General features: G+C 41.9%; 53 protein-coding genes (2 of these 53 cut by a window edge). 32 read left to right on the forward strand and 21 right to left on the reverse strand.

Going from position 1 to position 57,671, the window contains the following annotated elements; genetic code table 11:
* From AAEY78_RS03650 to sohB, 3 genes are all read right to left on the reverse strand, one after another.
* Positions 1-240 carry the 5' end (the start) of a histidine phosphatase family protein gene (locus AAEY78_RS03650; protein ID WP_352337409.1) on the reverse strand. It extends 513 nt beyond the left edge of the window, so only the first 240 of its 753 coding nucleotides appear in the window; the start codon lies at positions 238-240; the stop codon falls past the left edge of the window.
* A gap of 83 nt (positions 241-323) precedes the next feature.
* Complete coding sequence (locus AAEY78_RS03655; RefSeq protein WP_352337411.1) at positions 324-956, reverse strand: DUF1543 domain-containing protein; 633 nt, start codon at positions 954-956, stop codon at positions 324-326.
* Between the two features lie 226 nt (positions 957-1,182).
* Positions 1,183-2,163 carry a protease SohB gene (sohB, locus tag AAEY78_RS03660; protein ID WP_352337413.1) on the reverse strand — a complete coding sequence of 327 codons (981 nt, stop codon included), beginning with the start codon at positions 2,161-2,163 and terminating at the stop codon, positions 1,183-1,185.
* 477 nt (positions 2,164-2,640) lie between these two features.
* On the opposite strand from sohB, the gene aspS reads away from it, so the two are divergent.
* From aspS to AAEY78_RS03680, 4 genes are all read left to right on the forward strand, one after another.
* Positions 2,641-4,497 carry an aspartate--tRNA ligase gene (gene aspS / locus AAEY78_RS03665; protein ID WP_352337415.1) on the forward strand — a complete coding sequence of 619 codons (1,857 nt, stop codon included), beginning with the start codon at positions 2,641-2,643 and terminating at the stop codon, positions 4,495-4,497.
* Positions 4,498-4,599: 102 nt separating this feature from the next.
* Positions 4,600-5,556, forward strand: coding sequence for a lysophospholipid acyltransferase family protein (locus AAEY78_RS03670; protein ID WP_352337417.1), 957 nt, complete (start codon positions 4,600-4,602; stop codon positions 5,554-5,556).
* A 207-nt stretch (positions 5,557-5,763) separates the two neighbouring features.
* Positions 5,764-6,480 (forward strand): glycosyltransferase, encoded by a 717-nt coding sequence (locus AAEY78_RS03675; RefSeq protein WP_352337713.1) that lies wholly within the window; start codon positions 5,764-5,766, stop codon positions 6,478-6,480.
* 99 nt (positions 6,481-6,579) lie between these two features.
* Positions 6,580-7,437 (forward strand): WaaZ-like lipopolysaccharide core biosynthesis protein, encoded by an 858-nt coding sequence (locus AAEY78_RS03680; RefSeq protein WP_352337419.1) that lies wholly within the window; start codon positions 6,580-6,582, stop codon positions 7,435-7,437.
* A 24-nt stretch (positions 7,438-7,461) separates the two neighbouring features.
* Here the strand turns inward: AAEY78_RS03680 and AAEY78_RS03685 are convergent, their stop codons facing one another.
* On the reverse strand, positions 7,462-8,556 hold the full coding sequence (locus tag AAEY78_RS03685; protein ID WP_352337421.1) for a glycosyltransferase: 1,095 nt from the start codon (positions 8,554-8,556) through the stop codon (positions 7,462-7,464).
* 149 nt (positions 8,557-8,705) lie between these two features.
* Between AAEY78_RS03685 and AAEY78_RS03690 the strand changes: the two genes are divergently transcribed.
* The 6 genes from AAEY78_RS03690 (at position 8,706) to AAEY78_RS03715 (ending at position 14,775) form a co-directional block, all read left to right on the forward strand.
* Positions 8,706-9,473 carry a hypothetical protein gene (locus AAEY78_RS03690; RefSeq protein WP_352337422.1) on the forward strand — a complete coding sequence of 256 codons (768 nt, stop codon included), beginning with the start codon at positions 8,706-8,708 and terminating at the stop codon, positions 9,471-9,473.
* Between the two features lie 44 nt (positions 9,474-9,517).
* Positions 9,518-10,210, forward strand: a complete 693-nt coding sequence (locus AAEY78_RS03695) for a putative nucleotide-diphospho-sugar transferase (RefSeq protein ID WP_352337424.1) — start codon at positions 9,518-9,520, stop codon at positions 10,208-10,210.
* A gap of 284 nt (positions 10,211-10,494) precedes the next feature.
* Positions 10,495-12,066, forward strand: coding sequence for a glycosyltransferase family 39 protein (locus tag AAEY78_RS03700; protein WP_352337426.1), 1,572 nt, complete (start codon positions 10,495-10,497; stop codon positions 12,064-12,066).
* A gap of 114 nt (positions 12,067-12,180) precedes the next feature.
* Positions 12,181-13,332 carry a glycosyltransferase family 2 protein gene (locus tag AAEY78_RS03705; protein WP_352337427.1) on the forward strand — a complete coding sequence of 384 codons (1,152 nt, stop codon included), beginning with the start codon at positions 12,181-12,183 and terminating at the stop codon, positions 13,330-13,332.
* A complete protein-coding gene (locus AAEY78_RS03710; protein WP_352337428.1) occupies positions 13,325-13,798 on the forward strand; it encodes a GtrA family protein in 474 nt (157 codons plus the stop codon). Before AAEY78_RS03705 ends, AAEY78_RS03710 begins: the two co-directional genes overlap by 8 nt.
* Positions 13,795-14,775, forward strand: coding sequence for a ChbG/HpnK family deacetylase (locus tag AAEY78_RS03715; protein ID WP_352337430.1), 981 nt, complete (start codon positions 13,795-13,797; stop codon positions 14,773-14,775). The genes AAEY78_RS03710 and AAEY78_RS03715 overlap by 4 nt, the downstream gene beginning before the upstream one ends.
* A gap of 130 nt (positions 14,776-14,905) precedes the next feature.
* Here the strand turns inward: AAEY78_RS03715 and AAEY78_RS03720 are convergent, their stop codons facing one another.
* Together AAEY78_RS03720 and glnE are read right to left on the reverse strand one after the other, a co-directional pair.
* Positions 14,906-15,835, reverse strand: a complete 930-nt coding sequence (locus AAEY78_RS03720; protein WP_352337431.1) for a branched-chain amino acid transaminase — start codon at positions 15,833-15,835, stop codon at positions 14,906-14,908.
* A 323-nt stretch (positions 15,836-16,158) separates the two neighbouring features.
* Positions 16,159-19,062, reverse strand: a complete 2,904-nt coding sequence (glnE, locus tag AAEY78_RS03725; protein ID WP_352337432.1) for a bifunctional [glutamate--ammonia ligase]-adenylyl-L-tyrosine phosphorylase/[glutamate--ammonia-ligase] adenylyltransferase — start codon at positions 19,060-19,062, stop codon at positions 16,159-16,161.
* A 349-nt stretch (positions 19,063-19,411) separates the two neighbouring features.
* On the opposite strand from glnE, the gene AAEY78_RS03730 reads away from it, so the two are divergent.
* The 5 genes from AAEY78_RS03730 (at position 19,412) to AAEY78_RS03750 (ending at position 22,051) form a co-directional block, all read left to right on the forward strand.
* A complete protein-coding gene (locus tag AAEY78_RS03730) occupies positions 19,412-20,449 on the forward strand; it encodes an NADP-dependent oxidoreductase (protein WP_352337434.1) in 1,038 nt (345 codons plus the stop codon).
* A gap of 55 nt (positions 20,450-20,504) precedes the next feature.
* Positions 20,505-20,927: a sulfurtransferase complex subunit TusD gene (tusD, locus tag AAEY78_RS03735; protein WP_352337435.1), complete on the forward strand. Its 423-nt coding sequence runs from the start codon at positions 20,505-20,507 to the stop codon at positions 20,925-20,927.
* 20 nt (positions 20,928-20,947) lie between these two features.
* Complete coding sequence (locus AAEY78_RS03740; RefSeq protein ID WP_352337437.1) at positions 20,948-21,271, forward strand: hypothetical protein; 324 nt, start codon at positions 20,948-20,950, stop codon at positions 21,269-21,271.
* 103 nt (positions 21,272-21,374) lie between these two features.
* Positions 21,375-21,704: a hypothetical protein gene (locus AAEY78_RS03745; RefSeq protein WP_352337438.1), complete on the forward strand. Its 330-nt coding sequence runs from the start codon at positions 21,375-21,377 to the stop codon at positions 21,702-21,704.
* Positions 21,701-22,051 (forward strand): TusE/DsrC/DsvC family sulfur relay protein, encoded by a 351-nt coding sequence (locus tag AAEY78_RS03750; protein ID WP_352337439.1) that lies wholly within the window; start codon positions 21,701-21,703, stop codon positions 22,049-22,051. The genes AAEY78_RS03745 and AAEY78_RS03750 overlap by 4 nt, the downstream gene beginning before the upstream one ends.
* Before the next feature lie 64 nt (positions 22,052-22,115).
* Here the strand turns inward: AAEY78_RS03750 and AAEY78_RS03755 are convergent, their stop codons facing one another.
* Positions 22,116-22,658, reverse strand: a complete 543-nt coding sequence (locus AAEY78_RS03755) for a tRNA (cytidine(34)-2'-O)-methyltransferase (protein WP_352337441.1) — start codon at positions 22,656-22,658, stop codon at positions 22,116-22,118.
* Between the two features lie 426 nt (positions 22,659-23,084).
* Between AAEY78_RS03755 and AAEY78_RS03760 the strand changes: the two genes are divergently transcribed.
* Complete coding sequence (locus AAEY78_RS03760; RefSeq protein ID WP_352337442.1) at positions 23,085-23,225, forward strand: entericidin A/B family lipoprotein; 141 nt, start codon at positions 23,085-23,087, stop codon at positions 23,223-23,225.
* Positions 23,226-23,322: 97 nt separating this feature from the next.
* Positions 23,323-23,463: an entericidin gene (locus AAEY78_RS03765; protein ID WP_352337443.1), complete on the forward strand. Its 141-nt coding sequence runs from the start codon at positions 23,323-23,325 to the stop codon at positions 23,461-23,463.
* A gap of 80 nt (positions 23,464-23,543) precedes the next feature.
* Here AAEY78_RS03765 and hemW read toward each other — a convergent pair whose 3' ends face one another.
* Positions 23,544-24,782 (reverse strand): radical SAM family heme chaperone HemW, encoded by a 1,239-nt coding sequence (gene hemW, locus AAEY78_RS03770; RefSeq protein ID WP_352337714.1) that lies wholly within the window; start codon positions 24,780-24,782, stop codon positions 23,544-23,546.
* A gap of 310 nt (positions 24,783-25,092) precedes the next feature.
* Here hemW and AAEY78_RS03775 point away from each other — a divergent pair, with 310 nt between their 5' ends.
* The 5 genes from AAEY78_RS03775 (at position 25,093) to accC (ending at position 30,881) form a co-directional block, all read left to right on the forward strand.
* Positions 25,093-25,584 carry an EVE domain-containing protein gene (locus AAEY78_RS03775; RefSeq protein WP_352337445.1) on the forward strand — a complete coding sequence of 164 codons (492 nt, stop codon included), beginning with the start codon at positions 25,093-25,095 and terminating at the stop codon, positions 25,582-25,584.
* A 248-nt stretch (positions 25,585-25,832) separates the two neighbouring features.
* The gene (locus tag AAEY78_RS03780) at positions 25,833-26,873 is read left to right on the forward strand and encodes a hypothetical protein (RefSeq protein WP_352337447.1); all 1,041 of its coding nucleotides are present in this window, start codon (positions 25,833-25,835) and stop codon (positions 26,871-26,873) included.
* A gap of 278 nt (positions 26,874-27,151) precedes the next feature.
* A complete protein-coding gene (locus AAEY78_RS03785) occupies positions 27,152-28,543 on the forward strand; it encodes an MATE family efflux transporter (protein ID WP_352337449.1) in 1,392 nt (463 codons plus the stop codon).
* A gap of 372 nt (positions 28,544-28,915) precedes the next feature.
* Entirely contained in the window at positions 28,916-29,344 is a 429-nt protein-coding gene (gene accB / locus AAEY78_RS03790; RefSeq protein WP_352337450.1) for an acetyl-CoA carboxylase biotin carboxyl carrier protein, read from the forward strand.
* Positions 29,345-29,513: 169 nt separating this feature from the next.
* On the forward strand, positions 29,514-30,881 hold the full coding sequence (accC, locus tag AAEY78_RS03795; RefSeq protein WP_352337451.1) for an acetyl-CoA carboxylase biotin carboxylase subunit: 1,368 nt from the start codon (positions 29,514-29,516) through the stop codon (positions 30,879-30,881).
* 157 nt (positions 30,882-31,038) lie between these two features.
* Here accC and AAEY78_RS03800 read toward each other — a convergent pair whose 3' ends face one another.
* Complete coding sequence (locus AAEY78_RS03800; RefSeq protein ID WP_352337452.1) at positions 31,039-31,548, reverse strand: hypothetical protein; 510 nt, start codon at positions 31,546-31,548, stop codon at positions 31,039-31,041.
* 260 nt (positions 31,549-31,808) lie between these two features.
* Complete coding sequence (gene leuA / locus AAEY78_RS03805; RefSeq protein WP_352337454.1) at positions 31,809-33,596, reverse strand: 2-isopropylmalate synthase; 1,788 nt, start codon at positions 33,594-33,596, stop codon at positions 31,809-31,811.
* Between the two features lie 271 nt (positions 33,597-33,867).
* Here leuA and AAEY78_RS03810 point away from each other — a divergent pair, with 271 nt between their 5' ends.
* Positions 33,868-34,356 carry an Lrp/AsnC family transcriptional regulator gene (locus AAEY78_RS03810; RefSeq protein WP_352337456.1) on the forward strand — a complete coding sequence of 163 codons (489 nt, stop codon included), beginning with the start codon at positions 33,868-33,870 and terminating at the stop codon, positions 34,354-34,356.
* 75 nt (positions 34,357-34,431) lie between these two features.
* Here AAEY78_RS03810 and AAEY78_RS03815 read toward each other — a convergent pair whose 3' ends face one another.
* The 5 genes from AAEY78_RS03815 to AAEY78_RS03835 form a co-directional block, all read right to left on the reverse strand.
* Positions 34,432-35,724, reverse strand: a complete 1,293-nt coding sequence (locus AAEY78_RS03815) for a YbfB/YjiJ family MFS transporter (RefSeq protein WP_352337457.1) — start codon at positions 35,722-35,724, stop codon at positions 34,432-34,434.
* A gap of 123 nt (positions 35,725-35,847) precedes the next feature.
* Complete coding sequence (locus AAEY78_RS03820; RefSeq protein WP_352337459.1) at positions 35,848-37,191, reverse strand: ABC1 kinase family protein; 1,344 nt, start codon at positions 37,189-37,191, stop codon at positions 35,848-35,850.
* 125 nt (positions 37,192-37,316) lie between these two features.
* The gene (locus AAEY78_RS03825; RefSeq protein ID WP_352337461.1) at positions 37,317-38,120 is read right to left on the reverse strand and encodes a HesA/MoeB/ThiF family protein; all 804 of its coding nucleotides are present in this window, start codon (positions 38,118-38,120) and stop codon (positions 37,317-37,319) included.
* An 18-nt stretch (positions 38,121-38,138) separates the two neighbouring features.
* On the reverse strand, positions 38,139-39,056 hold the full coding sequence (prmC, locus tag AAEY78_RS03830) for a peptide chain release factor N(5)-glutamine methyltransferase (RefSeq protein WP_352337463.1): 918 nt from the start codon (positions 39,054-39,056) through the stop codon (positions 38,139-38,141).
* A gap of 50 nt (positions 39,057-39,106) precedes the next feature.
* Positions 39,107-40,762: an AmpG family muropeptide MFS transporter gene (locus AAEY78_RS03835; RefSeq protein ID WP_352337465.1), complete on the reverse strand. Its 1,656-nt coding sequence runs from the start codon at positions 40,760-40,762 to the stop codon at positions 39,107-39,109.
* 562 nt (positions 40,763-41,324) lie between these two features.
* On the opposite strand from AAEY78_RS03835, the gene AAEY78_RS03840 reads away from it, so the two are divergent.
* The 3 genes from AAEY78_RS03840 (at position 41,325) to AAEY78_RS03850 (ending at position 43,879) form a co-directional block, all read left to right on the forward strand.
* Complete coding sequence (locus AAEY78_RS03840; protein WP_352337467.1) at positions 41,325-42,254, forward strand: LysR substrate-binding domain-containing protein; 930 nt, start codon at positions 41,325-41,327, stop codon at positions 42,252-42,254.
* A gap of 413 nt (positions 42,255-42,667) precedes the next feature.
* Positions 42,668-43,687, forward strand: a complete 1,020-nt coding sequence (locus AAEY78_RS03845; protein WP_352337469.1) for an LLM class flavin-dependent oxidoreductase — start codon at positions 42,668-42,670, stop codon at positions 43,685-43,687.
* A 45-nt stretch (positions 43,688-43,732) separates the two neighbouring features.
* Positions 43,733-43,879, forward strand: coding sequence for a hypothetical protein (locus tag AAEY78_RS03850; protein ID WP_352337471.1), 147 nt, complete (start codon positions 43,733-43,735; stop codon positions 43,877-43,879).
* Between the two features lie 127 nt (positions 43,880-44,006).
* Here the strand turns inward: AAEY78_RS03850 and AAEY78_RS03855 are convergent, their stop codons facing one another.
* The 6 genes from AAEY78_RS03855 to ispF all read right to left on the reverse strand — a co-directional run bounded on the left by AAEY78_RS03855 (position 44,007) and on the right by ispF (position 50,265).
* Positions 44,007-45,071 (reverse strand): ornithine cyclodeaminase family protein, encoded by a 1,065-nt coding sequence (locus AAEY78_RS03855; protein WP_352337473.1) that lies wholly within the window; start codon positions 45,069-45,071, stop codon positions 44,007-44,009.
* A gap of 185 nt (positions 45,072-45,256) precedes the next feature.
* Positions 45,257-46,216 (reverse strand): AEC family transporter, encoded by a 960-nt coding sequence (locus AAEY78_RS03860; RefSeq protein ID WP_352337475.1) that lies wholly within the window; start codon positions 46,214-46,216, stop codon positions 45,257-45,259.
* 155 nt (positions 46,217-46,371) lie between these two features.
* Positions 46,372-48,267, reverse strand: a complete 1,896-nt coding sequence (mnmG, locus tag AAEY78_RS03865) for a tRNA uridine-5-carboxymethylaminomethyl(34) synthesis enzyme MnmG (RefSeq protein WP_352337477.1) — start codon at positions 48,265-48,267, stop codon at positions 46,372-46,374.
* Between the two features lie 240 nt (positions 48,268-48,507).
* Positions 48,508-49,029 (reverse strand): hypothetical protein, encoded by a 522-nt coding sequence (locus AAEY78_RS03870; protein WP_352337715.1) that lies wholly within the window; start codon positions 49,027-49,029, stop codon positions 48,508-48,510.
* A gap of 238 nt (positions 49,030-49,267) precedes the next feature.
* A complete protein-coding gene (grxD, locus tag AAEY78_RS03875; RefSeq protein WP_062533107.1) occupies positions 49,268-49,615 on the reverse strand; it encodes a Grx4 family monothiol glutaredoxin in 348 nt (115 codons plus the stop codon).
* Positions 49,616-49,764: 149 nt separating this feature from the next.
* Entirely contained in the window at positions 49,765-50,265 is a 501-nt protein-coding gene (gene ispF / locus AAEY78_RS03880) for a 2-C-methyl-D-erythritol 2,4-cyclodiphosphate synthase (protein ID WP_352337479.1), read from the reverse strand.
* Positions 50,266-50,451: 186 nt separating this feature from the next.
* Between ispF and mnmA the strand changes: the two genes are divergently transcribed.
* From mnmA to AAEY78_RS03910, 6 genes are all read left to right on the forward strand, one after another.
* On the forward strand, positions 50,452-51,678 hold the full coding sequence (gene mnmA, locus AAEY78_RS03885) for a tRNA 2-thiouridine(34) synthase MnmA (protein WP_502943641.1): 1,227 nt from the start codon (positions 50,452-50,454) through the stop codon (positions 51,676-51,678).
* Between the two features lie 82 nt (positions 51,679-51,760).
* A complete protein-coding gene (locus AAEY78_RS03890; protein WP_352337482.1) occupies positions 51,761-53,629 on the forward strand; it encodes a hypothetical protein in 1,869 nt (622 codons plus the stop codon).
* Positions 53,630-53,744: 115 nt separating this feature from the next.
* On the forward strand, positions 53,745-55,136 hold the full coding sequence (gene purB, locus AAEY78_RS03895) for an adenylosuccinate lyase (RefSeq protein WP_352337483.1): 1,392 nt from the start codon (positions 53,745-53,747) through the stop codon (positions 55,134-55,136).
* A 250-nt stretch (positions 55,137-55,386) separates the two neighbouring features.
* The gene (locus tag AAEY78_RS03900) at positions 55,387-55,758 is read left to right on the forward strand and encodes an HAD family hydrolase (protein WP_352337485.1); all 372 of its coding nucleotides are present in this window, start codon (positions 55,387-55,389) and stop codon (positions 55,756-55,758) included.
* On the forward strand, positions 55,755-57,416 hold the full coding sequence (locus tag AAEY78_RS03905) for a protein kinase family protein (protein ID WP_352337486.1): 1,662 nt from the start codon (positions 55,755-55,757) through the stop codon (positions 57,414-57,416). The genes AAEY78_RS03900 and AAEY78_RS03905 overlap by 4 nt, the downstream gene beginning before the upstream one ends.
* Positions 57,417-57,671 carry the beginning of a glycosyltransferase family 2 protein gene (locus tag AAEY78_RS03910; RefSeq protein WP_352337487.1) on the forward strand. 483 nt of this gene lie beyond the right edge of the window, so only the first 255 of its 738 coding nucleotides appear in the window; its start codon is at positions 57,417-57,419; its stop codon lies beyond the right edge, outside the window.

The raw sequence follows: 57,671 nt of genomic DNA on the forward strand, positions 1-57,671 counted from the left end.
ATCAAATATAGGCAGCTCACAACGACTCTCTAGCGCTGGCTGATACTGTGACCAAAAATGCGCTGCTGAATCACGCTGACGTACCAAACTGCCGCTAAATATCGCATCAATACGGCGTTCTGCCTGCGCATAATGTTGCCCAAGCAAACGCGCTTGCTCACAACCTAAGTCTGAAAGTTGGTCATAATTGGCTTGTCCAAACGATGCTTGACCGTGGCGCGCTAAGAGAATGGTTGTCATGATAAAATCCATTTGCTGATGAGTGTGAAGAAATAGTTATTATTAATAAAATTTGCCGTATGTTCATTGATGTGATATTAACTTTACAGCGTACTAGAGTCACTTAACGCGCGTAGCTTTTTTAAACTAAGATAGCCAATATAAGACTTATCTTCCTGCTCTAGTGCCCCATCCATTTCAGCATTTGTATTTGTATCTGCAGGTATCAGTGGCGTAATCATTAAGCGTCCACCCGATAATAAATCATTCACATTATAAATCTCATCGATATCGACTTGTTGCTTATCATCAATATGCGACGCGGCATTAAAAGGCGTGGCTTTATCTTGAAAGCTAAAGCGCTTATGAAACTCTGATTGCTTTGCTTGTTTAATAGCATCCGCTTGGTCTGGCGCGACAATTAATAATTTATGATGAAACTCTTCAAACTCGCCTGCCAAATAACCGCCTAAATTAATAAAGAATAACTTTAATGATTGCTCTGTATTAATATTCGGCGCGTCAGTGGTTGCCTGCCACTGAATACGGTAATTATCTACTACCGTTACTTGCCGATAAGCATCTACATGCCACTTATTTTTAACTTCTGACCAATGGCTATTAATCGATTCAACAAAGTCGCCAATCTGTTCACCAATGCCAAAATAGATATCGTGCTGCTCAATTAAGCGCCCTTTTGGTCGCGCTCCAATTTTAATCATAAATAATCTCGGCATTTTAACTCCTTGTTTGTGCCCTTATCCTTATCGCTATACATAATCTCTGTGTTGTTTTAAACGATACCTTGAGCTTTATATATAAAATACTTTATCTTCTACTAATTATTTGTATTCTAGTTACATGCACACAGCAAAAAGGCGTACCCGTTAAGGACACACCTTTTATAAAATCATACGGTTTTATGATGATAAGTCAATTTATAACACGTGACTTTATGACCCATTATTTTAAAATATTAAAGCGACTGTTAAAATCCAAGCGCGATAGAACTTCAGGCAGCTTATCCACTGCAATATTTAACGCTGACTCTGCTGCTTGAGATAAGCCCAGCTTTTCTGCAAAGGTTGGCTTTTGGCGTGAATGTAAGGCATAAACGTCATGATTTTCCATTCGCTCTAGCAAGTAGCTGTCCGACGTTTGCAAGCGATCGACCAAATTTAAATGCACGGCATCTTCGCCATACCAGTGCTCACCCGTCGCTACTTTATCTAAGTCCAGCATACCGCGGTAACGATTAACGAAATGTTTAAACAGCTCATGGGTTTGTTCAAGTTCTTCTTGATACTTGGCACGGTCTTCATCGTCATTTTCGCCAAATACGGTCACCGTGCGCTTATAGTCACCGGCAGTAAACATCTCATAATCAACGTCATGATTTTTTAGCCATTTATGAAAGTTTGGCAATTGCGAGACCACGCCGATAGAGCCAATAATTGCAAATGGCGCGGCAATAATATTATCTGCCACACACGCCATCATATAACCGCCACTTGCCGCGACTTTATCGACGCATACCGTCAGCTTAAGACCGGCGTCCTTTAAACGCGCCAACTGCGCTGCCGCCAAGCCATAACTGTGTACCAATCCGCCACCAGATTCAAGACGAATAACCACTTCATCGCCTTTATTGGCAGTACTGATAAGCGTGCTAATCTCTTCGCGCAAATGCTTGACGGCAGTGGCTTTCATATCGCCATCAAAATCAAGAACGAAGACTTGCGCAGATTTATCGCTACCTTTGCCTTTACGCTTACTTTTGGCTTTGGCATCTTTCTTATCTTGCTTGGCGAGCGTTTTTTTAAATTGCTTAAGGGCAGCCTTACCTTGTGTGGCTTCTACCAAATCCTGCTGGCGCTGCGCTTGGCTTTTATTTAAGTGCATGACTTTAAGTTCAACAGGGTTTTTGGGTGGATGGAAAAGCATAATGATAACTCCTTAAATATTTACTGTTATTTATAAATTGAGGATATTTTATTTGTAGCAATGCGTTTGTCGGTAAATATGGTCATAAACGTGCGCTTAATATGCGCGCTTGCTGTTTTACTTTCAAGCTTAGTTGTCATATTTAACCAATCACTTACACGACTGACTTATTAGGTCACAGCTTATCTACAGTTAATGACATTCTTAGGGTAATATTATTCTCATTTCTGAGCGCTTAACAAAGGGGCTGCAAGCGAGCATCCTGCCTGAATGTGTTGGCGCGGTTGTATAATAAAAGCACTTTAGGCATAATATGCGTTTACATTTAATTTTCTGTAGCCTACGTGATGACCATTTGTTTACATCGCGTTGTCTGTGCTGTCTTTTTTGCTAACAATTAACCTTAGCAGTGAGCGCGACGTATAGGGCTGCATGATTGATTTTTTGAATCGGGCTGATAACTGGACAACTATTATTATGACGAACAGCACTATGATGCAAAGTGAAACCACTCACAGCCAATACCGAGATGAATATTGCGGCGCGGTAACTGAAAGCTTACTTGAGCAAACCATTACTATCGTCGGCTGGGTACATCGTCGTCGCGATCACGGTGGCGTGATTTTCTTAGACATGCGCGACCGTGCAGGCATTCTGCAAGTGGTTGTCGATCCAGATACGCCAGAAGCGTTTGCTACTGCTGATGCCGTACGTCCAGAATATGTACTAAAAATTACTGGTCGCGTACGCCAACGCTACGCGGGTACTGAAAATGCCAATATGACCAGTGGTCAAATTGAGATGTTAGGCAAAGAAATTGAAGTCTTGGCAAAGTCTGAAACCCCGCCTTTTCCATTGAATGATGAGAAAACCACGGTATCAGAAGATTTGCGTCTAAAGTATCGCTATCTTGATATGCGTCGTCCAGAAATGCAAGAGCGTATGGTTTTCCGTGCCAAAGCCACTTCAGCAATTCGTCGTTATTTAGATGACCATGGCTTTTTGGATGTTGAAACACCTATATTGACTCGTGCAACGCCAGAAGGCGCGCGCGATTATCTTGTCCCATCACGTACGCGTCCAGGTAACTTCTTTGCACTGCCACAATCACCGCAGCTGTTTAAGCAATTATTAATGGTCGCAGGTTTTGACCGTTATTATCAAATCGCTAAATGCTTCCGTGATGAAGATTTACGTGCTGACCGTCAGCCTGAATTCACCCAAGTGGATATTGAGACTTCTTTCTTAAATGAAGAAGAAATCATGAATATCAACGAAGGTTTAATCAAGCATGTCTTTAAGACGATGATGAATGTTGAGTTTGAACAGTTCCCGCGTATGACTTATGCAGAAGCAATGCGTGATTATGCGTCAGATAAGCCTGACTTACGTATTCCACTTAAATTGATTGATGTTGCTGACCTCATGCAAGCAGTTGATTTTAAAGTGTTCTCAGGTCCTGCAAACGATCCAAAAGGTCGCGTTGCTGCCCTACGTATTCCTGGTGGTAGCTCTTTAAGCCGTAAACAGATTGACGAATATACCAAATTCGTTGGTATTTATGGCGCACGTGGGTTGGCTTATATTAAAGTTAATGACGCAAGCAACATTAATAATGGCGTTGATAAAGAGTCTGGTCTCCAGTCGCCAATTATTAAAAATATGACTGACGACGTACTTGCCAGCTTAGTCGAACGTACTGGCGCAGTAGATGGCGATATCATCTTCTTTGGTGCGGATAAAGCCCGTGTGGTTAATGATGCGATGGGCGCGTTACGTCAAAAAATCGGTCTTGATTTAGAGATGACCACTTGCGAGTGGGCTCCTCTTTGGGTCACTGACTTCCCAATGTTTGAAGAAACTGACGATGGCAAATGGACGTCAATGCACCATCCATTTACTAAGCCAAAAGGCTCTGTCGCCGAGTTAAAAGAAAGTCCAGCAACTGCACTATCTATTGCTTACGATATGGTATTAAACGGTACTGAAGTGGGCGGTGGTAGCTTACGTATCAATACTTTAGAGATGCAAACAGCCGTATTTGAAGCACTTGGTATCGACGAGCAAGAAGCTGAAGATAAATTCAGCTTCTTATTAGACGCCCTAAAATATGGTGCGCCACCGCACGGTGGTTTAGCTTTTGGTTTGGATCGCTTAATTATGTTGATGGTAGGCGCAGACTCTATTCGTGATGTTATCGCTTTCCCAAAAACCAAAACTGCGGAGTGTCCATTAACCCAAGCACCTGCTGAAGTAGATGGCAAGCAGCTTCGTGAACTGGGTATCCGTGTACGCGAAAAAGCACAAGCTGATACCAACAAATCTGCCCAATAAAAGCTTCGTGATAAGTAATAAATGATGAATGATAAATAGGCGGATAATGTTTAGCTATAGTTTATCTGATTGGTTATGTGATTCATTACTGCGTGAGCGGTCATGAATCCCTATCAAGTATTCAAAGTCGCGCCACTGTCTGTTCTGCAGATGCTGGCACGTTTTGTTGCGTGGATTATCGTTCAATACCCAAATTTTAGTATTATGCGCACGATTGATATCAATTTGCGACTGGTAACACCAGCGTTAACCGATAACCAAAAGCAGGCGATTACCAAAGATATCGTAAAGCATCAATGTCTAAGCAGTGTTGAGTCGATTAAAAGCTGGGCAATGTCACCTGACTGGAGCATTGCTCAAATCAATCAGGTTCATAATAAAGACATTTTTTTAGCCGCATTAGCCAATCCTAACGGCATGCTGGCCATCGTACCGCATTTAGGTACGTGGGAGATGATGAACGCTTGGCTCAATCAGTTTGGCGCGCCAACCATCATGTATAAGCCGGTCAAAGGTGATATCACCAATGACTTTGTACTACAAGGGCGCGCTCGACTGAATGCGACCTTAGTACCGACTGACGGTAGCGGCGTTAAAGCAGTATTTAAAACCCTTAAGCAAGGCGGTTTTAGTATCGTACTGCCTGATCATGTCCCTGAACCCTCAGGCGGTGTTATAGTACCGTTTTTTGGTATTGAAACGCTCACCAGTACCCTTGCATCTAAGCTCGCCAGCAAAACCAAGTGTGCTTTAGTAGGACTGTCTTGTATTCGCCGTGATGATGGTCAGGGGTTTGATATTTATTGCTATCAATTAGACGATCCGGCGCTATATGACCGCAATGCCTCTGTCTCTACTTATGCCTTAAATCAGGCGATGGAGCGGATGATTCAAGCAAATTTCAGTCATTATATGTGGGGTTATCGGCGTTTTAAACATATCCCGCATTTACATAATCCCTATTCTGCAGACCCTGCAACGCTTGAGGCGTTTATTCGCACCCGACCTTCTCGTTCTGATAGTCCTGCACCCACTGATGTTCATCACCTTAATAATTAGACGTTAGCGTTTAAGGATTAATAATTAAATGCTAGTGATTGCAACATACAAATACGTTATCCTACGCTAAAATTGGCAAGTAACTTAATTCCTTATTTTTAAATAATACAATACGAGTGCCTCATGACAATTGACGCAACTGAAAATTCAGCCTCCTCTCCTTCACATTCAGGAATAAACACCCCTGAACAGCGTTATATTATCTGTATGAAATGGGGTGACAAATACGGTGCTGAGTACGTTAACCGTTTATACAACATGGTCAGCCGTCATTTAACCTTAGACTTTCAGATGATTTGTTTAACTGACGATAGTACGGGTATTGATACTGCGGTTCAATGTTATCCGATACCAGAGCTGAACCTGCCAGCAGGACCAGAACGCGGCTGGAAAAAGCTGACGACCTTTCAGCCTGAACTTTATGGTCTAAAAGGTGTCGCCTTATTTTTAGATATTGATATCGTTATTATTGATAATATTGATGCGTTCTTTACCTACCAAGCTGAGCATAACGATAGTGTCGTCATTATCCGTGATTGGAAAAAGCCATGGCGGATGATTGGTAACAGCTCAGTTTATCGTTTTAATGTTGGGATGGGCACTTATCCTAATTTGCTAGCGAATTTTGAGCGTAACTTTGCAACCATTCGTACTCAAGTTCGCCATGAGCAAGCGTATTTATCCAATTATCTACGTGAACATCATCATTTAGAATATTGGGATAAAACATGGTGTGTCAGCTTCAAATATCAATGCATGGCACCCATTCCCTTTAATTTTGTACGCGCCCCACATCTCCCCAATGGCGCAAAAATTGTCATATTTCATGGTGAGATTAATCCGCCTGAGGCTATCAATGGTGGCGGCGGTAAATGGTATCGCCATGTCAAGCCCAGCCCTTGGCTACAAGAATATTGGCAATAATAATATTCATAAGGATCTAATCATATTTATTGTCTAGGCTTAGAATCAACACGTAAAAAATATTAACTAAAACGGCTCATTCTAATTTTGGACTATCATATGGTGCTCAATCTGGCATTACCTCCTACCGCTGATTTTGTTATTAAGGACCAGCTGATTACTATTAAAGCGTTTAACGCCAGTGAATCACAACAAAACCTGCAAGGACAAGCCGTTAATATTATTGCCTCTGGTCCTTCTATTGCTGATTTGGTATTTTCAGCAATGCAAAACACGACTACTATTTTTGTCAATGGCAGTATTAGCCTGATTGCTCAGCATAACTTTACTGCGGTTGTAGGCTACGTGATTAGTGACGCACGGTTTATCAATCATCAACCTGAGATTTTACGAGACTATTATAAGGGGCAGCCTTTATATGCAACTTTAGCTGTTTTTGAGGCGATGGCAATAACGCATCCTGAAATTATGTGTACGTATTATAAATCCATGCGCATTTTATATCCTGTTGATAGACCTTGGGGCGTCAAATCAAATCAGTCTTTATTCAATAAACTATCTTTTAAAAATAAATGGCTGCATAGAAAAAAGCCATTGTCTTATTTTACGGATGACGCTCATTTTATGATTGATGCAAATCATAGGCCTACTGCTATTGGCGTATCACTTGATGTTACTTATGGATTTGTAGAAGCAGGAACGGTTGCTTATGTAGCAGCGCAGCTCGCATTTTCCCGCCAAGCAGGTGCTATTCATTTGTATGGTGTTGATTTGCTTAATAGCAGCCAGCCACGCTTTTATGAAAGCGCTCAAAATAGCGCACCGAGTAAACTTGATAAAGCTGTTTATGAGCGTATCGTACCGTCCTTTGATTTATTAGCTAAAGTTTACAAATCGCACGGCGTAGCAGTGATAAATCACTCACCTATTTCGCAATCTCTTTTTAATTTTTGCTAATGTATTTTTTATGAGTACCATGCTTCATTGAGCATAAAAATCTAAATACTGCTGAGCAATAATAGTGGGTGACAATTGCTGTTTTAGAGGTGCGTTGTAGGCATCTGGATATGCTATAGCGTTATCTATCAAAGCGGCTAATCCTTCAATATTACCGACATCAACTAAGTTTTTATCCGGTAATAATTCTCTGGGTCCAAACGGACAATCCGTACTGATAACCGGCACATTCAATGCTTGCGCTTCAACAATGACATAACCAAACCCTTCAAATTTTGAGCTCAGTACTAACAATGCCGCATGAGCAATCAGAGGATAGGGATTGGTTTGGAAACCCAAAAATTTAACATTGTTATCAATACCCAACTCAATCGCCAGCTGTTTTATCTCTTCTTCAAGTCGTCCTTTACCGACTAACACTAATGGCAGTTTATGTTTTGTTTTCGCATAGGCTTGCAGTAAGTCTCGATGACCTTTCATGCTGTCAAATGAGCCAACATGAATGATGTAACCCTTATTAATCAAACCAAACTCTTTAATAGAAAAAGGCTGGCTTGCCAATTGTTTGATTTGATTCACATCACAAGGGTTATAAATCGTCGTGATTTTATAAGAATTGCCAATAAGTACTAACAAGTCTTGACGTGCACCGTCACTCACACAACTGCAAAGGTGCTTGCCATAAACTGCTTTTAGATGATTAATTGTCTGTTTAGGAGACGTTTTGAGTTGTTCTTGAAACTGTCTGGACAACGCGGTATGCACGACATTAATGATATTAGGCAGCTGGCTATATGCCATAATCCAGTTAATTTTATAAATATTTGCTAAAACTAAATCAGGCACTCCGATATTGTTAAGCACATAGTTGTCAATGCGCGCAGCAACCTGTTTATAGGCAGTTGCTTGCTCAGTTTCTGTGTCTAGTAATTGCTCATTATATGGCACGATATGATGCTGAACGCGGGCATCCAATACCATATCATCTGACGCCTCCAAGCAAAGGACGTGCACCTCATAATTCATCTCAATATACGCACGCGCCATTGTCGTGACCATGCGCTCTGCACCGCGCCCTTCTAACGCTTTTAATATTAGTAGAATAATTGGTTTTTTCATAAGAGTCTCAGAGTATTCTATTCTATAAAGCCCAAAAACAGATACTGAGCATTACTAGATTAATCTTATAATATTTGTCACACTATATTATTAAACCAGTCCATACAGTGATTTAATATTCTGATATCTAAGAACAAGGCTTTAAAAAGATGACTACACCTACAGGATGGCAACGTAAATTTATTTTATTATTTAAAAATGAAAAAACACTTAATGCTCAGGCAATTATTAATCAGTTTACTAAAAAAAGCTTGAATGAGATGAAAGCTTGCACTATTACTGTTTCAACATGTAATTCTGTGGCTTTATCTAATAAGCCTAGAACTAAGGATTTACAAGATCATTTAGACAACCTAAAGCATCAGTTTATTGGACAGTCAGAATTGTGTTTTTATCATGCGAACTTGATTGTTTTTCTACGTCGAGGTTATAAGATAGACAGCACCTTTACTGACTTTGAATACCTTTGGAATACGGAAACAGATTATTTATTGAATCATTTGTCTCTACGATGGATAGTCTCCGCTTGCGATACATTTATTGATCATACTCATGATACAACTAGAGCAGCGATTTTAATGAATGTCCCCACGCTCATAAATACGCTTAGGGTCTATGAAACCAAAGAATTTTTGCAACATAACTCCAACTCTATACCTTTGGTTGATGATAGCGTCTCCGCGCTTTATAACGGTGATCTTCCTTTATATAATGGCTTAACCTATTTCCGCATCGGTTCTGATGATACATTGAAAAATCTGCGGAATCGTTATGAAATTTTTTATGACTCTGATAAGCTAGCGACCTCTATTTTACTGAGCGTTTTTGATAAACTGCAATATAACGATAGTGCCTTTACTACTATGCGCAATTTACACAAAGACGAAAAATCTAGTTGGTGGTTAGAATCATTGTAAGTCTGTACCACCTATAATTGAGTTCCAATTTTATTGAGTAACAAATGAACACAACATCTCAGCCTGCACCTTTCATCAATCTAAACACTTCTGATAATTTTCTTGTCTGCTGTTTTTATACCGACAGCTACCGCGACCATGCGTTATCTTTGCAACAATCTCTTGATAATTTTAACCTAAATTACTACTTTAAAGAAGTCGAGGATGTAGGCTATTGGGAAGCGAACACCCGTATCAAACCTCATTTTATATTAGAATGTTTAAAGCAATTTCCGGAAAAAGATGTCCTATATTTAGATGCTGACGCTTTGGTAAGAAAACCCTTAGATTATTTTAATCATATTACAGCAGATGTTGTCTTTTATAAAACTAAAGGAATGTCAGGCATGTCGCACGACTACTTAGCCAGCACAATGTTCTTTAAGAACACACCTAATACTATTAAACTCGTTCAACAATGGATTGCGGAACAAGTCAATGGTAAGCGTACACAAGTCGATCAGGACAGTCTTGATATGGCTATGGAAAAACTTGGCAACACTTTAACAGTCGAACCGCTTAACCCTGGATATATTAAAATCTTCGATAAAGACTACAATGGTGAAGTCTATATTGAGCAGTATCAAGCAAGTAGAGGACTTACTAAGCTTAAACGACAAAAGATACGGGGACGGAATCGAATGGTAGGTGGTCTCATTCTATTCGCTATTGTTGGCCTTATCATATTAACAACGTAATAATACTTGTCCAAAACAACTGATATTTTATTCTAGGAGTATGCTTATCTAAATATAGGTTATAGGCATAAAATAGTTTATATAACTCAGTTGCACAATAATATCAGAGTAGCATAACTCTTTCTCTTTGAATAAAAATTTACTGACTGTTACTAATCATCGATACTCTCTATAATGGCGCTCGAATCTTTGAATTTTCCTCTACCACCCTATCAAGCCCATGTTCTAAAATGATATGAGTACGTTGAAGGGCAATAGCAATCAAAAGTGACAAGAGTGTGGTTATGACCCAGTCCTTCAATAGCAAATCTACCTCTCAGACAATATCATCACCTGATAGCAGTAATAGCAGACAAAAATCTTGGCAATGGTTTAGTCTATTGTTAGTGGCTTATTTTCTAGTTTGGTCGATTGCACCCGTCTTTCTTGCCAGTAGTGTGCCGCTTGATGTCGCTGAAGGCGTTAATTGGGGTAGTGAATGGCAGTGGGGTTATTATAAGCATCCGCCCTTCTCTTCTTGGGTATTGTACAGTTTTTATAAGATATTTGGGCACGTTAGTCCTTATTTACTGAGTCAATTGTACGTTCTACTCACGCTCTTTTTGGTCTATCAATTGGGTAAAAAGGTTTGGTCGCAAGAGACGGCTTTACTCGGCAGTGCGTTAACCTTGGCAGTCACTTATTATGTTTATCCAAGTCTTGAGTTCAATCATAATATTGCGCAATTCCCTATTTGGGTTGGGCTATATTTAGCTTTTTATCAAGCATTGAACCGTAATCGATTAGCTGACTGGATATTGCTCGGAATATTGGGCGGTATCGGAATGCTGACGAAATATACCGTCATCTTTTTACTGATACCGATGGCACTGTATCTGGCATTACCAAAACAGTGGGCATTGCTCAAACAACCAAAGCCTTGGCTGGCGGCTTTTATTATGTTGGCTATTTTTGCGCCGCATTTATATTGGCTCATACAACATGACTGGCTACCACTTAGTTATGCAAATGGACGCTCACAAGAAGGGAGTGCTCTTGCCAGCAGTATGCAGCGCCATTTTAGTAGTTTTGGTTTTATTGCTGCTCAATTGCTCGCCCATATCCCATTATTATTGATGCTTATTTTTAATCGTAAGCGTTTATTTAGTGTATATTCCTACCGGTATAATTTGCCAGCTGGCGCTGCGCTGTTATGGTATCTTTGGGCAGCGCCCGCGGTGGTGGTTATTGTATTAAGCTTGGTATTCGGTATTGGCTTGCGCGATATGTGGGGTATGCCGATGTGGGGCTTGTCAGGATTACTGGCAGCATCATTTATTATCCCTGCTGCACAGGCAGTAGCAACGGTAAAACTTCGTAACGCTTTAACTTTCTGGTTGATACTTGCTACAGTATTAAGCATGGTCTATGTGGGTGTCGGTGATAAGATACGTCATAAGCCCTCTCGCATGCAGTGGCCTGAGCAAGCATTAGCGGTACAGGCGCAAGAAACCTGGCAATCCCTAAGCAGCTGTCCTTTAGATAGCGTGTCTGGCGACCGCTGGCTTGGTGCACTGGTTGCGATGAATAATGACTTTCCTTCACAAATGATTTCGGGACCTGCAAGCCACTCGCCATGGATGACGACTGAGCGCCTACAGAAAAATGGTACATTGGTCATGTGGCAAGATGATAGCGATGTTGAACTACCACTGCTCAATGAGCTGACTACTGTTGCTCCTAACAGCACGGCTAAAGGTATGGTTAAGCATCAAGGTCAATGGCAGATTGACTGGCGTGATAGCAATGCTAAGTTACCGCTCGTTATAAATTGGGTGGCTTATGTGCCAGCGCACTGTCAGAAATCGTCAAAATAATAATCAGTACAATAAATCAGTACAATAATAAATCATTATAAATAGATACTCCTGCACGACTGCTTAGTGGTTATGAGTGGTTATGCATTTTAACCCATGCAAATGAGTGTGCTCATGTCTACTATCCAGCCTTATTTATCGCTTATTATGCCAGCGTATAATGATGCAGAAGCTTTGCAAGCATTCTTACCCCAAGTATTCGCCTTTACGGCAACATTGTCTACTCATAACGATAGCGCTGAACGTCAATCTTCTTATCAAGATAGCCTATTGAATAAACCTTTGGCAAACTGTGAGATTATCATCATTGATGATGGCAGCCGTGATGATGTGGTCAGCGTGGTTAAGCGCTTGATGCCTAGCTGTCCGCCAAATACAACATTGCATTTGGTGCGTTTATCGCGTAACTTTGGCAAAGAGCCTGCCTTAAGCGCGGGTCTAGATATTGCGGAAGGTCAGCTTGTGGCGATGATTGATGCCGACGGGCAGCATCCATTACCAATATTAACTCAAATGCTCACGATGATGGCGCAGTCTGATATCGATATGGTAGCTGGCATTCAAGCGGATCGTCCGCATGAGAGCCGTTTTGCAAAAACGTTAAAAGGCAGCTTTTATCACTTTATTCAAGACAGCCAGCGTTATGAGATTCGACCCAACGCTGGTGATTTTCGAGTGATGAATCGCAAGGTCGTACTGGCGTTACGTGCACTGCCAGAACGGCAACGGTTTATGAAAGGCTTATATGCTTGGGTCGGCTTTAACACGGTTTATCTGCCATTCACAGCGGACAATCGCGATACGGGCGAGAGCAAATTTAACTTCAGTAGTTTGTTTGAGCTGGCATTGGTCGGTATCACCTCTTTTTCACACAAGCCACTACGCTTGATATCACGAGTGGGTTTTGTGGTCTCGGCATTGGCTTTTTTATACGGTTTATATATCGTTATTGAAACACTATTGATTGGCAATGATGTAGAAGGTTGGGCGACGGTAGCAGCTGGCATCATGTTCTCAACCGGTATTCAGCTGGTCTGTATTGGTGTCATTGGTGAATATGTTGGCAGGCTATATGAAGAAGTAAAACAGCGCCCACTATACTTAATTAATGAAACCATTAGCAGTGATAACGATGGTAAAAATAGTAATGACCGTCATAAAAACATCGTAAACAATAATATTATAAGTGACAGTAATTTAATCGAGAATGTGGCGAATATGACTAACCTTCAACCAAGCGTTCGCTCCTCTAATCGTCATGAATAATACCAGTGCAACATCATCGCTTAAATCATCCTCTAAGCAAGCGCTATGGTTCTTGATAGTAGGTGCCTGTGCAGCTTTGGTACATTTTTTAATGTTGGTTAGTATTGTTAATGTCACTGCCACTCGTCCCGCTTTAGCCAATATTTTCGCTTTTTTAGTGGCATTTATTGTTAGCTTTATTGGTCATTTTTATCTCACTTTCAGTCATTCTATTCCTGATACTATCGTTAGCAATCCTAATCAAGACAACATAAGCGCGTCCTATGGGACAAAAACCAACACGTTACAAACTCTGTTAAAATGGTTCGCCAGTTCTGCAGCGGGATTTGCACTCAATCAGGGCTTGTTTGTATTGGGACTTAACTGGCTTGGTGAACGCTACTATATGCTGATTTGGCTGGTCGTGACCGTTATTATTACTGTCATGACTTTTGCATTGGGTAAACTTTGGGCATTTAAATCATGATTACCATAAAAAATAAAAACGCGCAGCAGCAGAGCGCACAACCGTCAAAGTCTGCCCGTGCTATTATCATTAATGTTGATGATCTGGGCTTATCTGGTGCGGTCAATGAAGCGGTCATCCATCTTGCTGAACGTGGGCGCATCGGTGCCAGCAGTTATATGACTGGTGGACACATCACCGATACTGAGAAGCGCACTTTAGCTGAATTACAAGTCGATATCGGGCTACATCTAGACTTAACTGGCATATTCCCTTCAACTTTGCGCCGCTCGTTAAAGTCACTGGTTATCAGCAGTTATTTGCGGCGGTTAAAGTCAGGCGAAGTGACTGATATTATTAAGCGCCAATTGGATGACTTTGAAGACACCTTTGGGCATGCACCAGTTTTTGTTGATGGGCATCAGCATATTCATCAGTTTCCTATCATTCGTCAGTGCTTAATGACAGAGTTGAATAGCCGCTATAATCCTGAATTGCAGCACTCTATTAGCGCGCGTACGACTACGCCATTGGTTAACGACTTAAAGTCTTGGATTATTTATGGTCTTGGCGGTCATGCGTGGCGCAAGTTATGTGCAGAAAATAAGATTGTAACCAATGATTATTTTGGTGGCGTGTATGGTTTTGATGCAAGCTTTCAAGAGCTTTCTGTACTTTGGGAGCGTTGGCTAAGCCGCGCCCCATCATCCGCCTATTTGACACCGGCGCTTCATACACTTCCTTCTAGCCTCGAGTCTTTTGGCACCTATGCACAATACGGCTCCACTACCCCGGCCATTCACGCGGCGCCCATTGCCTTACCCGATACTTTAACGACTACCTTGATTATGTGCCATCCTGCCGTCCCTGCGAATAACTGGCAAGATGAGATTAAAAGAGCGCGCGAGTACGAATATGAGTGGCTAATAAGTCATCAATTTGAGCAATTATTATATGATAACAATGTCCGCTTACTGCATTGGTCAGAAATCGGTTAATCCATATTATTTATAAATGACAGTGACAACATTCATTTTATTTTAATAAAAAAACTAAAAAAGCCAAGACTATCATTAGTCTTGGCTTTCTTAACATAACGTTTGGCGCTTATAAAGCTCAGTTCATAAATTAGTCAATAAAGCTTAACCAATCCATATATTGCTCATTGCGACCATGAACCACATCAAAATAAAGGGTTTGCAATTTTTCGGTCAACTCACCGCGACCACCATTGCCAATAACGCGATCATCATATTCACGAATAGGCGTGACTTCCGCCGCAGTGCCGGTCATAAATATCTCATCGGCTAAGTAAAATTCATCGCGCGTGATACGGCGCTCAATCACTTTAATACCTAAGTCATTAGCAAACTGAATGATGGTACGACGCGTAATGCCGTCTAATGCACCGCCCGCTAAATCTGGCGTATGTAGCACGCCATCTTTAACTAAGAACAAGTTCTCACCAGCGCCTTGGCACACAAAACCTTGTGGATCCATCAAGATAGCTTCGTCATAGCCACTGCGCGTGACTTCTTGGTTTGCCATGATAGATACGGGATAATTGCTTGAGGCTTTCGCTTTACACATGGTCACGTTTGGCATGTGGTGGGTGTATGACGAGGTCTTAACTCGGATACCGTTTTTGATACCTTCTTCACCCAAATAAGCGCCCCAATGCCAAGCGCCAACCATCGCATTCACGCTGTTATCATGTGACGACAAACCAAGTTTTTCTGCGCCAATCCAAATCAGTGGACGAATATACGCTTCTGCTAGATTGTTTTGTTTGACCACATCTTTTTGTGCTTGCTCAAGGGTTGCTGCATCAAATGGCACATCTAGCTGGAAAATCTTAGCCGAGCCTAGCAGACGCTCGGTATGTTCTTTTAGACGAAAAATTGCAGTGCGATTATCATCAGTTTGATAAGCACGCACGCCTTCAAATACCGCTATACCGTAATGTAGACTGTGGGTAAATATATGAACTTTAGCATCTGGCTGATCAATCATCGTGCCATTCATCCAAAGTTTGCCGTCTTCTTTTGACATATCCATTCAATAATCCTTACGCTAGCGCTGGTGTCTAACTTTTTTGTTGAGTAATTGAAATACTATGAAACCGTATGGTTGTCGCCCACTTGTTCACTATAGATATTCTATAGTCGAGTGTTAACCGTTTTATCATTTTTAACGGTCAGTTTTCTCGCCCTTGTTATGGGCTGCAAAAGATTATATCACTGGCAGCGAATAGAAATGAAATCTTTTAGTTTGCTCACCTCAGGCTTTTTTTTATCATCTTTTTATGCAGAATATATTCTCTGTACGACGATGGATATTATTTTAGTGATGAATTTTTATTGATAATAGTAGCAAAAATTTTAAATTTTACTGTCATCTATATCATCTATAGCAACGCCCATTAAGTGATGCCATTGGGCTTGAACCAGCAGCCGCGTATCATGCCAGTGCGCCTCGTCTACCAAAAGCGACTGCTCAGACAATGCCAGCTGATGGCTTGCTGCCCGAATGCGTAGATAAGCATCGGTCAGATCTTGACATACGGACGCCTCCCAAATTCCAAGTGTGGCGACCTCCTCAAAAATTCGTACGTTATCGCTCCATTTGGTCAGGCTAGAATATTGATGGGAATAAGCGAGCACGGCAAATTGTGCCAAAAACTCAATATCAACAATACCGCCTGCATCTTGTTTGAGATGGAATTTGCCATCTTGCTGCTTGCGTGGGCTACTGCCCAGATGTTTTTGCATTTTTAAGCGCATACTGGTGACTTCAATACGCACTTGTTCAAGGGTACGCGGCAGCGCCAATACCGTTCGGCGGATGGCACAAAAACGCGCCGTTACCCGCTTATCACCACAAATAGCGCGTGCTCGTACCAAGGCTTGATGCTCCCATGACCATGCTTTTTCTAACTGATAGGTTTCAAACGCATGGCAGGAGACAACCATCATGCCCGCGTTACCAGAAGGGCGCAAACGCATATCGACTTCATAAGCACGCCCATCACGTGTTTGAGTATTCAGATAAGTCATAAGTTTTTGTGCCAAACGCGCAGCAAACTTCATACCACTGACCGAAGTTTCGCCAGTGGTCATGCCTTGCTCTTTTATTTTATGCAGAAATACTAAGTCTAAATCAGACGAATACGACAATTCTAAACCGCCTAATTTACCGTAACCAATAATGGCAAAACCACAATCTGCTTCTGTCACAGGGTCGCCATCTTGAGCGATAGGATAGCCGTAACGCTTGACCATCTCAGCAAAAGCACGTTCAAGCGCCGCTTCTAATACAACTGCAGCAATATAGGTCAAAGAATCCGACACTTTCATAATAGGGCGCTCAGCCAATACATCACTGGCTGCCACCGCCAAGACTTGGTTCTTTTTAAACAAACGCAAAACGCTTAGCAATTCTTCTTCATCGTTCGGTTCAACCCGTAGCAACTGCTGCCGTAAAATATCTCGCAGCTCCGGTTTGTCTGGCAAATGGCGGTATCGCTGCTGTAAAAAAGTATCGAGCAATACGGGATAACGTGCCAGCTCATGGGCAATCCAAGGACTGGCGGACAACATAGGAATCAACGCAGCGGTCGCATTTGGGTTTTCGGCAATCATCACCAAATAAATAGAGCGGCGGCAAATGGCTTCTAGCAACGCTATCAGGCGTGGCAATGCGGTATTAACCAGTTGCTCCTGAGCTTGATGGGTGAGCAAGGCGTGCACAATAACCGGATAGACATTATCTAAGCGGACTCTTGCTTCTTTACTGAGGCTTGCGACCATTTTTGATTGCCAAAAAGTTTGCAGTTGTGCGCGGCTTTCAGCACTTAATACTGTATCAAGCTGCGCCATTTGTGTATCAAAATTGCTTGGCTCAAGCGTTACTTTATCTTGCGACGGTATTTTCCGTTCGGTTACCATGCGCTCAAACGGTACATTGACATTTTCTCGATGCTTATTGAGGGTGCTAAGTAATGCTGCCCAATTCTCAAAACCAAGGGTCATTGCCAAATTGTGCTGCCATTTTTCATCGTGTGGTAGGCGCTGGGTTTGTTGGTCATTTATGGCTTGAATAGCATGTTCAAGCCGACGTAAAAATCGATATGCCGCTTGCAGGTGCTCATAAGTGGCTTGGTCAAGATATTCCAGCTTATATAACTCGTACATGGCTTGTAGGCAGGATTTGATTTGCAACTGTGGATGCCGCCCACCATAAATGAGCTGGAAGGCTTGGACGATAAATTCAATATCGCGGATACCGCCAGCGCCAAGCTTAATGTTATCTAAATCCTCGCGCTGTGCTACTTGATTTTGAATCAAAGACTTCATCTCGCGTAATGCAGAAAACGCACTGTAATCGACATAATAACGAAATACAAATGGTTTAATCAGTGCCTGCAATTCATCATAAAACGACGGATTAATCTGTCCAACCACACGCGCTTTTAACCAAGCAAAGCGCTCCCATGCCCGTCCATGATGGCTAAAATACTTTTGCAACGCAGACAAATGAATCGCCAAATCACTACCGTCGCCCCACGGGCGCAGGCGCATATCGACCCGAAACACAAAACCATCGGCAGTACAATTATCAAGCAGCTTAATAATGCCTTGACCTAAGCGCGTCATAAAACGCTTATTGTCAATGCTGCGTGTACCGTTTTCCTTATTTCCATTCGTCTCACCGCGTGCTTGATGAATGAATACCAAATCAATATCACTCGATAAATTCAGCTCATGAGCGCCAAGCTTACCCATCGCCATAATCGCCATATCATCGATATGCTGCACGCCCTTAGCATCGACATAGGTCGGTTGACCATATTGTAATACCAATTGCTGATAGGTATAATTTTTTGCAAATACAATACAGCCATCAGCAAACTCAGACAACTCGTCGGTCAGCTGCTCAAGTTCAATAAGCCCCAGCGCATCTTGCCAAATCCAACGCATCATGAGCAGCATACGCAGGTGACGCAGACCGCTCATCACCTTGGTCTCAACCGCCAATTGATAATTTTCATCAAGCGTATAATCTTGAATCAAATCGTCAATTTGCTGTCGGGTCAATGTCTGCGTTAACGGATAGCTGCGTATAAATGTCCGGCACGACGTCGTGCGTCTCTCCCACACTTGATAGGCAAATTCACTCGCAGTCTGCAAAACTTGTAATTGTTCGGTCGTAGGCTGACAGTTTGTGACGTTGGACGTAGGTGTCGATGTAACGGAGGGTATAGCTGATGACACAACAGATGACATAATGTTAAAACCCCTTGCAGCCTAGATTAACGACATGGTTTAGAGAAAATGACGAATAATATTAGTTATATTTTTTATAAAATAAGAATAGCTAAACTGCTTATAAAGCAGCAAATCAAATGCTATACAGACGGCTCAATACAATGTGCTTTATAGTAGCATGGAATACTTACCTAAAAATGATAGGCGATAAGTGGCAATAATGTAGTGTTATAAACTCAGTCACCATTCAAAAATGTACCAAAAGCCCTATTAAAAGAAAATCTGATTAAAAAACAATACAGTAGAAATATTCATAGTGATATAACTACTTAATAAAAGAACTAATTAATCAAAAAGGTCATTAACAATGAATAAGAATAAAGACCAAAATCAAGAAATCGTACTGGCTAAGCATCCGTCAGGCGCGGTAAAAGCAGATACTTTTAAGTTTAATGATATCGACATGCCTAAATGCCAAGATAATGAAGTGTTAATCAAAAGCCTTTATGTGTCAGTAGACCCCGGTATGCGCGGCTTTATGGATAAAGGGGACGACGATGCCGCCGGAAATAAATTTAAGCTTAACAAGCCGATTACTAGTAGAACCGTCGCACAAGTTATCGACAGTCACAATAAGGATTTTAAAAAAGGTGATATCGTTCACGGTCGCTTTGCGTGGCAAAAATACCAAAGCGTGAGTACAGAGCATATCGAAAAAATAGACCCCAATCTCGCCCCTATTTCTACTGCTGTTAGTATGCTTGGCATACCCGGCTTAGCCGCCTATTTTGGTATGATCAATATTGGGCAACCAAAAAAAGGCGAAACCGTCGTTGTATCAGGCGCTGCCGGTGCGGTAGGTAGTATCGCTGCCCAAATTGCTCGTATTAAAGGGTGCAAAGTAATCGGTATTGCAGGCTCACCGCAAAAAATTGATTATTTAGAGCAGGATTTAGGTCTGGATAAAGGCATTAATTATAAGCAAACTGATGACATGACCGCAGCGATAAAAGCAGCGTGTCCTGATGGCGTTGATGTATTTTTTGATAATGTTGGTGGCGAGCTGTTTGATGCTGTTTTTGCTAATATCAATGAACACGCTCGAATTGCTATCTGTGGTCAAATCGCCGATTACAATGAGGAAAACCCAGCGCAAGGTCCGAGACCGATGCATAGGTTGATCAAAAAAAGTGCGCGTATGGAAGGGTTTGTGGCTTATGATTTTATGGAAGAATTTGATGATGCCAAAAAACAAATTAGTGAATGGTACAACGATGGTAAAATAATCTATAAAGAAAACCTTATTAAGGGTTTTGACAATATTCCTACTGCCTTTATTGGTTTGTTTTCAGGCGAAAACATTGGTAAACAAATGGTTAAGGTTGCAGATGTTGAAGAATTTTAAGTTTATAATGACCGAGCGTTGCTAATTATAGCCAATAACTTGTGATACCCCAATTATGACCATACCTGATACTCCGCTTTTACTGATTACTGCCGACCCCAGTCATCCACTTGCACATTTAGCGCTACGTTATGCCAAATCGGTTCTGGAACAAACGACAATAAGCACAGATACCGAACATAACAAACCGGCGTTAAACGTCTTTTTTTATGCCGATGCTGCCCATACTGCGAACCGTTTGCGCTGGCAATCTGCGGAGCAAGCCAACCTTACCCAAGAATGGCAAGTATTGGCTGAACGCTATCAGCTGCCGCTTGCTATTTGTGTGAGCACTGCTCTTAGTCGCGGTGTGAGCGATGATGATAATAGTACACGGCATCAGTTACAGGGCGATAATCTCGCGCAAGGGTTTCATCTTGTCGGCTTAAGTGAGCTGGCGATGATGATGCAAGGCAATTGCCGACTGATATCGTTTTAAGACTGCTTAAGGATTAACCAATGAAATTACTGCTTCAGTTACGCACCCCTACTGAGATGGCAAGCTACGAAGGCTGCGCCCTTGCCTTAACTTTAGCGACCTTTGGACATCAAGTACAGCTTTATTTGGACGCGCCTGTCTTTGGATTGTTGATGCAGCCCAAATCGCGTTTGCATGGCATGATACAGTCGCTTGAGCTCTACGACATGCCCGCCGCGTGGTTGCCTGATGATGTGTTTAGCGGTTGGATAACAGCAATGCTCCCCAATGATTTGGCTGTGCAATTAACCTTTGTACCTGAAGTTATCGATAGCCAAGATTTTGACCAGATTTTGACCTTTTAGTAAATTTATCATTTTAAGGTTTTATCGCTCTTAATTTTATCGCTTCTAAATAACATCATTTTTTGACGAAAATAACGAACCTCTGTAACGGACATCATTATTTATGGCAACTTTATATCAATTACATAGTCCAATGGATACGCTTAGACGTGCCACTGCTGAGATGGCAAGGACGTGGCGCGCCGGCGATAGTATTGTTTTATTGGGCACCACCGTCGCTTTTATTGACTGGTTCAATGCTTATATTAATGAGACCGATATCCAAGATATCGCTGGCATGTATGCCCTTGCTGCCGATGTGGCGCAGCTAACTGATAAGACGACCGCTCAATTGAAACTTGATAGTAAATTACGTGCATTATTATCGGATAGCGATTGGGTACAACTGACCCAAGACAGTCAGTTTGATAAAGTGGTCACTATCGCCTTATGACCATTACTCCTATCAAACCTAATGATATAACGCTTAACGTCGAATTGGATCAAGATGGACACCTTTGTGATTATACTCTTTGGACGCCCGTGCTTGCCCAAAACCTTGCAGATACCCTTGATGTTTGTTTAAATCGTGAACATTTAGAGATTTTGCACCAAGTTCGCGCATTTTTCACTAAATTTAATCACGCGCCAGCCACGCGCCCATTGATTAAATGGCTACAACAATGCTTGCCTGGGCATGATATCAGCAATCAAAAATTGCAGCAGCTATTTAACACAGGATTGGTGGCTCGTCATGTTAATCGTCTGGCAGGCTTACCCAAACCACCAAACTGTTTATAACGTTTTACACAGTTTGGTTTATCTTTTAGGTATTAATGCCGTTAGGTTAATTTATTTAAAAGAATTACTTTGGGTCATATACCGTTAATGTTTCATAACCAATACTGCGACCCTCATCTCCTCCAAAACCCTGCTGTCGCCACACTTCATATAGGCAGATTGCCACACTATTCGACAGATTTAGGCTGCGCGAATCTGGCAACATCGGCAAGCGTAGCCAGTTATCAGCACCGATATCATCACGAATATCATCCGCTAATCCTGCCGTTTCTGAACCAAAGACCAAAGCTACGCTAGGCATATTGCCATCGATTTGTCGGGTAAAATCATACTCATACAAAGGCTGGCTTAATTTCGTAGTTAATGCCACGATAGTTTGGCATTCTGCCGCCAACAACGCCTTTTTTGCTGCTGCCCAATCGTCATGTACTTGCAAATGCGCATATTCATGATAATCAAGTCCTGCACGGCGCAGCTTTTTATCATCAAGCTCAAACCCCAAAGGTTGTACTAAATGCAGTTGTGCGCCACTATTGGCACACAGACGAATAATATTACCGGTATTACTGGGCATTTTTGGCGCTACCAATACAATATGAATGCTCATGTTATTTCCGTAAAATAGATAGATAAGGGTATTTAGGATGCCAATGCAAGAGCATATTCTTTACTATTAATAATAATTCTTATAAAACCATAAATAACACCCTAATTAGCAGTTTATGTCATTGAATTTATAAGAAAAATTACTGTACTACATAACTACTATGTAAAACCTCATATAACAATAGGTAATCAAAAGTTACAGTTTGCTGTCAATAGTTACACTTTACTACTGGGCATATATTTTAACTTTCACTATGATATCTGCAAAGGGGAACTTGATAATGATAGGTCTACTAGTATTTTAGTAATACTATCTATCACCATTTCATTACAAGAATTGTCCTCTATATTGTCAGTGATGGCTAAGTATCTACTTTTCGTCATTGTCTTTAACCGTAAGTATTTCTTTATTTTTGAGGGCACTATTATGAAAAAAGTAATTATCGCATCTTTAGCAGCAATGGTTGTATTGACTGGTTGTAACACTTTTAAAGGTCTTGGCAAAGATGTATCAAGTGCTGGTAATGCGGTAACTGGTACTGCACAAGAAGTACAAAACAAAATCTAATAATTAGATTTAAGATATAAAAGGCTTACCAAATGGTAGGCCTTTTTTTATACTTTGTATAAACTATCGTAATTTTATTCCTTTTGAGAACACCACTATGAAAAAAGTAATTATCGCATCTTTGACCGCTATGTTTGTACTAACTGGCTGCAACACGTTCGCAGGTCTAGGCCAAGACTTATCAATCGCTGGTAATGCCATAAGTAGTTCTGCTCAGGAAGTTCAAGGAAACATTTGAGTTTTTATTAGCTGTTTCCTTGAAGAGGCTGACCCAACGGTAGGCCTTTTTTATTACTGTTTATGATGATTTTTTATACGTCATAAAAATACTCGTAATATCTGATTAAGATAGCGCTTTCCTAGTTCGGTAGGCTGTAGGATGTCTTTACTATCTGTCAGCAAACCTTTATTAATTAATCCGGTTATTTCAGTGGCAATACTGTCGTACGTCAGCCCAGTTCTGGCTGCAAATAATGGCCAGTCGACCCCGCCATGTAAACGTAAGGCATTTAGCATAAACTCACTAACCAGCTCATCATGGGCAATGGCTTGCCAGCCGACCATTTTAGGTGCACTTACGACGCCATCAGCCTGAACAACATAATCTTTTGGCAGTCTTGACTTACTAAAACGATAAATACCCGATTCAGCCAGTAATCCATTATGCTCCGTATTGTTTAATTCAGTACCGCTCAATTCAATATCGTTTAAAGCTTTATGAGCAATAGTCACTTTACCGTGCGCGCCAGCACCAATCGCTAGATAATCACCAAATTGCCAGTAGTTCACATTATGGCTGCAAGGCATATCAGATGCACCTGCCCAAGCAGATACTTCATAATTGTCATAGCCTAAACGTTGTAATAACGCCTGCCCTGCCTGTTCGATATCTGCCAAACTGTCTTCATCAGGTAAAATAGGCTGACTGCGATAAAACACGGTATTAGGCTCAATGGTCAATTGATACCAAGAAATATGAGTCGCGCCCGCATCATGTGCTAATTGAATATCATGCATCGCTTCAGGTAACGTCTGCTGCGGTAACCCATGCATCAAGTCGACATTGACCCGCTCAAACCCAGCCGCACGCGCTGCTTTAATAGCCGTCACTGCTTGCTCCGGATTATGAATACGCCCAAGTGTCACAAGCTTATCAGCAGCAAAACTTTGAACACCAATGGACAGGCGGTTAATTCCTACTTCTAAATACTCAGCAAATGGCGCATGCTCAAGGGTGCCCGGATTGGCTTCCATCGTAATTTCTATATCACCTGCAAAATCAAAGATAATGCGTAATTGGGTAAACAAGCGCTGATACTGAGCAATCGGCAACAAAGACGGCGTACCGCCACCGATAAATATTGAGCCAATCTTGCGCCCTTGGGTCAATGGCTGCTGCATACGCGCATCTAACAATAGCGAGTCTACATACTCCTCATACATGGCGTATGGCATATCCTCAGGCTGTTCATGCGAGTTAAAGTCGCAATACGGACATTTTTTGACGCACCACGGAATATGGATATATAACGCCAGTGGAATGCTCAATATATTCATATTATCCCCAATAAAATCGTTTTCTATATGAGCAGAATGCGACGAATTGTGGCGCAGCAATTGGCTTTGTACAAGCATTTCAGGTTCAGTCATAAAGCAACTTATTCATCAGTTATGATACTGTTAGCAACAGCAAAAATTTAGCGCTAGGATAACGTCTAAGCGGATTAAAAAAAAGGCTAAATTTAAGAAAGGCAGTTCAATAACAAAACCAGTAACAAACGCTCATGTTAACCTCGTGCCATTATCGGCAAAATAGCTCTCATTAACGCGATACCATTATAATAAATTTTAGCGAAGGATACAGAAAATGGCATATTGGCTAATAAAATCCAATCCGAATTGTTTTTCAATAACAGACCTACAGCGTTTAGGCACCGAGATGTGGGATGGCGTGCGCAATTATCGCGCCCGTAACTTTATGCGCGATGATATGAAAGTTGGCGATACTGCCTTTTTTTATCACTCTAGCGCAAAGCCTTCAGGTGTTGCAGGCATAGTTACCATCGCCACAGCTGGCTACCCTGACCCCACCCAGTTCCATCCTGAGCATCGTCATTACGACCCAAAGGCAACGGAAGATACGCCACGCTGGTATATGGTTGACGTAAGATTTGAGCGAGCGTTTGATGATATCCTGCCACTATCAACGCTTAAATTTCTACCAGCGCTTGAGGATTCATTGTTACTCAGGAAGGGCTGTGAGCAACTGACAATCCTACCGCTTGAGCTTAAGCATTGGTACGCAATTATGGATTTAGTGGCGTTATCTGAACAAGCAGATGATGATGTAGATAATTAAATATAGTGCAACATTATAAAAAGTTCGTTATCACTTCGCAGCACTTCATATGTTTTCTATCATCAGTTTTTTTAACCTATTTTCTTTGAATAACGTGCCAAATGGTTTTCCTAGCTTTATTTTCCTAACCTTACTGCCGTAAATTTGCTATATTCACCTCCATTGATCCAAACATTTAACTCACGGCTATTACACTTCTAGCTCATCTGTAAAGCGCGCTAACTATTTTTCAATTTCAGGACATATTTATGAGCACACCCAAACTGCTATTATCAGTATTGACAGTCAGCCTGCTTAGCCTTGGTCTTAGCGCGTGCGGTAGCGATGGTGACAAGGTTAAAGAAGAGTATGACCGTATTGAAGACCAAGTCAAAGATGAATATGACCGCATCGAAGATAAAGTAAAAGTTCAGTATAAAAAGGTTGAAAGCAAACTCAGTAATGATGAAAAAAGTATGGCTGAGATTTTAAAGTCTATCTTTTTACCAGAAGAGTCTCTGGATAAATTTTTGGATAAATTAACCCCAGAGGGCGGGCGTGGCGGCTTATACGCGGGTCACTTTATTGAACTTAATGACGGCGATAATAATGATATCGATATCGGTGCCGTATACTTTGATATCAGTGAAGCCGGGGCTGGCAGTGTCGATGGTCGTATCAGCTATCAGCAGCAAGCCTGTCAAGAAAACCGTACTCTTGATGTCAATACTGGCATCAAAGTAGACAACTACATTGCTGGCAAAGTCACGGGTAGTCTCGATACGCTAAAGTTTTTGGATATTAAGTATGTCAATGACTTAAATCTTGAAACCCCTAATCTGTTGACCACCTTTGCAGGTAGTTTTAAACATAAGGAGCTGGGCGCACCTTGGATGGGCAGCTTTGAATATCAAGATTATTTAGGCGGTAAAAAGCTTTCTAGCGGTGATGCCAGCTGTCCTGTGAACTATACTTTGAGTGATCGTGCTAACTTTATCACCTACCCTCTTGATTACAAGCTTGGCGATATGGCAATAGCTGTCAGTGGTATCGGTAGCCAAAAAACCATTACTTGGAAAAATCCTACCAATACTCAGCGGGTTTTGGTGAGTCAAATTAACGTCAATAAAGCCGGTTCAGGTGCCAACGGTTATGAGCAGAATGTGGTGTTGAGTAATTATGAAACCCAATTTGCACCGGTCATTCCAGCCAATCCCACCAATTACGCTATCGTTGTGCAAGCTTTTGATGCAAATAATACATTGATTGGGTATCAGGCGCTGGTACTGGATTTACCGGAAGCGCTATAGAGGGCTTAAATTTAGCAACATAAGATTAACAGGTATAAAGTTAAGCTGTCTGAACCGCCATATCTTTTTAACCATACCATGTATTTTTGTCAGTTAGATATTGCACCATAGCCGTTGACATCAAGCTTGTGATTCTTTACCATCTCATTTGCTGATAACCCGTCCATTCCTTGCTTGAATGGACGGGTTATTTTTATTTTAGCGTTCAAATTTTGTCTTATTAATGACGCTTTCGTGCATTAATACTAACCACCGTGAATAATGAAAAGTTGCTAACCATGGTTTCCCCGATATCATTTACAGATTTTAAGAGTTACAGCTTGCGCTTAGGTGTGCTTGCTTTACCCATTTTGATTACTCAGTTTTGTCAAGCTGCTTTGGGGGTTGTCGATGCCATTATGGCTGGACGGGTATCCGCTCTCGATTTGGCGGCAGTCGCAGTTGGTGCCGGTATTTGGCTCCCGCTTTTTTTATTAGCCACCGGAATTTTGATTGCCACCACCCCATTAATTGGTGAGGCTATCGGCCAAAATAATTATGCGCGTGTGCCTCATATCACTCAGCAGTCACTATGGACAGCATCCGTAATTGGCGTTCTTGGATTTATTATTGTCAATCTAGCGCCTAACGTGCTTGGTATGATGGGCGTTCCAGCCGATATCCAACCGATTGCCACCCAATATTTACATGGGGTGTCTTTTGGTTTCCCTGCGCTTGCCATATATGCCGTATTACGCAGTTATTGTGAGGCATTAGGGCGACCTGAGCCAGTGACGGTGATTAGTGTGATTGGACTCTTAGCTGATATTCCGCTGAACTATATTTTTATTCACGGTTTGTTTGGAATGCCTGAGATGGGCGGCGCAGGGTGCGGTGTCGCAACAGCGATCGTATTATGGATTAACGTGATTTTGCTTGCTGCTTATACCGCTTTTACCAAGCGACAACAGTTTGCCAGCACGCGATTTTTTTATAATTTTGCGGCACCAAATCGCACTCAAATCAAAAAGCTATTGAAACTTGGGCTTCCCATTGGTATCTCTATCTTCTTTGAAGCCAGCTTATTTAGTTTAGGCGCTTTGGTTATCAGCCCATTAGGAGCACTGGCTACTGCCTCGCATCAGGTTGCATTATCAGTGACCTCTCAGCTATTTATGATTCCCATCTCAGTGGCGATGGCGTTGACCATCATGGTATCAAACCGTTTTGGTGAAAAAAACCTCACAGCCGTGCGTCATGTACAAGCGACAGGACTGATTTGGACAGTTATTATTGCCTTTATTTCCATGCTAGGTATTTGGCTCTTTAGACCCCAATTGGCGGCTGCTTTTACGGATAATATAGAGGTTCGTGCCCAAGCCATGCACTTATTGATTTTTGCGCTTATCTACCAATTATTTGATGGCTGGCAGGTGAATGTCGCTGGGATTTTGCGCGGTATGCAAGATACGACCGTGCCAATGTGGGTAACGCTATTTTGTTATTGGATCGTTGCTTTGCCCTTAGGCATCTACTTAGTGCGCTTTACTGAAGTTGGGGCGCAAGGTTTTTGGATGGCATTAATTGCCGGATTATTCTTATCTTCAATCTTGCTTACTTTACGCTTATATTATCAGCAAAAACGTCTCCATATACATTGGACGGCTGAAGCAGCAGAAGTTAGCAATTAGTAGTTAAGGACAGCGTCATAAAAAGCCGTTTGAACCAGCGATAACGATTATCAAAACCGTTGCATATAATTATGTAGCGGTTTTTTATTGCCATTTTTATCGTAGCATCTAGTAACCAATACTGGCGACCTTGAGCGACATAGACTATATTAATAATACTTAGGAAATCATAAAATATAAAACAAGTCTTACTAACGCTCGCTTTAACGTTAAAAATATGTAAAAATCCCAGTTAACAACTGTACATTGATTGCTCATTGCCACGAATATAGGTATCATTAGCAGTTAATCAAACAATATTTTGTTACACTATTTAGCCCTTAACTCCTATTACATTTCTCTTAAATCCTATCAAAAGGTGTCATAAAAATTATGGATATTGAAAAAATACGCACGCTTGTCGCTCTTATGGAAGAAAACGAACTGGTCAACCTAGAAGTCAGTTCAGATGATGAGCACATCAGTCTTACCCGTCATTATGCTGCGCCTGCCCCAACCATGATGGCGGCGCCAGCAATGGGTGCCGCTCCTGCTGCCCCAGCCGCCAAAGCTGCTGTAAAGGCCGGTAGTGTTGAGACCTCGCCGATGGTAGGCGTGTTTTATTCAGCTCCTACTCCTAATGATCCGCCGTTCGTTAAGGTCGGACAAAAAGTACAAGCGGGTGACACAATAGGTATTATTGAAGCCATGAAAATCATGAATCCGCTTGAAGCCACGCAAAGTGGTGTCATCGATGAAATCTTAGTGGATAACTCTGAAGTGGTACAGTTTGGCCAACCAGTAGTGCGCTATAAAGCCTAACGGTAATTGCCTACTTTAATGGTTATGCTCGCTTTTTATAAATGCTGCTGTATCCGCAACGATGATTCGGTTAATAAGGATAACTCTTTAGTCGAATAACAATCGTGTACGACAGCCTCTCAGTCATAAAAAGTGAGTCAGTGACTGCTGCTTTGATAAGGATGACCCCATGATTAAAAAACTGCTCATAGCCAATCGAGGCGAGATTGCGTTACGCATCGTCCGTGCTTGTAAAGCGCTTGGTATCGAAACCGTTGGCGTCTACTCGACCGCTGATGAAAATTTAATGCATTTGCGCTTTGTTGATGAAGCGATTTGTATTGGCAAGCCCAATGCCAACCAAAGCTATCTAGATATTAATACCATCTTAACCGCTGCTGAAATATCAGGCGCTGATGCGATTCATCCCGGTTATGGTTTCTTAGCAGAAAGTGCTGAATTTGCGGAGCGCGTTGAAGAAGCAGGGTTAACCTTTGTCGGTCCTAATGCTGAACATATCCGTCTGATGGGCAACAAAGTATCAGCCATTAACGCCATGAAAAAAGCAGGTGTGCCAACCGTACCCGGTTCAGTGGGCGCAGTCACTATGCACAATGCTGAAGAGCAAGCGCGTAATATTGGCTTCCCGCTTTTGATTAAAGCCGCATCGGGCGGTGGTGGTCGCGGTATGCGCGTGGTTGAGCGTTTTGATGAGCTAGTCGGTCAGGTACAAGCGGCAAAGCAAGAAGCTGAGCTATGGTTTGGTGACGATACGGTCTATATGGAGCGTTATTTACAAAACCCACGCCATGTCGAGATTCAAGTATTGGGCGACGGTAATGGTAATGCCATTCATTTATATGATCGTGACTGCTCGCTACAGCGCCGCCATCAAAAGGTACTAGAAGAAGCGCCTGCGCCTGATATTCCTGATGATGTACGCCAGCCTATCTTGGATGCTTGTGTTAAAGCATGTGAGCTGGTTAAGTATCGCGGTGCAGGTACGTTTGAATTCTTGTTTGAAAATAATCAATTTTTCTTTATTGAGATGAATACCCGCGTGCAGGTTGAGCATCCCGTTACTGAGATGATTACCGGTATTGACGTGGTTGTTGAGCAATTAAAGATCGCGGCAGGTTATGGCTTATCTTACCGTCAAAGCGAGATCGAAGTGCAAGGCAACGCTATCGAATGCCGTATTAATGCAGAAGATGCGAAGACCTTTATGCCTTCTCCCGGTAAGGTCACGCAATTATTTGCCCCAAGTGGCACAGGCGTGCGTTTTGACTCGCATCTTTACCCAGGCTATGTGATTCCAAGCTATTACGATTCACTAATCGGTAAGCTTATCTGTCATGGGCAAACACGCCAGCAAGCGATTGCTAAAACATTGCATGCCCTTGATGAGTTAATTATTGAAGGGGTTAAAACCAATATTCCTCTTCATCGTGATGTGATTTTGGCTGATAAAAATTTCACCACTGAAGCACAAAATATTCATTATCTTGAAAGAGAGCTGTTAGCCGGAAATAAAGAAAAAGCTGAAACAGCGCTATAGTGTATGTGTATTAAATGAAGCACCCGTTAAATACAAAAAAGCCGCTAACTTATAAGACAGCGGCTTTTTTATATTTAGCATTTGATGGCTTAAATAACTACTCTAATAAGCCATATCATTTAATACTCAATAGTTAGGTTACTAACCATATTAAAAATTATGGGCGTACACGGTGAAAGGTCATAAAGCATTCTTTGCCTTCGCTATCTGCGCACCACTGCATCTCATTATCTTTATGTTTTAAAAAGGCAATGAGAGACTCATCCGTTTGATCAACTTTATTGCCGGAACAATCTGCTTCATTATTGTCATATATAGTCTTTATGGCGATAACTGGTAATCCTTCATCACGGTATGTCACAAGATAACGACCATAAGTCCACTCTTTACCACTCACAGCCCACATCTCATTATCAGCAGCAAAATTATATAACTCGCGGCACTGAGCAGAGCCTTTGTTATTCGCTGCTATCGGTTGCTTTACGGTCGTAGACTCTATCGCTGCGGCATTTTTATTATTTAGGTCAGCCAAATCAAGCTCCCATTGACCAGCAATAGCAGGACTAATATGAGTGGTAATCACAGATTGACCCACCTTTTCCCCTGCTGTAGGTAATGAAGATAAGATAGATGCTAACGTAAATGAAGCCAGTGCAAGCGATGCCATAATAAACCTTTTTTTAAAAACTAATAATAGATTATCCAGCCATTAGCGTAAGACTTAGATACCAAAAATACAAGTAACATTATGCTATCTTAAGAACAGCAGATTCCTTTAATCTCTATTGGCTAGTTTACAAATAAGATAGAACATAAATACTCTATAATCATGAGCTGTAAAAAAACGCCATGACTTGAGCTTATGCAGCAGTCATGGCGTTTTTTATAATCTAAATTATATCCTTAGCGTATTGTTATGACGTTAAATTATGCCGATATAGCCGTTGGGGCTTGGGCAAACGCAGATAACGCACCTTTTAACATGGCGGATACGGTGCTGCTACACGTGCCTATACCTGAGTAAACTTCACCATCTACATTTAACTGAATATAGGCAGCAGCATTGGCATTAGTTTTATTGTCGCTGTTATTGTCATCATCAATACCAGTGCCATTATTATTGTGTTGAGGATTAATCGCGTGTTCTGCATAGTTAATCACATGCAATGACTTACCAGTATGCTTGGCTAAGCCGTCAATAAATGAGGACAATGGACCATTACCAGTACCGTCAATGATAATTGTGTCGCCATTCATTTGAACCTGACCATTAAAGTAAACCTCACCGCCTTTATTATTGACGCTATAATCTAGCAATTCGAAATCACCTTGCTGTAAATAGGTATTTTCAAAGGCTTGTAAAATCTCGTCAGTTTGTAGTTCGCGAGCAGTGGTTTCTGCCTGATGCTGTACCACGCGGCTAAAGTCAATTTGCATCCAGCGCGGTAAATTAAAGCCATAGTTACGCTGCAAGATATAAGCCACGCCACCTTTACCAGATTGGCTATTGATGCGCACCACGTCTTGATAACTGCGCCCAATATGTGCTGGATCAATCGGTAAATAAGCAACGTCCCAAATATTGGCGGTTTGCTCATTATGTTGCTCATTATAGTCAAAACATTTTTTGATAGCGTCTTGATGCGAGCCGCTAAAGGCAGTAAAGACCAATTCACCCACATAAGGATGACGCGGGTGTAGCGGCAAGTTGTTGCATTCACTCACTACCTGCACAATTTCGCTCATATTGCTAAAATCAAGCTCAGGGTCAATACCTTGGCTAAATAAGTTCATCGCCATGACCATGATGTCCATATTGCCTGTACGTTCGCCATTACCCAACAGCGTCCCTTCAATACGATCGGCGCCTGCCAATACACCAAGCTCAGCAGCAGCAACCGCACAGCCACGGTCATTATGCGTATGCAAACTTATGGTCACATGTTCGCGCTTGGCAAGGTTGCGGCAGAAATACTCAACCTGATCGGCAAACACATTGGGCATTGACGCTTCAACGGTTGCAGGCAAGTTTAAAATAACTTCTTGACCGTTTTCAGGCTGCCAAATATCACAGACGGCATCACACACTTCTACCGCATATTCTGTCTCAGTTTGGCTAAAGCTCTCTGGCGAATACTGGAATACCCATTCAGTTTCTGGATATTTAGCAGCATATTCCACCAACAACTTAGCACCAGTAATAGCAATGTCTTTAATCTCAGCTTTGTTTTTAGCATATACCTTGTCACGCTGTACTTGGCTAGTTGAGTTATAGACGTGAACGATGGCACGTTTGGCACCAACCAAAGACTCAAAAGTCCGCGCTATCAAATGCTCGCGAGCTTGTACCAATACTTGCAAAGTAACATCTGCTGGTACATGATTTTCTTCAATCAATTTGCGCGCAAAATCAAACTCAACTTGCGCTGCTGATGGAAAACCAATTTCAATCTCTTTAAACCCAACACCGACTAACGTTTCAAAAAAACGCATTTTTTGGTCAATAGTCATCGGGTCAATCAATGCCTGATTGCCATCACGTAGATCCACACTTGCCCAAATCGGTGACTTTTCAAGGGTCTTACTTGGCCACGTGCGGTCTGTCAATAACGGCGCAAATGCAAAAGGACGGTACTTTTTGTAATCAAAAGCACTGTGCTTTGGCGTCACTGTTGATGGCTTTGCGGCTGTCTTGCGTGTGGCATGGTCAGACATAATCAATCCTTGGATAATAGATAAAGAAGATATATAGAAATAGGAAAAAACGAAATTTATAGTTTTGGCTGCTTAATAACTAGCATGCTTTAATAACTAACAGGTAAACTAATCTGCATTTATCATACGAGATAACTAGTGGTTATGCCATTATAATAACAAAATAAGGGCAATAGAAACCTGCTTTATTATGCCAATATTATTTATATTTTAGTGATAAACACCCATTTAATCGCTATAATTAGTTTTATTCACTATTATTTTAAATTATATGGTCAATACTAATTCTCATACCTCATTAGCAACCGATATCGATGACACGGATAAACGTATCTTGCAGTTATTACAGACCGATGCGCGCATGAGTATTACCGAGCTTGCTGAGCACGTTAATTTGTCCGCAACGCCGTGCGCGCGTAGAATCAAGCGTCTAGAAGATACGGGCATTATTACTGGCTACCAGACCCAAACCGATGCGCACAAGCTTGGTTATCCCTTATCGGTTTGGATTGCCATTAGTATGGATCGCCATACAGCGGAGCGTTTTGAGATTTTTGAGCGTAAAATACAAAGCTTTAATGAGGTCATCAGTTGCAGCATTGTCACTGGTCGCAGTGAAGATTATTTAATAAAGGTGCGCGTGCGTGATATGGCGCATTATGAAGAGTTTTTATTACACAGGCTAAATCGTATCGAAGGTGTTGCGCAAGTTCATACCAGCTTTGAGCTGCGCGAAGTTTTTAACCGCAGTATAGTTTAGCGATATATGAGTTGAACGTATATCATCTGATATCACACGCTTAAATTAATTATAAAACACGATTTTTTTCATTTTTCAATGAGTAATTTTTGTTTGCCGATAAAAGCAGAATAACAATATTAAGCTAAAAAACAGTCCAATTCCAGCAACCTGTAAACCCGCATTAAAATTATTGCTTTGTCCCGCTAAAGCAACTGTAACCAAAGGTCCAACAAACTGCCCAACACTATAAGCTAAGGTGGCAAGCCCCATCAATAAATTGGAATAAATAGGATTGATATTTTTAATAATGACCAAGGTCATGGATACAATACCAGCAAAAGTTAGCCCTAAAATCACAGCATTGCCATATAACCCTGACGCGCCATCTAACCATAATGGCAACAACATACCCAAAGACTGTAATAACGTTAAGCCCATTAAGGTTTTAATCTCACCAATACGTTTGGCAAGCGCGCCCCAAATAGGATTCGATAGCATGGCAAAAATACCGACAATTAACCATATCAGCAATCCTGAATGATTTTGCCCAGTAGCATTGTGTTCCGTTAACCGCTGAACTGCCATTACTGGTAAAAAAGTTGCAGAGGTAATATAACCAAAACCTGCCAGCAGATAGCTTGCTGATAATAAAGCAATGGCGGTCGTATGACCAATTACGGCGTCATAAATAGCCCGTTTAAACTCAATATAGATTTGATAAACAGAGTTATTTTTGACCTTATGACTATTTTTATTGTTATCAGAAAGGTTTGATTTATCTACTATTGTCGGTTTGGACGGACGAATAGCAAACAGCAGCGCCACGACGGGTAAACTGATGATAGCGGCAATACGCCATATTAAGTCAAAATGAAAACCCCACGCTAATAGTACCCAACTTAAAATAGCGGACGCACTAATTCCAGCTCCAATACCCGCATAATGGATAGAGGATAGCATAGAGCGGCGCTCATCGGTAAAACGCTGAATCACCAGCGACGAACTTAAAATCATCGCCACCCCACTTGCCACTCCTGCCAGTAAGCGAATTCCATACCACATATTTAATGATAGTTGCGGCACACTAAGCAGCAATGTGGTCACGATACTAATGCTTACCCATAGCATCAACATCTGCCATGTCAATCGATGCGGCACAAATATCGCAATGAGCGCGCCAAAAAAGTAACCAATATAATTAACAGAAGCAAGCCAGCCCGCTATCGGTGTTGATAATGACAGCTGACTCATAATATCAGGCAGGGTGGCGGTGAATAAAAAGCGACCAAATCCCATCACCACTGCCATACAATATAACCCAATAAAAGCGGTTGCTGTCTGATTGGTAATGGTGAATCTACTATGGCTTGCAGAAGGGGTCATCATGACAATGTTACATCGCTATATTAGGGACGATAGCGCACAATCCCTTGTACGCAAAATAATTTTAGGAAAAAATTAGAATAATATCGCTCATAAAGGTTTATAAAAAAGGCGCATATAAAACAGTTATTTACCAAGCATTGCCACATCTGATGGTGAGCTGTCTTGCCCAAGTATCTGTACCCGTTGATCACTAAACATATCCATATCAGGTGCCAGCGTACGCATAAAGCGATCAAAATATAAAAGCTGCTTGGTTAATAAAGCAAAATCGCGTGGAAAATGAATCCCATGACGCTTACCAACATCGACAATCTCGAGCATCATTTTATTTAGCTCATCCGCCTGCTCTTTGGTATTAAAAGGTATGCCGCTGGTAAAGACTTTATCTTCAGCCATTATTGACTGCATCATCCGCTGCAAATCTTGCGCTAACGCTGGCACATCGATATCACGCCCATGCGTCATTTCCATATCAACCATATGCTGCGCCATGGCTTGGTAATTATTATCTTGCAATGATTGCATCATGCCCATACAAGCGCGCCAACTTTCAGCTTTTAGCTTACCCACAATACCGAAGTCCAAAAACCCAATGCGCCCATCGGTTAGCAGCATAAGGTTACCCGCATGCAGATCGGCATGGAAGCTATTGCATAACATCAAGCTGGCAAACCAAGTGTTTAACGTATCCGCCATTACTTGCGCTGGATCATCACAATATTGACGCATGGCGGTTTCATCAATCATCGATACCCCATGCAATCGACTCATCGTCAGCACGCGCTTCGTTGTCAGTTCATCGTAAACGGTCGGCGCAACCACACGCGTGTTACCTGATACCGATAAAAACTGTTGAAAATCACGAATGTTATGTGCCTCAGCAATAAAGTCGGTTTCAGCCAACATACGCAAACGAATTTCATCAATAATTGGGGCAATACTGGCAAATTTCATAGAAGGCATTGCCAGCTCTAGCAGCTTAGTTGCCGCATGCAATACGCCCAAATCCGTCTGCATGATGGTTTCTACATCTGGCTTTTGTACTTTTAAAACCACCTCGTCGCCATTGTGCAACCGTGCCGCATGAACTTGAGCAATAGACGCCGACGCTAATGGTTTTTTATCAATATAAGCAAAGCTATTCGCCAGTGTGCGCCCGTCAACTGCCAGCTCATCGGTCAGTACTTGCTCAATATAATCGTATGACAATGGTGTTGTCTGATCCAAACAGCCTTGGAACGCCTCAACATATTCACGCGGAAATAAAGACGGTGTGCTGGCAACAAACTGCCCAATTTTGATATAAGTCGTACCCAATTGCTCAAAGGTATCTTTTAACATGGTCGCATCAGGTTTTTCACCTTTCGCCACCCGTAACGCTGATAGACCAGCAACACTAGCCGTCTGTCGAACGCGGTTCATAACATTGAAAGTATGCTTTAATAAATGAGGGCGATGAGTTTTCATAAAGGACAACTATATAGAGGGAGAGAATAAGTAGATAAATGGAATGCAAGTTAATGGATAATAATTTGAATAATTATGTATTGATTAATAGCACATTCAATAAACAGCCATCCATTAATCAAATGCTAATGATTACTACAGACAGGACATAGCTTATCTGGTCGATAGCTCATCACGCGCTGCTGCATCAGCTTACCATCCCATAATAATAATTTATTAGCCAGTGGATTGCGATTCAAGCCTAAATATTGCAAAGCCGCATTGGCTTGTAAGCTGCCCATAATAGCCGTTGTACTAGCCAGCACCCCAGAATTGGCACAGGTGCGCTCATCAGTAACCGCACCAATATCATGGTCGCCAAACACACAATAATAACAGCCACTATTTAAGTGTGGTTCAAACAGCGCCAACTGCCCTTGCATAGCAATCGCAGACGCAGATAATAGCGGAATCTGATAGCGAACACTAATACGATTGATGATATCACGCGTCGCAAAATTATCCGTGCAATCTAATAACAAATCTGGCTTGCCGGAAGCCATATCGAGCAACTCATAAGCATTGTCTTCGCTAAGACGAGCAACCGTGCCACGCGCTTCAATCAACGGATTGACTTCCTGGAGCATCGCTGCTGCGATTAAGGCTTTAGGCTGACCAATATCAGTAGGTAAAAATAACGTTTGTCGCTGCAAATTACTGGCTTCAATCACATCATCATCAATCAGATGCACCTGTCCAACACCGGCGCGTACCAGCGTTTCAGACGCCGGACAACCAAGACCGCCTGCACCAATCATCACAATACGCGCAGACTTTAACCGTAACTGTGCCTCAATATCCCAACCATTGAGCAATACTTGACGGGCATAACGAAGTAACTCGTCATCTGTTAATTCTGTTGATAAATGGGCATCAATATTAGGGCGCATGCTTTATCACACTTATGATTAAGAGTCGATTGTAGCCAAACATCCAAGCGTCACACGCTCGTTACCGCCGTAGTCTGGCACCGTTTTTATTGCCTTAAAGTTATTATTTAAAAACAGCTGACGCACTGCAAAGCCTTGATCAAAACCATGCTCAATTGCTAATAACCCGCCTGCACGCAAATATAGTGCTGCTTGCTGAACAATATGTTCGATATCAGCCAAACCATAATTAGGGGCACTTAAAGCGCTAATAGGCTCTGCTTGCAAATGTTGTAAATGCTCATCATTTTCATCAATATAAGGCGGATTGGAGACAATAACATCGAACAACTCATCCTCATGAATCGGCAATGCTTGATACCAACTGCTGTGCACGAATTTAACATCAACCTCATTATTAGCTGCATTAGACTGAGCAATTTTTAGCGCCTCTAACGATAAGTCAACAGCAACGACTTGCCAGCTCGCGTGTTTTAATTCATGAGCCAAACTAATGGCAATACAACCTGAGCCTGTACCTAAGTCTAACAAACGCTTAGGTGCCGTATTATTGGATGCCGTAGTATTTAATATGGCGTCATTCGGCTGACTGACTATCCAATCAAGCACCTGTTCAACCAGCACCTCGGTATCAGGTCTCGGAATTAACGTGTGCTCATTGACTTTAAAATCAAGGGACCAAAACGCTTGTGTGCCGGTCAAATACGCCAAGGGCATGCCATGTTGCATTTGCGTGATGCCCGCGGTAAATTGCTCTTGCTCCGCTGCCGACAACAAATAGTCAGGATCAGTCATTAAAAACAGTGCTGACTTATTAATGACATATAGTAGCCAATCCGTTATCCAAAACGCTGGAATAGCCGAATTTTCTGCTATCGCTTTAGCCTGCTGCTTAATGTTTTGTACCGTCATTTGTGCTGCATTATTTGCTGTCATAATGACTCATTATTATTGTCAGTTTGCGCATATCTGTAACCATGCGTACTTTATTCTGATGCGCGTGGTGGCTCATTAGTATTGGTCAAGCTTGGATTAACTTTAGTTAATTTATCACCGCCACTATTATTATCGTCACCGTTTTTATCATCATAAATATCATCGTTATCACCAATGACGATATGTTTATCCACCAAATAAATAAGCACCAAAATAGGAATACCAATTAGAAAGGTAAAGGTGAAAAAGAATGGATAGCTCATGTTATCGACAATGGTACCTGAATAGCCACCCAAAACTTTAGGCAATAAGGTCATTAATGATGAGAAAATCGCATATTGTACGGCAGTAAAACGAATCGAGGTCAGCGCTGATAAGAAAGCAATAAATACGGCACTGGCAAGACCGGCTGCTAAATTATCAAAAATAACTGCCAAATACATATATTGCAAGCTACCAGGATGATAGGTTAGCAAGACAAATAACATATTACTGACTGCCGCTAATATTGCCCCAATCATCATCGCTTGCATCATGCGTATTTTTTGCGCCAAGATACCGCCTAAGAATCCGCCACCAATGACCATAATGACGCCGACCAGCTTCACTGCTGTAGCGATATCTGTTTTGCTAAAACCCATGTCTTGATAGAAAACGTTCGACATGACGCCAGCGACAATATCAGAGATTCGGTAGAGACCAATGAGAGCCAATAGCAACAGCGCCTTTTTACCATAGCGGCGGAAGAAATCGACAATAGGCTCAATCCAGGTGATATAGGCCATTTTTTTATTGACCAGACCAGCCATTACCAATAGATATCCAACCACTAGCGCTATCGCCAAACTAGACAGCATACGCACGACTTCAAATAAAAACTCGATAGCGACACTGTCACTTTCAGGTAATATCTGTCCAGCATAGATAAACGTCATAACGAACGCAGATACCGCCAACACAAATACAAATACTAATCTGACATAATCAGTCGATTTCTGCTCAATCCGAACTTGCTTACTAATGGGCTCATGAATAACTAAGGTCGTCACGACACCGACGCCCATAACAGCTGCCATAATCCAATACGTATTGCGCCATGCTTCATAACTATATAAGGCTTCTGTAGAACCAAAATAATCGGCTAAATACAGTGCGCCTGCTCCCGCGAAAATCATCCCTAAGCGATAACCAGCGGTGTACATCGCTGATAATACCGATTGCAGGCTCGGCGGTGCAAGCTCAATGCGATAGGCATCAATAACGATATCCTGCGTTGCTGATGAAAATCCGAGCAACACCGCGCCTATAGCCATATATGTCAACATATCATCATTAATAGGGTTGACGCTCGCCATGATACAAATAGCACCAATAATCAACAACTGCGAAACCAGCATCCATGCGCGCCTACGTCCCAACCATTTGGTTAATAGTGGCAGTGGTACTGCATCGATAAGTGGCGCCCAAATAAACTTAAACGAATAACCCAGTGCCGCCCAACTAAATGTCGTCACTACGCCACGCTCTATGCCCGCCTCGCGTAGCCATAACGATAGACTTGAAAAAATAAGCAGAATAGGAATACCGGCGGCAAAACCCAAAAACAGCATGATAATCGCACGCCGGTCAAGATAGGCTTTTGCCGCCTCGCCCCATGATTTTTTGGCGACTGGAGGATTGGGTGGTACAGATTGGACAGCAGACATAATAACTCACCAAAACTTAAAACAAAAAGAACACCACAGTGCGCTATTTCTTAGCAAATACTCATACCTAATATTTTTAGAATAAGGATACTGCTTGGTATAAATAGACCTAAAAAACTGCCTAGCCCTGTAAAAAGAAAACTGTACATACTATAAAATTGCATAATGGTACTGCAGAACGCTTATCTTGACTAGACATTCTGCTGATATTTTTACATAAGCCGCCATACCGCAGCTTCTAACAATTCTATTTTCTATCTATAGCGTAACTCTATATTTCTTAAGCTTGCCTAATTGTTAGAAAATTTAGTGACGATTGATAATCATGGTTAAATTTCATCTTAAAAATACTGCGCTTTATTCAAAAATATGAAGCGGATAAGATTAATTTAGACCCTATTTATTATTCCAAAATGATATAATTAGATTACTATTTATTATATACAAGAATATTAACTTTAATTTACACTAAGCCTTTAGCGATATCTTGAATTTTCTTGCGGTTATTTTGATTTTTTGTACACATACAACATATATTATTATGATGATTAGGGATTAAGTTATGGCAATTGATGTGGTAGTAAATCAGCGGCATCTACAAATTCAGCTAAAGCAGCTGGAAACCGTGTGGCATACAGTCGTCAACGGCTACAATCTAAGCCAAGCGGCAACGGTTTTGCATACCAGTCAATCGAGCCTCTCAAAACATATAGCCGCGCTTGAAAATCAACTCAAGACGGAAGTATTCGTGCGTCAAGGCAAGCGTTTGACGGGGCTGACCACGATGGGTACTGCCTTAATGCCGCATATCGAATCTATCTTTGCGGAGATTCGTACTATCGAAAATCTTAGCCTTGATTTTAATAATCCTAATATCGGTACGCTAACTATTGCCACCACGCATACTCAAGCACGCTATGTATTGCCGCATGTGGTAAAAGAGTTTAAAGCCCGCTTTCCTAAAGTAAACTTAATCCTGCAGCAAGCAGATCCAGAAACCATTGCCCAAATGGTGATTCGTGGTCAGGCAGATATTGGTATTGCGACCGAGTCATTGTTACATAACAACTATCTGCGCTGTTATCGTTATTATGATTGGACGCACCGTGTTATTGTACCGAGTGACCATGAATTAGCAGGTCTTGAGAGTATTGATTTGCCAACTCTTGCCAGTTATCCCATAGTCACCTATCATGGCGGCTTTACCGGTCGCGGCGCTATAGACAAAGCATTTAGTGATGCCGGTCTTGAGCCTGATATTGTGCTAGCTGCGCTCGATGCGGATGTAATTAGCACTTATGTGGGCTTAGGCTTGGGCATTGGCATTATCGCTGAGATGGCGTTTGAACCCAGTCATTATCATAATTTGACCGCTATCCCAGTCGACCATTTTGGACGTTTTACCAGTTGGATGGCAGTCCGTGATGATGCAGAAATTCGCCAATATGGACGAGCATTTATGGAGCTTTGTCAGAATCAGTTTAGTCAATAAAACTGGCTAAGACGCTAACCATAATACCTTTTACTTAAAAATATAATAGTTTTCAAAATATAGTCGTCGTCGCATAATGACCTCATTACCTAAAATGAGGTCGTTTTTCATTTTGTTCTATAAAAATTCCACAACAGCTCAATGTTTCGTTATTATCTCCAGTTTATTATTCCTTTTACACTTGCCTTTATATTTGAAATAACTGCCCCATTATATAAAGTGCTAAGCGTCTAGCCATTGCGTGATTCGTTACCATACCTCTCTACATATTAACTATTTAGTTGTTGAGTGGTTGGATAATGATGGCGCAAGCTGAAGCTTTTATAACGAAACATTTATAACGAAACATTTATAACGAAACATTTATAACGAAACAATGCTGTCATTAAACATGGCATCCTCATAGGTGATTTATGCGTAATACCATTCCGTTATCCTTTTTAGATCTAGCCCCAGTTCCTACTGGCAAAACTATTGCTGAAGGCATTGCTCAAACCGTTGAGATAGCTAAGCAAGCAGAAAAGATGGGGTTAAATCGTTATTGGATGGCAGAACATCATAATATGGCAGGTATTGCAAGTGCAGCCACCTCCGTATTACTATCGCACATTGGCAGCCAAACGGAGAACATTCGCATTGGTTCAGGTGGTATTATGCTGCCCAATCATGCGCCATTGGTAGTTGCTGAACAATTCGGCACGCTACAGGCATTATATGGCGACCGTATTGATCTGGGAGTTGGACGGGCACCTGGTACAGATGGCGCTACTTTTCAAGCGTTGCGTCGGCAGATGAGTGACGCGGAGCGCTTTCCGCAAGACGTACAAGAATTATTGTATTTGTTAGGTGACAATACGGACAGTAGTGCTGTTCAAGCGTTTCCTGGGGCAAAGTCAAAAGTGCCTGTGTGGATGTTAGGGTCATCATTATTTGGGGCAACGTTAGCTGGGCATTTAGGTCTGCCGTATGTATTTGCCTCTCATTTTTCACCGCAAATGCTGAGCTCTGCTATCACCACTTATCGTGATCACTTTCGCCCTTCTGCTCATTTAGATAAGCCTTATGTGATGCTAGCGGCAAATTTATTGCTTGCTGAAGATGACGAGACGGCAGCATATCATTTTACCTCAGCACAGCAAAGTTTTGTGAATTTGCGCCGTGATGTTCGAGGGCAGATGCCAAAGCCTGTTGCAGATATGGATGCAATATGGAGCTCATCAGAAAAGGCAATGGTGGATAGCGCCTTATCTGTATCTTTTATTGGTGCAGTTGCTACTGTTAAACCTAAGCTTGCTGACTTTATTGCCCAATATGAGCCTGATGAGTTGATTGTTACGGCTAATATTTATGACCAAGCCGCGCGTTTACAATCATTAGAATTAGTACCGCAGTTAAATTTGTTTACTTTACAATCAGATTCAGTGCCAGCATAATTACTGGGTCATCATTCATTGATTCACCTTAGTGAGGTTATTGTTATGGATGCATCTCCTCTTATCGGCACTTCAATATTTTTATATATCCTCGCCTTTATCGCAGTGATGATTATTGCTGCTTATTTTGTTTATCGTACTAGTCCGCGTGGCAGACAGCGCCGTGCAGACAAACGCAATAATCGGCGTTAACCGATGAGTTAACCGATGAGTTAACTGAATATTAAAAAGCACCTGTTTATATAAACAGGTGCTTTTTTTATGGATAAAGTTAAATTTTATTAATAATAAAACCTATATAACAACTAATATCCAACCTTTAGCAAAGTGATGTACCAAGTTTTTGTTTTTGAGCACATTTTGCTATGTATAGTGCTACAGCAGCATCAAAACTTGCTGCACCTACGGATTTAAAAACAGTAATATTAGTTTCAATGTTGGCAGCTTGGGTCTTGGAAGCTTCGGTTTTAGTAAGTTTCCCGGTGACTAAAGCTTGTAAATTGCCACTCAGCTGATCCCATGACCATGTACAGTTAGCAGCTTCGTCAGCTTGGATTAAATCGCCCGCTTCGTGATGACAGCCTGCTAAATCATCAACGACAGTCATACTGCTATTTTCTATAACATCATTACTCACTTCCTTCATTGACGGTAAATACGCGCCAACCGCGTTTATATGGACATCGGTTTTAATTTGGTCAACACTGAATAATCCGTGTGTCGCGCGCGTCGCAAGGTTAATAATATCCGCATTTTTGATAGCGTCGTCAATCTGTGCACAAACCTGAAACTCAACATTCCACTGCGAATAATCACGAGCAAACTGAGCTTTAAACTGCTCTGCCCCTGCTACATTTCTATTCCATAAATAGACCGTTTTTATTGCTGGACGCACGGTCAGTACCGCATGCAGTTGTTCATACGCCATGCCGCCACAGCCAATTACTACCACACTTTGACAATCTACTTTTGCCATATATTTGGTTGCGATACCTGATAATGCCGCCGTACGGACTTGGGTAATATAAACGCCATCCATTACAGCCAGCACTTCACCCGTTGCGTTGTCAGAGACGGTAATAATGGCATTGGTCGTTGGTAAATTACGGCTAGGGTTGTCAGGGCAAATGGTTACCAGCTTTACTGCAGTGTATTCTTGCGCGCCATCATAGATAGTCGCTGGCATAGATAAATGTGAGCCTGCACTGTGTTTGCTAATATTATTATTAATTAGGTCTTCGCTAAAAGTCTCTATGACCAAACGCTCAGGCGATTTAATCCAGCTTGGGTGCTCAGCTTGCAGATGAAGCAAATTCTCAATCGTATCAATAGCTGATTGCATTGTCAGGTGTTCAGTAACGGCTTGTTGGTTTAACCATTGCATGATGATTTTTCCTTTTAGGTTAGCAGACCTCTTAACCAATTAATAATAATAAATATCATGGCTTAATATTTCATATAAGGCAATCAACGTGATTTTAGGAGTTTATCAAAATCGCTCAAATAATTTGATATAAGTCTAATACCGTCATTGGTTAATGTTAAAGATTCTATCTATACAAACGAACTTTACATCAAACCCATACCGCGCAGTAATGCCGCTCCGATTGCCATACCAAATAAACCAAAAACCGTGGTAAATGCCAAAATATTTGCCGCAAGTACCTCGTTACCGCCCATTGCCTTTGCCATGACATAGCTTGCTGCCGCCGTCGGCGCTGCCACCATTAAAAACAGCACGCCCATGTGTATGCCCGTTAAACCAAAAGCAAGCCCAACGCCTATAGCTACCAGTGGCGCAAGCACAATACGCCCAATACTTGCCTGCATAGATAGCCCAGAAGGACTCAACATTGATCTCAAGTCAATACTAGCACCCGCACAAATTAATGCTAGCGGCAATGCTACCGCCGCTAACAAATTCCCTGTGGTCTGAATCACGCCAGTTAAAGGCGGTAATGCCAATGCTTTATACGCAAATGCGCCAATGAGTGCAATCATCAGCGGATTGCTTGCTAGCTTTTTTAGAATCATCAGCGTACGACTGACCCACGTGTCCTCCGCACTTTTGGACACTCGGCTTAGGGTAATGACTGCAAGGATATTAAACAATATCGTCACTACACCCATATAGACCGCGCCAATACTTAAGCCCTGCTCGCCATAGGCATTGGCAACCGTAGCCAGCCCAATAATCGCCATATTACTGCGAAATACGCCTTGAACAAATACGCCTTGATCTGCAGGTTTATCAATAAAGCGACTGGCATACAGCTCTGAGCCAATAAACAAGATAAAGGTGACCGCCACCCCAGCCATGATTAAAATAACTTGCTTGGCGTAATCCACTTCACTATTAATCACACTAAAAAATAATAAGCAGGGTAAGCAATAGTTAAATACGAAACTCGATGCTTGGTCAATAAAGGCTTTGCTGGCTTGTCCATTTTTTTGCATAAAAAAACCCAACGCCATAAGTATCAGGTTGGGCAATATAATCGTAATAGCAAATATAATGGCTGCAATCATGGACAAACTCAGGTCAGCATAATGCCACACTTGTTAAGCATGGCATCATAGTTAATTAAGAAGCAATTCGGGAATAACTGGCTATTAACTCGTTACTAATCAGAAATTAATGTGGGAAAATCAGTACAGATTAAAACGACCAATATTGAAATGAGTTATAACGCTAACGCCGCTTTTGCTTTTTTCTGTTTTTTAACGGTCATGGCTAGAATCTGAATAGCAGCTGGAGTAACACCGCTGACCCGACCCGCTTGCGCTAGGGTTGCTGGACGTACTTGCGCCAGCTTTTGTACCACCTCATTAGACAAGCCGGATACTGCGCTATAATCAAAATCTACCGGTAGCGCGGTATTCTCTAAGCGCTTCATCTGCTCAATATCTTCTTGTTGACGGTCGATATAACCGGCGTATTTAACTGAGATTTCAATCTGCTCGCCTACTAAGGCATCGACTTGAGAGCCCGTAATGGCAGCGATATCAGGAAAGTGAATTTGCGGGCGTTTGAGTAAATCATACGCCGTTGACTCTTTTGACAATACCTCACCGGTTTGCGCGCTCACTTTTGCCCCTAAATCATTGATAGGCGTTGCCCACATGTCTTTTAGGCGTGCTGTTTCTTTAGTAATGGCTTCCATTTTTTCTTGATAAGCCGACCAGCGCACATCATCGACCAAACCAAGCTTACGCCCTGTTTCCGTCAAACGCTGATCGGCATTATCTTCACGTAGCAATAGGCGATATTCGGCGCGGCTGGTAAACATACGATACGGTTCGGTCGTACCATGAGTGATTAAATCATCAACCAACACGCCCAAATATGCCTGATCTCGGCGCGGCGTCCAAATATCAAAGTCACTATTATTAGTGGTAACCAATGCCGCATTGGTTCCAGCAAGTAAACCTTGAACGCCCGCTTCTTCATAGCCGGTTGTACCGTTTATTTGTCCTGCAAAATATAAACGCTCGATAGACTTGGTTTCAAGGGTTGGTTTTAGACTTTGCGGATCAAAATAATCATATTCAATTGCATAACCGGGGCGCGTGATGTGTGCGTTCTCTAACCCTTTCATACTATGAATAAATTCTAACTGCACATCAAACGGCAAACTGGTTGAGATGCCATTAGGATATAATTCGTGCGTGGTCAAGCCTTCTGGCTCAATAAATATTTGATGGCTGTCTTTATCGGCAAAACGATGGATTTTATCTTCAATAGACGGACAATAACGCGGACCTACGCCCTCAATTTTGCCTGAGAACATTGGCGAGCGGTCTAAATTTTCACGGATAATATCATGGGTGCGCGCATTGGTATGGGTGATATAGCAGTTGACCTGCTCAGGATGCATGGACACATCGCCCATATAACTCATGACCGGCAAGGGTGTATCGCCCGGTTGTACGGTCATCACGCTAAAATCAACACTGCGCGCATCGATACGCGCTGGCGTTCCAGTTTTCAGGCGACCAACTGGCAATTTCAATTCACGCAAACGGTCGGCAAGCTTAATAGAAGGTGGATCACCTGCGCGACCACCCTTTGAATTCTCAAGCCCAATATGAATGACACCGCCTAAAAACGTACCCGATGTTAAAATAACGGTTTCAGTTTTAAAGACAATGCCAGTCGCAGTCACCACGCCAGTGGCACGACCGTTTTCCACCAAAATATCATCAGCCGCTTGCTGAAAAATATCAAGATTCGGCTGATTCTCAAGCGTATGGCGTATGGCTGCTTTATATAAAATGCGATCCGCTTGCGCGCGCGTGGCTCGGACGGCTGCACCCTTACGACTGTTCAATACCCGAAACTGAATACCCGATTTATCCGTAGCAAGCGCCATTGCCCCACCAAGCGCATCAATCTCACGTACCAAATGTGACTTACCAATACCACCAATCGCAGGATTACAGCTCATTTGCCCAAGCGTTTCAATATTATGGGTCAAGAGCAAGGTCTGCGCACCCATACGCGCCGCTGCCAGTGCTGCTTCTGTACCAGCATGACCGCCACCGATCACTACCACGTCGTAAATTTTTGGGTATTGCATGTATGCCTCGCTTGACAAATGGTCACGATCGCCTTGCAAGTTATTGATTCGTTAATCATAACTTGCCGCTTCTTCAATCCGCATTGGTCGTCTGTAGAAAATTAATAGCTGGTAATTATAGCAATTTTTGCACGTTTTTTTGAGATGCTTTGCAACTATTTGCAATAACACCCCTCAAATAAACTCTGACCAATAAATAGTAGCCATCATATTTTATAAATTGGACTATGCTAAATAATTTTAACTTAAGGGCACAATTTGATCAGACTGACCACTGCTTAGCATATGTTCGCTACCATGACCCTGTGGATTGGCTTGCAAATAGGTGTCCATTTGCGCAATGGCGTCATTATCATTACTGGCTAAAATTTGTGCTTTAACAGCATCAACTGGCGGCAAAGGCAGATTTTTAAGTAAGGCTAACCGTTGCTGATTATCGCCTTGAGCAATGACCAATTCGACAAGTTGGCGTACATCAATTGGTAAATCTAGCGTACTTTGCGCAAGTAATGCCAAATGATAAGCGCCGGCTGGATCTTGATCCATGATGATGCGCTGCTCAATCGCTAAATAAGTGGCTTCGGTTGCGCCGCCTGCAACACTAAGCAGATGAATGCAGCGCAAAGCAGAATGCGGTTCTGTATTGGCAACGTTTATAATACGCGCAGACTCAGCTTTTAAGCGCTCACGGCGTAACTCAAGTGCCTGTTGTTCACGCTTCTCTTTATTATTCACTTCTTGATTAACTGTTTCTTGGTTCATACTGTTTTGCTCTGCCGTTTGCTGATTCATAGTCTTCTCTTATTATGTCATCGGTGTTTTAGGGTATAAACCTTAAGCACTATATGGGGTAAACGGGAAGAAATACAATAAACAGCTCATATAGCTATCCCAACACAAACCCTAATCTTTCAAATTAACAAAGCCCAAGCAACCATTATGAGGTTACTTGGGCTTTTACAGGTATTGTCTACTACTACATACTTATAAAGATAATGTATTAAGCAGCTGGGCTATTGGCTTCAACCAAAGGCTTTAGCTCGCCTGATTGATACATTTGCAAAATAATGTCAGAGCCGCCCATCAATTCACCATCAATCCATAACTGTGGAAAGGTCGGCCAGTTAGCAATTTTTGGTAACGTCGCACGGATTTCTGGGTTTTCTAAGATATTTACAAACGCGAACGGACGACCGATTTGAGTCAACACTTCGATAGAACGCGCTGAAAAACCACACTGCGGGAACTGCGGCGTGCCTTTCATATATAGAATAACTTTATTGTCACGAATTTGGTCACGAATCAGTTGTTCAACATCGCTAGCTGGGGTTTGGGTTTGCTCAGTCATAAAAACTCCTATTTATTAAAATTTTATCTTAAAAAAGATTGTTCATATTAAATTTGGCATGTTGCTGCTACATGGGGCAATCATTGCCATATTGCAAGCGTTATCAACAGCTATCAACAGCAATTGTGCACACCGATAGGCGATAAAAATTAAACGCCAGACGTATTTGCCAGTAATAATACCACGGCATTTGCCATAATGCCCTCTTGCCGACCTGTAAATCCTAATTTTTCCGTAGTGGTCGCTTTAACGCTAATATTACTAATGTCTGTTTGTAAGTCGCTGGCGATATTATCACGCATGGCTTGATTATAAGGGGCTATTTTTGGACGCTCACACATAATGGTGATATCGGCATTGCCCAGCCTATAACCTGCGGCTTGAACTTTGCCATAAACATAGCGTAATAATACTCGTGAATCCAAACCTGCGTGCGCGGCATCGGTATCAGGAAAATGCTGCCCAATATCACCCATTGCCAGCGCACCGAGTAAGGCATCGGCAAGAGCATGCAATACCACATCCCCATCTGAATGCGCCAGTAAACTGTGCGTATGCTCAATGGGAACGCCTGCCAGCACCACATATTGCTGCTGCTGACCATTATTATGAAAGGCGTGCACGTCGATACCTTGACCAATTTTTATCATAATTATTCCAAAGCTTATTAAGGATAAAATACAGAGATAATTTAACGTATAGAACGATATTTCTAAAAGCTATCAATACTCATTATTTAAAATTTTATAGCCGAATAGCTGGGCAGCTCGCCACCCGTTTCAATTAGCTGTTATAATATGACGCTTATTTTACCATAAGTAGTTGAGCGCTTTGTTATGTTAGCTATGTCCGATACATCCGCCACCCAAGTTCCAAATTCTGTCAGCGCCCAGCGAGCCTTGACCCTCTCTGATATTGAAAACCCTACGACCACGCGAGTGATTGTTGGGATGTCAGGCGGTGTCGACTCTTCTGTCTCTGCTGTGTTGCTCCAGCAGGCAGGCTTTATTGTCGAAGGTCTGTTTATGAAGAATTGGGAAGAAGATGACGGCACTGAATACTGCACGGCAATGGACGACTTAGCGGACGCGCAAGCGGTGTGCGATAAAATTGGCATAAAATTACATACTGCTAACTTTGCCATGGAATATTGGGATCGTGTCTTTGAGCATTTTTTAGCGGAATATAAAGCTGGACGCACGCCCAATCCCGATATTTTATGTAATAAAGAAATTAAGTTTAAAGCCTTTTTAGATTACGCATTGACCCTTGGTGCTGATTATATCGCTACTGGTCACTATACGCGTCGTAGCGTCAATTATAAAAATAACGATGGCGTTGAAGTTGCGCAATTATTACGTGGTCTGGATAACAATAAAGACCAAAGTTATTTCTTACATGCGGTTGGCGGAGACAAAATCGCTAAAACGTTATTTCCAGTGGGTGAGCTTGAAAAACCGTTAGTGCGTCAAATTGCGGAAGAACATGATTTAATTACCGCCAATAAAAAGGACTCAACCGGTATTTGCTTTATTGGTGAGCGACGTTTTAAAGACTTTTTACAACAATACTTGCCAGCACAAAAAGGCGATATCGTCACGGATGATGGTCACATCATTGGTAAACATGACGGGCTGATGTATTACACCTTAGGTCAGCGCGGCGGTATCGGTATTGGCGGCGTCAAAGACCGCCCTGAAGAACCATGGTTTGTACTCGCCAAAGATTTGGATAACAATCGTCTAATCGTCGGTCAAGGTCACGAACATCCGATGATGCTCAGTAATGAGTTGCACGCTTATAAATTAGATTGGGTCGACGGTTTACCGCCTACGGATATTTTCACTCCTACTGGTTTACGCTGTATGGCAAAATCTCGCTATCGTCAGCCGGACCAAGCTTGCCGTGTATTTGCACTAAAAGATGACGGTAGTGAAGTACGAGTGGTATTTGATAAACGACAACGTGCGGTCACACCTGGGCAGTCAGCGGTATTTTATATTAATGAAGTCTGTTTGGGCGGCGGCGTAATTGCGTCTATTGATGCGCCTTGCGGGTTTTAATATGAGTTAGGCTTATAGTTTTGATTAGCTAATACCCTCTGATAAAACGAACCTTACCTTCATTACTCTTGTAGGATTTTACATGTTGGATCACTTGCTGACTGTACCCAATACTGATAGTACACGCCCAACATGGACCATGCCTGCTATGCTCTTTGTACTTCTAATGACACCTTTAGGAGCATATGCCATCCCAAGTAATATGGGCAGTTTTAATATTACCAGCCAAAATATTGCAACAGGGTCTGCCTCAGGTAATTATACTGCTGCCCGTAGTGACGGCAGTGCGGGTGCGACGGGTACTTTTAGCATAACGCGGCAGGAGACCAATGGCTATAACGGTGTTGAGTTTGCAGATGGCAATAATGGTATCATGATTTTAAACAAATCAAAGCAAGGGACTACTGCTGATGACAGAGATAAATTCATTTATACCATTACCTTAACCCCTACAAACGACCTCTCGATACATACCATTAAAATTGGTCAAACCAGTTATGCCACGGGTGGTAACTCAGAAGTGGCACGGCAAACCCTAAGCTACACGGCAAACCCTAATAACAATATAACGGCGCTTGCCACTATTAGAGACAATCCTAGCGTCAATTATTTTTATAACGGCATGGGTGACTATTTTATGGGCACTAGGCTTAACTCTACTCAATTGAATTCACAAAATGCCGTCTCAAATCCGCAGCTACGTGTTGATAGCTCGAATGCTAGTGGTAGTGGTTTGTATTATTATAATATTCCAAGTCTTGCAGGAAGTGGCACTCAAAACCCATACTCTCCTATTGTGAATAGAAAAACCAATGAGGTAAGTCTCAATTCATCTAATGGGATACTACCCCCTACGCCAACATTTGAAAACATCATTAAAAGTATAAACAATGCCAGCACCTATTCTGCATTAGCAAATAATTATACGATACCTAATGGTGGCACGTATGTGAGCTACGGTATCGAAAACTCAGTGAGTAATTATATCATCGCTGTAAAAAACGCCAATACTGTAACCTTGACTTACGAAGGTATCATGAATGGTAATATTGCCGTAGCTGCGCCTGTTATTGGTGAAACCTTTAACGAATGGATAAGCTTTGGGGTTGAGAGTGAGCCTTTTTATTACCTTTTTTCAGGTACAGTATTCAATGATAATGGTGGCATTAACGACGCGCAAGCCAATGCCAATAACGCCACCTTGACGAGCGGCGCTTATAACAATGCCTTGTATTTTAACGGCTTATTAGACACTGTTGAGACAGGCATCGGCGGCAGTACGGTTAAATTAATGGACAGCTGCACCAATCCAACCGTTACCTATGCCACCCAAACCGTAACCGCCAGTGGTAGCAATATAGGTAAGTATCAACTTAAGCTGCCAATCACAGCGCTCAGCGGCAAAAGTTCTGTCTGTCTGGTGGAAGAAAGAGCCAGCAACAGTTATCCAATTCGAACCACGAATGACAAAAAAAGTGTCACTTTAACTGCCAATAGCTACGATTATCCCAATCATAATTTTGGTCGCTTAATCAGCGAGCATGTCGCCTTAGTATTAGAGAAAGAGCAGGCAGCAAACGACTGCACCTTTAACGACTTTACCCAGCTGGCGTATAGTAAAAATGCGCTGAGCAGTTCTGAGACCGGTGCGGGCGCTGATATAAAGCCCGGTCAATGTATTGCTTATAAAATCACTGCCACCAATCGCGCCAATCTTGATATTAATAACTTTATTATGCAAGATGTGCTGCAGAAAAAAGACCCCAATAATCCTGCTGCACCTAAGATTACCTCTGTGCTTGCCAATCCTGCACGCACAGCAGGCGAATATAACGATGGACTAAAATCAGGTGACAATGGCATCGTAAAAACTGTACCTATGCTCTTAAACAAAAGAAGCAAGCGCGCTTTTTTCTTCAACACTCAGTATGGCTCTACTCAATCTAATTAAAGTAAAACTTAGTAGCACATGCTGCCATTTAATAAATTCTTTATTGTTACGCTATGATTTTTTGACCTCTTTCCACCCCTGAACGCTCACTTTTTACATTACTTGAGGTATCTTTATGAATCTACTTACCGCCCTATCGCCAATCGACGGTCGCTATGCATCTAAAGCCGACAGCCTGCGCCCTTATTTGTCTGAATTTGGTCTGATTAAAGCCCGCGTTACCGTTGAGATTCGTTGGTTACAATCATTGGCGGAAAATAACGCGATTGGTGAATTGGCAGCATTCGATACCGATACCAATGCTTTTTTAAATAGTATTGTTGATAACTTTAGCGAAGCCGATGCGCAAGCTATTAAAGACATCGAAGCGACTACTAATCATGATGTAAAAGCGGTTGAATACTTTATCAAAGACAAATTTCGTGGTCATGCAGCCCTCGAAAATTCATTAGAATTTATCCACTTTGCTTGTACCAGTGAAGATATTAATAACCTATCATATGCGTTAATGCTTAAAGACAGCCGCGAAATCGTCGTTGCCAAAATGCAAGAAGTGACGAATAGTATTGTTGATTTGGCGATTGCCCACGCTGACCAACCGATGTTATCCCGTACCCATGGTCAAACCGCTAGCCCAACGACGTTAGGTAAAGAGATGGCAAACGTCGCTTATCGTCTAGCGCGTCAAATTAAGCAAGTAGGTCAAGTTGAGCTATTAGGCAAAATCAATGGCGCGGTTGGTAATTATAACGCCCATTATGCTTCATACCCTGATGTTGATTGGCAGACTCATGCTGAAAAATTCATTGATGAGCGTTTAGAGTTGACCTTTAACCCGTACACCACGCAAATTGAGCCACACGATTATATCGCTGAATTATTCGATGTGGTAAAACGCTTTAATACCATCCTAATCGATTTTAACCGTGATATTTGGCAATATATTAGCTTAGGCTATTTTAAACAACGCCTCAAAGAAGGTGAAGTTGGCTCATCAACGATGCCGCATAAAGTAAACCCGATTGACTTTGAAAACTCTGAAGGTAACTTAGGCGTCGCTAATGCCATGCTTGCTCATTTAGGTGAAAAGCTACCAATCTCACGTATGCAACGCGATTTGTCAGACTCTACCGTATTGCGTAATATCGGTGTTGGTCTGGCGCAAAGCATGATTGCTTATGACGCCTGTTTAAAAGGTGTCGGCAAACTTGAGTTAAACGCTCAGCGTTTAAATGATGACTTAGACAATGCTCAAGAAGTATTGGCAGAGCCGATTCAAACCGTGATGCGCCGCTATCGTGTCGAAAATCCGTACGAGAAACTAAAAGCATTAACCCGTGGCAACGCCATGACGCGTGAAGCGATGCTTACTTTTGTTGATAGCGATGAACTATCAGCAGTTAGTGAAAGTGATAAAAATAGCTTGCGCGAAATGACGCCAGCCACTTATATCGGTAATGCAGCTGAACAAGCGTTCAGTATTAAAGAATGGATTGCTAAGATTTAATCTTCCAGATTTTACTTTTCTTATAGATCGTCCAAAAAAAATCATGGCACCTACTTAGGTGTCATTTTTTTGTCTAATTTTAATGACTGTAAGTAACATCCTGTAAGCCTAGCTTTCTATATTAGAACAACAATACTACGATTGGTTTTGCCTCTACCTTTATGATAACTAAGCCATTACTTTCTAATAATGGTCAGAATACATACTAATAATATTACTGAATTAGACCATATTGGTAAGAAAACTATTTATGAAACGACTTATTTTCGATATAGACAATACCTTGTGTCGTACTCAAAATGGCGACTATAAAAACGCACAACCCATGCTAGATATGATTGCGAAATTGCGTGATTATCATCGTCAGGGATTTACTATTGTGCTACATACTAGCCGTAATATGCGCACTTTTGCTGGGAATATTGGTGAGATTAATAAAAATACCTTACCTATCATTATTGATTGGCTTGCCAGACATGAAGTGCCTTATGATGAGATTTATGTTGGTAAACCGTGGTGCGGGTTTGAAGGTTTTTATATAGATGACAAAGCCATTCGACCTGATGAATTTTTAAACCTATCCTACGCGGAAATTCGCGCTTTACTGAGGATGGCGCCATGATTATTATTCATTCATCAAATTTTGTGAATGCCGAGTTTGAAGCAGAGATTGGTCTCATTCCGCCATGCATGTTACCGATTGGCAATAAAAAAATGCTTGAGCTACAAGTGAGCCATTTTCGTAATTATTTTCCTGATGAAAAAATTATTATTACTTTACCAAAGAGTTATCAGCTCACCATTAATGAGCAAGCCGTTATCAGTAGCCTCGGCATTAGCGTGCAGCGTATTTGCGATAAAGTGAGCTTTGCTGAGGCAATGTTATATGTTTTAAATATCGAAATTGAGCATCCTACTGAGCAGATTCGGATTTTGCAAGGTGATCGTTTATTAAAGGATATTCCACTTAACGCTGACTGTATTGCGATTGCAGATCAATGCCGGCAAGGTGATTGGTACGATCGTTATCAGCGCCAAGACAATGAGTCACGCTGGCTTGGCTATTTTGCATTTTCATCCAAAGCCAATCTCGTTCAGGCGTTGGCGCTCTCGACCAATAGCTTTCCAGCTGCGGTCGCTCATTATCAAAAACGCGTGGTCATGGATAGAGCGCAGCCGACAGAGTGGTATAATTGCAGCCACTTTAACAGCTATTTTGACGCCCGCTCTAGCATCACGACTCAACGCTCGTTTAATGCCTTGGTGATTGAAGCGGGTGTGGTAACCAAAAGCAGCGATGATGATGTCAAAATACAAGCTGAAATATATTGGTTCTCCCACTTGCCAGCAGCACTCAAACGTTTCACGCCACAATTTATTGGTAGCGGGCGCTTGCAAGATGGTATGACTACTTATTATTGCTTGGAGTTTTTACCGCTACTACCTTTAAATGAGCTGTATGTTCATGGACGCAATCCAACTTGGTTTTGGCATCACATCTTTAATTTGGTTAAAGATTACTTTGAACATGCTACTCATAAAGACCATTTGGTGCACTTTGAGCCATGTAAGATTGAAGCATGCCGCGATGATTTATACCGTAAAAAGACATTGGGGCGCTTAGCTGCTTATCAAGAATCCAGCCAAATCGACTTACATGCGCCTATTATTTATCAAGGGGCAGCACTGGGCTCTATATTAGATATTACCAATGACTGTATCGAGCAAACTCGCAAGCTGCCCAGCCGCGCTATGATTATGCATGGCGATTTTTGCTTTAGTAATATATTGTTCGACTCACGAGCGCGCCGACTCAAACTGATTGACCCACGCGGTATCGATTGCCATTATAATTTTAGTATATATGGCGATATAACCTATGATTTAGCCAAGCTTACTCATTCCGTCATTGGGATGTATGACTTTATCATCGCTGGTCGCTTTGAGATTTTGCCAGACACTCACAGTAGTACGGGGCAGATTATTCATTTTGATAGGGATGAGCGCTTAGAGCGTATTCAAGCAGATTTTTTACAGTTTTGCTTTGTCGATGAGATATCCATAAGCGATATTATACCTGCCGTGGTACTGCTTTTCTTATCAATGTTGCCGCTACATGCAGACAGACCCGATCGGCAACAGGCTATGCTGCTTAACGCCTTTAGGTTGTATCAGCAACATGTGCATAAGCCAATTATTCACTCACAAACTAATAGTAACGTCAAAAATAACGTGGCACCTGATGACCACTTTTATAGCCATGATGTGCTGGAGGGTTAAATGATTGTTATTCCAATGGCAGGGCTGAGCAGTCGATTTTTTAAAGCAGGCTTTGATGTGCCTAAGTATCAGCTAAAAGTCGATAATGACTATGTGTTTGATTTAGCCATTAAGTCTTTTGAGCGTTATTTTGATAATGAGCTATTTGTGATTGTATTGCGTGACTGCTTTGATGCCAAAGCATTTGTAGAATCGCGTCTACGCATGCTTGGCGTGCAGCAGTATATAATAAAAGTCTTGGATTTTGAGACCCAA

It is taken from the genome of Psychrobacter sp. 16-MNA-CIBAN-0192 (genome assembly GCF_040309565.1).
In the GTDB taxonomy this organism is placed as follows: Bacteria; Pseudomonadota; Gammaproteobacteria; order Pseudomonadales; family Moraxellaceae; genus Psychrobacter.

Excerpts from the sequence above, each read along its gene's own strand:
- purB (WP_352337483.1), top strand. The coding sequence starts at position 53,745 with ATGAATCTACTTACCGCCCTATCGCCAATCGACGGTCGCTATGCATCT.
- AAEY78_RS03820 (WP_352337459.1), bottom strand. The coding sequence starts at position 37,191 with ATGAAAACTCATCGCCCTCATTTATTAAAGCATACTTTCAATGTTATG.
- AAEY78_RS03730 (WP_352337434.1), top strand. The coding sequence starts at position 19,412 with ATGAATAAGAATAAAGACCAAAATCAAGAAATCGTACTGGCTAAGCAT.
- AAEY78_RS03750 (WP_352337439.1), top strand. The coding sequence starts at position 21,701 with ATGACCATTACTCCTATCAAACCTAATGATATAACGCTTAACGTCGAA.
- accC (WP_352337451.1), top strand. The coding sequence starts at position 29,514 with ATGATTAAAAAACTGCTCATAGCCAATCGAGGCGAGATTGCGTTACGC.
- aspS (WP_352337415.1), top strand. The coding sequence starts at position 2,641 with ATGACGAACAGCACTATGATGCAAAGTGAAACCACTCACAGCCAATAC.
- AAEY78_RS03695 (WP_352337424.1), top strand. The coding sequence starts at position 9,518 with ATGAACACAACATCTCAGCCTGCACCTTTCATCAATCTAAACACTTCT.
- AAEY78_RS03755 (WP_352337441.1), bottom strand. The coding sequence starts at position 22,658 with ATGAGCATTCATATTGTATTGGTAGCGCCAAAAATGCCCAGTAATACC.
- AAEY78_RS03900 (WP_352337485.1), top strand. The coding sequence starts at position 55,387 with ATGAAACGACTTATTTTCGATATAGACAATACCTTGTGTCGTACTCAA.
- AAEY78_RS03685 (WP_352337421.1), bottom strand. The coding sequence starts at position 8,556 with ATGAAAAAACCAATTATTCTACTAATATTAAAAGCGTTAGAAGGGCGC.
- AAEY78_RS03800 (WP_352337452.1), bottom strand. The coding sequence starts at position 31,548 with ATGGCATCGCTTGCACTGGCTTCATTTACGTTAGCATCTATCTTATCT.
- AAEY78_RS03670 (WP_352337417.1), top strand. The coding sequence starts at position 4,600 with ATGAATCCCTATCAAGTATTCAAAGTCGCGCCACTGTCTGTTCTGCAG.
- leuA (WP_352337454.1), bottom strand. The coding sequence starts at position 33,596 with ATGTCTGACCATGCCACACGCAAGACAGCCGCAAAGCCATCAACAGTG.
- AAEY78_RS03765 (WP_352337443.1), top strand. The coding sequence starts at position 23,323 with ATGAAAAAAGTAATTATCGCATCTTTGACCGCTATGTTTGTACTAACT.
- AAEY78_RS03785 (WP_352337449.1), top strand. The coding sequence starts at position 27,152 with ATGGTTTCCCCGATATCATTTACAGATTTTAAGAGTTACAGCTTGCGC.
- AAEY78_RS03905 (WP_352337486.1), top strand. The coding sequence starts at position 55,755 with ATGATTATTATTCATTCATCAAATTTTGTGAATGCCGAGTTTGAAGCA.
- AAEY78_RS03780 (WP_352337447.1), top strand. The coding sequence starts at position 25,833 with ATGAGCACACCCAAACTGCTATTATCAGTATTGACAGTCAGCCTGCTT.
- AAEY78_RS03845 (WP_352337469.1), top strand. The coding sequence starts at position 42,668 with ATGCGTAATACCATTCCGTTATCCTTTTTAGATCTAGCCCCAGTTCCT.
- AAEY78_RS03840 (WP_352337467.1), top strand. The coding sequence starts at position 41,325 with ATGGCAATTGATGTGGTAGTAAATCAGCGGCATCTACAAATTCAGCTA.
- AAEY78_RS03720 (WP_352337431.1), bottom strand. The coding sequence starts at position 15,835 with ATGGATATGTCAAAAGAAGACGGCAAACTTTGGATGAATGGCACGATG.
- AAEY78_RS03890 (WP_352337482.1), top strand. The coding sequence starts at position 51,761 with ATGTTGGATCACTTGCTGACTGTACCCAATACTGATAGTACACGCCCA.
- AAEY78_RS03690 (WP_352337422.1), top strand. The coding sequence starts at position 8,706 with ATGACTACACCTACAGGATGGCAACGTAAATTTATTTTATTATTTAAA.
- AAEY78_RS03815 (WP_352337457.1), bottom strand. The coding sequence starts at position 35,724 with ATGATGACCCCTTCTGCAAGCCATAGTAGATTCACCATTACCAATCAG.
- AAEY78_RS03870 (WP_352337715.1), bottom strand. The coding sequence starts at position 49,029 with ATGAACCAAGAAACAGTTAATCAAGAAGTGAATAATAAAGAGAAGCGT.
- tusD (WP_352337435.1), top strand. The coding sequence starts at position 20,505 with ATGACCATACCTGATACTCCGCTTTTACTGATTACTGCCGACCCCAGT.
- AAEY78_RS03860 (WP_352337475.1), bottom strand. The coding sequence starts at position 46,216 with ATGATTGCAGCCATTATATTTGCTATTACGATTATATTGCCCAACCTG.
- AAEY78_RS03835 (WP_352337465.1), bottom strand. The coding sequence starts at position 40,762 with ATGTCTGCTGTCCAATCTGTACCACCCAATCCTCCAGTCGCCAAAAAA.
- AAEY78_RS03775 (WP_352337445.1), top strand. The coding sequence starts at position 25,093 with ATGGCATATTGGCTAATAAAATCCAATCCGAATTGTTTTTCAATAACA.
- mnmG (WP_352337477.1), bottom strand. The coding sequence starts at position 48,267 with ATGCAATACCCAAAAATTTACGACGTGGTAGTGATCGGTGGCGGTCAT.
- AAEY78_RS03825 (WP_352337461.1), bottom strand. The coding sequence starts at position 38,120 with ATGCGCCCTAATATTGATGCCCATTTATCAACAGAATTAACAGATGAC.
- AAEY78_RS03680 (WP_352337419.1), top strand. The coding sequence starts at position 6,580 with ATGGTGCTCAATCTGGCATTACCTCCTACCGCTGATTTTGTTATTAAG.
- AAEY78_RS03705 (WP_352337427.1), top strand. The coding sequence starts at position 12,181 with ATGTCTACTATCCAGCCTTATTTATCGCTTATTATGCCAGCGTATAAT.
- mnmA (WP_502943641.1), top strand. The coding sequence starts at position 50,452 with ATGTTAGCTATGTCCGATACATCCGCCACCCAAGTTCCAAATTCTGTC.
- hemW (WP_352337714.1), bottom strand. The coding sequence starts at position 24,782 with ATGAATATATTGAGCATTCCACTGGCGTTATATATCCATATTCCGTGG.
- grxD (WP_062533107.1), bottom strand. The coding sequence starts at position 49,615 with ATGACTGAGCAAACCCAAACCCCAGCTAGCGATGTTGAACAACTGATT.
- AAEY78_RS03745 (WP_352337438.1), top strand. The coding sequence starts at position 21,375 with ATGGCAACTTTATATCAATTACATAGTCCAATGGATACGCTTAGACGT.
- ispF (WP_352337479.1), bottom strand. The coding sequence starts at position 50,265 with ATGATAAAAATTGGTCAAGGTATCGACGTGCACGCCTTTCATAATAAT.
- glnE (WP_352337432.1), bottom strand. The coding sequence starts at position 19,062 with ATGTCATCTGTTGTGTCATCAGCTATACCCTCCGTTACATCGACACCT.
- prmC (WP_352337463.1), bottom strand. The coding sequence starts at position 39,056 with ATGACAGCAAATAATGCAGCACAAATGACGGTACAAAACATTAAGCAG.
- AAEY78_RS03675 (WP_352337713.1), top strand. The coding sequence starts at position 5,764 with ATGAAATGGGGTGACAAATACGGTGCTGAGTACGTTAACCGTTTATAC.
- accB (WP_352337450.1), top strand. The coding sequence starts at position 28,916 with ATGGATATTGAAAAAATACGCACGCTTGTCGCTCTTATGGAAGAAAAC.
- AAEY78_RS03760 (WP_352337442.1), top strand. The coding sequence starts at position 23,085 with ATGAAAAAAGTAATTATCGCATCTTTAGCAGCAATGGTTGTATTGACT.
- AAEY78_RS03855 (WP_352337473.1), bottom strand. The coding sequence starts at position 45,071 with ATGCAATGGTTAAACCAACAAGCCGTTACTGAACACCTGACAATGCAA.
- AAEY78_RS03740 (WP_352337437.1), top strand. The coding sequence starts at position 20,948 with ATGAAATTACTGCTTCAGTTACGCACCCCTACTGAGATGGCAAGCTAC.
- AAEY78_RS03715 (WP_352337430.1), top strand. The coding sequence starts at position 13,795 with ATGATTACCATAAAAAATAAAAACGCGCAGCAGCAGAGCGCACAACCG.
- AAEY78_RS03710 (WP_352337428.1), top strand. The coding sequence starts at position 13,325 with ATGAATAATACCAGTGCAACATCATCGCTTAAATCATCCTCTAAGCAA.
- AAEY78_RS03850 (WP_352337471.1), top strand. The coding sequence starts at position 43,733 with ATGGATGCATCTCCTCTTATCGGCACTTCAATATTTTTATATATCCTC.
- AAEY78_RS03655 (WP_352337411.1), bottom strand. The coding sequence starts at position 956 with ATGCCGAGATTATTTATGATTAAAATTGGAGCGCGACCAAAAGGGCGC.
- sohB (WP_352337413.1), bottom strand. The coding sequence starts at position 2,163 with ATGCTTTTCCATCCACCCAAAAACCCTGTTGAACTTAAAGTCATGCAC.
- AAEY78_RS03700 (WP_352337426.1), top strand. The coding sequence starts at position 10,495 with ATGACCCAGTCCTTCAATAGCAAATCTACCTCTCAGACAATATCATCA.
- AAEY78_RS03810 (WP_352337456.1), top strand. The coding sequence starts at position 33,868 with ATGGTCAATACTAATTCTCATACCTCATTAGCAACCGATATCGATGAC.